This window comes from Ruegeria sp. AO1 (assembly GCF_056535985.1).
This window is the reverse complement of record NZ_JBQFJC010000002.1, coordinates 977,564-1,035,234: the sequence shown is the minus strand read 5'-3', so window position 1 is coordinate 1,035,234 and position 57,671 is coordinate 977,564. Positions and strand designations below refer to the sequence as shown.

Sequence of the window (57,671 nt, the reverse complement as noted above, 5' to 3'; positions counted from 1 at the left end):
AGGCAGCAGTCATGCCGCCATCGACCGTGAAACATTCGCCAGACACGTAAGCCGACTGATCCGAGGCCAGCCAACTTACCATGTTGGCAATGTCGGCGGGTTCCCCGAACCGGCCCACCGGGTGGCGGGCCAATGCGTCGGCCATGGCTTTCTCAGGGTCTTTTGCCAAGGCAAACCCGTCCTCGGCCATCTCCGTCATGATCCAGCCCGGGCGGATCGCGTTGCAGCGTACTTTTGGCCCGTGATCAACGGCAATCGAGCGGGTCAGCCCGTGAACAAAGGCCTTGGACGCATTGTAAAGCGCCATGCTTGGGTCCGCGACCATGCCAGAGATTGACCCAATATTGATGATGTTGCCGCCATGTTCGGCCATATCCAACAAGGCCTCGCGGCACATGTTGAACACGCCTTTGCAGTTCACGTTCATCACCAGATCCCAATCGTCATCATCGCTGTCGGCCACGGTCTTTTCGACCTGAACGCCGGCGTTGTTGACCAACAAGGTGACGCGACCGAATGCGTTGTTTGCGGCTTTGATCAGCATCGCCGCATCGCCGGATTTCGACACATCCGCCGTGACCCAAACCACCGTGTCCGGCATGTCCTCAGGCCGGGCGCCACGTCCGCATGTGACCACATCAAAACCGTCTGCCAACAGCTGGTTCACAATGGCCCGGCCAATCCCCCGGCTTCCGCCGGTAACAATCGCGCAATTATCCATGGGCGATCATCACATGTCTGACGGCGGTGTAGGCATCGAGCGCAAAAACGCTCATATCACAACCTGTTCCCGAAGATTTCATCGCCGCCCAGGGCATCTCCGGGGTCGCGACGCCGTGGGTATTCACCCAGGTAAATCCGTAGCGCAGCTTCGCCGACATCCGCATCGCCCGCCCGGTATTGTTGGTCCAGACCGACGAAGCCAGCCCGAATGGCCCGGCATTGGCAACCCGCAGCGCTTCGTCCTCGTCGCTGAACCGCGAGATCGTAACGACGGGGCCAAAGATCTCGTTGCAGAATACTTCCGCATCATGGGGTACATTGGCGAGAACCGTGGGTTCATAGAAGAAGCCGGGGCCATCGATCAGCCTGCCACCGACGACAACCTCGCAAGTGTCGCGCGCCCGGTCGACAAATCCGGCCACGGTGTTGCGTTGTCCGGCCGAGATGATCGGGCCCATTTCCGTGCCCTCGGCCTTTTGCGCACCAACCTTGATCTGCCCAACCTGATCGAGCACAGCGGCCACGACCTTGTCATAGACAGCATCCTGCACCAGCAGGCGGCAGGGTTGCGCGCAATCCTGACCGGCGTTGAAGAAGGAGCCATAGCGCACGGTTTCTGCAACCGCGTCGATATCGGCGTCGTCAAAGACGATCACGGGGGCCTTGCCGCCCAACTCCAGATGCACGTGGCGGATCTGACGCGAGGCCGCCTTCATCGCCTCGGCCCCGGTCGCATTGGACCCGGTGATCGAAATCGCCTCGGTGCGTGGGTTGTTGATCATCTGGCTGCCGATCTCACGGCCCGAACCGTGCAGCACGTTCACGACGCCATTGGGGGTGATGTCTGCAATCAGCTCGGCGGCCTTCAAGGTGGAAAGTGGCGTGAGTTGAGAGGGTTTCAGCGTCACGGGACAGCCCGCCGCCAAAGGCGCAGCGAGCTTCCAGGCGGCCATCATCAAAGGGTAGTTCCAGGGCGCAATCGCCGCTACCGGTCCGACCGGATCTTTTCGGATCATGCTAGTGTGACCGGCTACGTATTCGCCCGCCGTCACCCCGGTCATAGTGCGCGCGGCACCGGCGAAAAAGCGGAAGGTGTCCAGCGTCAGTGGGGTTTCATCGTTCAGCGCCGAGGGCCAAGGCTTGCCTGCGTCCAGACTTTCCAACTCGGCCAACTCCTCGATGTTGGCTTGGAGGACATCGGCGATATCTGTCAACAGTTGCGACCGCTCCGCCGGGCTGGTCTGCCCAAACGTGTCAAACGCCTCATGCGCGGCGGCAGCTGCGGCGTCTGCTTGTTCCGAGGTGGCGGCATTGACGGCGCAAATCTCTTCTCCGGTTGCCGGGTTCAGGACCGGGATCGCCGCCCCGTCTCCTTCGACAAGCTCGCCATTGATCAACAACTTTGTTTGCATGTGCTCCCCTCCTCAGAATGCGACCTGATCGCCGCCCTTCAGACCCAAACGCGCGCGCGCCTCGGCGGAGGTAGCAACCTGAAGCCCCAAATTTTCGACAATCTCCCGAATTTTGCGAACCTGTTGAGCGCTGGACACAGCTTTCTCTCCGGGTCCGATATATAGGCTGTCTTCCATACCGACCCGCACGTTCCCCCCAAGCAATGCGCTTTGCGTGGTGAACGGTATCTGGTGGCGACCGGCGGCCAGAACCGACCATTCATAGTCATCGCCAAACAGTTTGTTGGCAATGGTGTGCATGTGCATCAAGTTGTCCAGATCGGCCCCCACCCCGCCCAAGATGCCAAAAACCATCTGCACGAAAATCGGCCCTTCGATCCAACCCTGATCAATGATCCACGCCAGGTTATAAAGGTGGCCAAGGTCATAACATTCGAACTCGAAACGCGTACCGTGGCCCTGACCGAGTTCCTTTAGGCAGTATTCGATATCCGCGAAGGTGTTGCGGAAGATGAAATCGCGGGTCATGTCCAGGAATTCAGGCTCCCAGTCATGCTTCCAGTTCGAATACTTGTCCTTCATCGGGAAAATGCCGAAGTTCATCGACCCGATATTCATGCTTGCCATTTCCGGGCTGGCGACCGTCGCGGCGCGCAGGCGTTCTTCGCGAGACATGCCCAACCCACCGCCCGTAGAGACATTCATGACCGCATCTGTCGTCTGTTTGATGCGCGGCAGGAATTCCATGAAAAGGTCGGGGTTCGGGTCGGGCTTGCCGGTTTCCGGGTCGCGCGCATGCAGGTGGATGATCGAGGCGCCGGCCTCGGCGGCCTCGATGCTGGCGGTTGCGATCTCGCTCGGAGTGATTGGCAGGTGCTCCGACATGGTGGGGGTGTGAATGCCGCCTGTAGGGGCGCAGGTGATGATGACGGGCTTGGTCACGTGATTGGCTCCTCGAAGGTCTTAGGGACAACTAAGAGGTGGCGTGGGCTCTCTGGCATGCCCCAGATCGGCTTTCGCCAAGCCATCTCTCCAAACGCGAACAGAGGCATCCCAGCAGCGACCTCCGGCTCTTGAGAGCGCAGCGCTTCTGACATCAAAGTCTCATCTGCTGGACTTGCGCAGACAGTCCGCCGTCCAGTACCCAAAGTTGACCGCTCGCATAGCGGGCCTCGTCCGAGGCGAGCCAGTTGACCAGGTTCGCGATGTCCTCGGGCGTGCCATAGGTGCGCATCGGGTGAACGTCACGCACCGCCTGTTGCAGCTCATCAATCGACTTGCCACCGCCGCCGGACCCGTCGCCGGAAAAGAAGCTTTGCAGCATTGGTGTGTCGATATAGCCCGGGCAGATAGCGTTTACGCGGATACCCTCAGGGCCGTGGTCACAGGCCATGGCGCGGGTCAGCGCATGCACCGCGCCTTTGGTGGCACAATAGGCCGCAAGGCCGGGATCGGCGATGAACCCATCATAGCTGCCAAAATTGATGATGCTGGCCGAAGTGCCGGTTTTCGCCGCCGCGCGCATCAGGGGCAAGGCGTATTTCGATGTCAGGAAGGTTCCGGTGCAGTTTACAGCGAAGCTCTGGTTCCATTCCTCAAGCGTGGTGTCTTCGATGGTCTTCTCGATCTCGATCCCGGCGGCGTTCACCAGAATATCGAGCTTGCCTCCGTCAGCCTCGATCCGCGCCATCGCAGCTTTCACCGAAGCCTCATCTGCCACGTTAATCGCAACAAAACGGCTGCCCTCATCGTCATGTTCGGTCAATGATCCCTGTGGTGTCAGATCGGCGGCATAGACGATGGCCCCTTCGCGCAGAAAGCGCGCGACGATGGCCCGACCAATCCCTCCACGACCACCAGTTACGAGGGCGATTTTTCCCTGTAGTTTCATATCAGTCGTCCTTCTGTGGCGGGAACCGATAACGGCCTGCGGCTTCGGTCCAATCCATATGGTTGCGCACATATTGCTGGCTGGCATCAGAGGGTGGGTTGTAATCCCAATGCTCCCCGGCATCGGCTTCCATCGCTGCATGAAGCGCACGGCGGGATTTCTGGGTAGTGATCACATCTTTGCGCAGCTGGTCGCTGTTCCAGCGGGCCCTGACTTCGGCGGCAAAGCCTGCGGCGGCTTTGGCATAGGCTGGATCAGCAGCGACATTCACCTTCTCGAACGGGTCAACCGACAAGTCAAAAAGCTGCGGTGGATCGATGTCGCAATGGATGTATTTCAGCGGCCCGCGCCGGATCATGAAGACCGGCCAGGGGGTCATTTCGGCGCAGTATTCACCGATCGCCTCGTCCACCGGGTCGAGCTCACCGCGCGCTAGTGGCATTAGTGATCGACCGTCGACCGTTTCGCCAAACATCTCCGGGGTGCCGCCCCCGATATCAACAAAGGTGGGCAACAGATCCAGTAGCGAACAGGCGTTGGGTGCGCGGCCCTTGGCCACCCCTGGCCCGGCCATGATCAAAGGCACGCGAGCCGAGTATTCGAAGAAGTTCATCTTGTACCACAGGCCGCGCTGGCCCAGCATGTCGCCGTGATCTGCAGTGACAATGACGATGGTGTTGTCCAGCTCGCCAATGTCTTCGAGCGTCTTGACGATCTTGCCAACCTGACTGTCGAAGAAGCTGACATTGGCCAGATAGGCATGGCGCGCGCGCCGGACTTCTTCGTCTGTCAGAGGAACATAGCTGGCTTCGATCCCATCCATGACACGACGCGAGAACGGGTCTTGGTCTTCGGGTGACAATGTGAACTCGGGCAGATCGATATCATCATCGTCATAGAGGTCCCACCACTCAGGCTGCGCGACGTAGGGATCATGTGGGTGAATGAAACTGGCGACCATACAGAAAGGCGCTTGCGATCCGTGCGCCCGATCGCGCCCGCGATCTATCAGCCAACGGCGCGCGGCAAAGCCGACCTCGTCGTCATAGTCGGTCTGGAAGGTGGCGACGGCCACGCCGCTTTCCTTGACCGTCTGCATGTTGTGGTACCACTTGTCGATGCGCTCATCATGGGCCTCCCAGTCGGGCGTCCAGGCGAAATCGGACGGGTAGATGTCGGTGGTCACGCGGTCCTGAAACCCGTGTTTCTGGTCGGGGCCGACAAAGTGCATCTTGCCCGACAGGCAGGTGTGATAGCCCAACGTCTTCAGGTAATGCGCGAATGTTGGCACGCTGGCGCGGAATTCGGAGGCATTGTCGTAGGCGGCGATACGGCTGATCAACTGGCCGGACATGAAGGCGAACCGGGAAGGTGCGCAAAGTGGTGAGTTGCAATAGGCCGCATCAAACCGCATCCCGCGCGCGACCAGCGCATCGATATGCGGTGTCTTGGCGACCGGGTGGCCGTATGCCCCGCAAAATTGCGGTGCCAATTGGTCGGCCATCACGACGACGATATTTGGTGTTCTTGGCATAATGCTGTTCCTCCCTGCCTGCCAATATGCGGTGACTGCGCGCGTTCAGTCACGAGCGGGGAGGAGGTTGGAACTGCATTCTTTTGGAAAACTGACTCACCTGGCGGCCCTTTTGTACGCGTCCAGAACAAGACCGTGGAAATGGTGTACCGCATGTTCGGACATGCCCGAGCCATCAGGGTCGTTCACGATGCGGCCCGCGTCGAAGGCTGGAGTGTTCATCCCTTTCTGCACGCTTTCAACGATGTTGATGTCTTCAACCTGTAACACTTCGTCCAGATAGCGGATCGTTTCGACCTCGGCCTCGTTGGGCTCCTTGGTCTCAAGGAAGAAGTCATAGGTTTCCAGCGTCCGGTCGGGGCCTGCAGGGATGATGTTGAGGATGATCATCGACGACCGACCCGGATACCGCATGATGCAGGTATTGGGCCATAGCCACCAAACGGCATGGGTTTTCACCGTGGCATTCGACACGTCATAAGCGCTGTTGGTCGTGTTGCCCGCATCTGCCATGTGACTGGAATAGATGCCGTGCGTGGTCACCTTGTAGGTGTCCATATCGACAAGTTCGCAAAAATCCTTGTGAGCGGTCGGACAGTGGTAACATTCCAGGAAATTGTCGACCACGTTCTTCCAGTTGGACTTGATGTCATAGGTCAGTCGATGAGCAAATGTCAGCTCTTCGATATCCGGCGCCCAGTGGCGGATTTCGGTTTCCAGATCGCCGGACAGCTCCGACAGGGGTGAGGCCTCTCGATCAAGGTTTACATAAACAAACCCACAAAATTCCTCTACCTGCACCTCATCCAGACAAATCTCTTTGGGCTCGAATCCATCCAAATTCTCAGTATGCGGGGCACGCACCAGCTGTCCATCCAACTTGTAAACCCAGGCGTGATAAGGGCACATGATGCGGGTCGTATAACCTTCGCCCGACAAAAGCTGATGGGCGCGGTGTTTGCAGACATTGTAGAACGCACGCAGAACGCCTTCCCGATCACGTACCACAGCTACCGGCTGACCAGCGATCTCGATCGTGACAAAGCTGCCTGGTTTGCGCAGCTTTTCGACATGGCAGACCCATTGCCACGTCTTGGCGATGATCTCGCGCAAGTCCACAGCATGCCAGGCTGGATCCGTATAGGCCTCCGCCCGCAGCGAAAACGAACTGGATGGGTTTTCGTGATAGCCCTTGGAAATATCCGCGAATTGCTGGGACGTTGGCTGTTCAGTCATTGCGGGCGTCTCCTGTGAACAAAACCCTGCCGAGTGACTCGGTCAGAGGTATAGGATTGCGTCTCTCACACATGACCAATGTGCACAGATCGCCGTCTACTTAACTTTATTCGCCACCCGCCTATCGGTCTTGCGGTGCATGGGCCAGGCTCGAAATTCAAAAGGAACGCGGCCTTCCACCCGATCATTGCGCGGTGACAGCCCAAACCGTTCGCGGTATGCGCGGCTGAAATGAACCTGGCTGGCAAAACCCGAGGCCACCGAAACCTCAAGCAAAGACATATCTGTCTGTGTCACCAGCCCGCGTGCACGGTCCAGCCGGATGTCACGATAATACATGGTTGGAGTTTTCTTGACGTGCCGCGCGAACAGCCGATTCAACTGGCGTTGTGACAGGTTTATGGAATCACATATCTCGGGAATGCTTAGCGGTGTTTCCAGGTTCTGCTCCATCAACGCTATCGCCCGTTTGACCGCTGTGGGGGCCAGTTGACCCATCGGCTCGGCCAGTCCCGAACTTTGCATAGCGCCTTGGGGGCGCACGGTCTGGTGAAAAACGTATCGTGCTGCCGCATTGGCTAGAGCGTCGCCCTTGGTGCCCTTGATGATATGCAAGGCAAAATCCAAGGCTGCCGCGCCGCCGCAACAGGTGATGCGGGCCTTGTCGAATACGAACAACTCCTCACTGACCTCGACATTGGGATAGAGCTCTTTCATCGCGTCGATATGCTCATAGTGCACCGTGGCCCGACGCCCCTTGAGCAAACCAGCTTCGGCGAGGATGAAAGCCCCGGTGTCCAGCCCGCCCAGCGTGCTCCCTTGACCGGCCCAACGCCATAGCGACGTATGAAGCGGGGTTGAGTTGTAGGCTTCCGGCGCCCAACTGGAAGAGACGATCACGAAATCCTTGCGCCCTTCCTGAATCTCGGCCAGCGCAATCGTGTCGATGGTCATGCCGTTGCTTGCAGTGCAAGGACCACCGTGCAGAGATGCGATCTGCCAATGAAAACGTGCCTTGCCTTCGAGATAGTTTGCGGCGCGAAACGGGTCGATGAAACCCACTGTCGCCGCCATGTTGAAGTTTGGCGTTACAAGGACAAGAAGTGTCAGAATGTTGTTTGGTTGAGACGCCATAAGGCCATCTAGGTTAAATTGGCGTCGGGATTGGTCAATACTATCATTTTCGATCAGGACCAACATGTTTCGTCTGTTAGTCGAGGTTTAAAGAATGCCTGTTGGTCGAATTCGCATTCGGCTCAGTCGGACAAGAAGTATTTCTGCCTAGGTGCCAGCGATCTGAAAGGCCGCTTTTCTCAAATCGGCACAGGCTGGTTGGGGCTCAAAGGGTCTGTTCAGACTCAGCGCAGAGAGTAGTGAATCGATCCTTCTATCGAATTTTCACGACATCATTGTTAGTCTTTGAGCATTAACGCACCGGGCAGCGATTTTGCTAACGTTGTCATCCATCAAAAATTCCGCAAACTTCGCGAAAGTACACACATGTGCGAACGACTCGGCAGACCTGAGATGACATGCTAGGTCGCCGGTTTTTCTAGCGTATGAGAGCCAAGTACAATTGATGGCCCGTGAGATTAACCACCACAATGCGAAGTGGTTCGGCACCGAATGGGATGGCAGGATGCGCTACCACAAGATCACTCCTTTTGGCCGCGATGATGACAGGTCGGAGTTCTTCAACTTTGTCGAGGCGTGGTGGTAACTCGAAGTAGATCCCCGAAGAAAGCGACAGACGAAAACAACTTTCCAATCAGGCTGCATGTAAGAGTTCATGAGAAACGATACGGCCAAAGGGATCAAAACTGGCTTTGAATGCAAAAGCCCCGCGCAATCTCCGCGCGGGGCCTTTTGATTTCTGATGTTTAGTCTAGTTCCCAGCCGAAACCGAGCCGATCGACCAGAACATCGTCTCGCCCGAGGCATCATCGACGCCGTCATTGTCGGTCATAACGAATGCCTCGCCCGAAGGCAGGATGGCCAGACCTTCGATCTTGTCCAGTACGTAGCCGCCAGTCGAAGTCAGGTCGGGCAGCAAGTCACGGACCTCTTCCTTACTGACCACGGGCAGCTCACCACCCAGCGGGGCCGGGGTCATTTCAGACAGCGGGATGCGGTATATTTTCTTGGTGACTGCACGGTGGTCGTGCTGGTTGTCGCGTTCGATGACATAAACATGGTCACCGAATGCGGTGATCTCCGACAGACCTACCCAACCAGTTTCCGGGTCAGCTTTAGGATAGTGCACTGCGCCCCATTCCTTGGTTTCAAGGTTATAGGCGACAAGTTTCACGTGGTTTTTGGGGTCGTCCTTCCATTCGCGCTGAACTGCCATCCACAGGGTGTCTCCAACCTTGGTTATGCCTTCGAACCCGAAGCGTTTTTCGACGGCCATCAGTTCCGGCGGCAGGCCGATCTCACCCTTGCGGTCCTTGATCTTGCCTTCGGCCGAGACATGGTAGATGGCGTGGGGGATGACGCGGTCGGTTCGGCCTTCAGAGGCGACATAGAAGCCACCCTTGCCATCCAGCGTGATACCTTCCAGATCCAGCTTTTGCGCCGGGTTGCCGTCCTGACGGCTGATGCGAACGACGTCCACGATGCGGGCCGGGGTCTGGCTGGGGTCGATTTTGAAGATCGAAGGCTGGAAGCCGTAGAAGCTGTCATTAACCGCGTAGATGATGCCATCCTCATCTGCGACCAGACCGGACAGGGCACCCCATCCGATCAGCTCATCCGCGCCTTCCGAGGTAAGATGTGGATAAGCGGCGGGCGCATCCTGATACTCAAAGATCGACACATGCGCACGCGGGCCGCCGTCTTCGATCAGATCTTTTTCATTGGCCGAGACCAGCAGATTGCGCTCGGGGATTGCCACATAGCCTTCCGGCCCAACGCCCGACGGCAGCAGCTGTTTCAGAACCGGGTTGGCCGGATCGGTGGCGTCGTAGACCCCAACGACCGAGGCGCGCTCGGCGCCCACAAAGATCATTGGCATGCCACCAAAAGTCGCTGCGGTTACACTTTCTGGTTCTACACCTTTGGCATCAGATCGTTTGTCGGGATAGTGCCCGATCTGGACGATGGCTTTCTCAAAATCGGTACCGTTCTCGTAAACAACGGTGCCGTCCTTGTGGAAGATCGTCCAGCCGCGCGAGCCGCCTTCGTAGTCACCTTCGTTGGCGGTGGCGAAATGGTTGTCGTCGATCCACTTCACCGCATCAGGCTCGCGCAGGCGACCCTCTTGGCTTTCGGTGAAGATCAGCGCGCCTCGCTCGTCCGTGGCGTCAATACCTTCCAGATCAACCGCGCCAGCCGAAAAATGGCTGACTACGTTCCCGTCCTTGTCAACAACCGCGATGTGGTTGTTTTCCTGCAGGGTGATGACGGTTTCGCCCAGACCATTGATGTCAACGAATTCCGGCTCGGGGTCAGTTGGGGCAACTTCGGCCAGACCAGTCAGCGAGGCCACCTTCATGCCAGAGCATTCCAGCGCGCCATCTTTCAGCGGCACCAGTGCCAGCGATCCGGCAGGGAGTTGCGGGATGACGCCGTCGTTCAGGTCTTCGTCGCGTTCGTTTTCGATCGCCACGGCGACAAAGCTGCCATCTGGGGCAATCGCAACGCTGTCGGGTTGACCGCCCAGATCACAGGCGCCGGTTTCCGCCTTGCCTGCGATATCGACCGAGATCAGTTTGCCCGACGGGGCGGTGTAGCTTTCCGAAGTGTTCACGCCCACAAAAGCCGTCCCACCAACGATCCCAACTGACGTCGGCTCGCCGCCCACTTCCATCGCGCCCAGAGGTGCCGGGTTCGCTGGGTCGGTGATGTCGACCATGCCGATTTCACCTAACGGGCTATCTGTATAGACCAACGTCATCCCGTCTGCAGTCGCAGCAATGATCTCGGGTGAGGTCTCACGTTCGGTATCAGTTCCCTCGGCCATATTCTTAACGACGGGGAAAGAAGCAATTCGGTTGAAATTCATTTCTGCCGAAGCCTGGCCGGCGGTCAGGGCAAGGGCAGATGTCAGGCAGACAAAACGCAACGACATCAGGTGGTATCCTCTCTCACTTGTATAAGAAGGGGATGAACGCGGGTCATTGCGGTTTTGTGACGGTTTGGATTCAGTTTGGTGACAACCGCAAAAAAGGTAGGTCGCATCGTATTCAGTAACCAATTCGAAAACCGTCAGATCAAAGGTAGTGTCGCAAGTATTCAGCGTTTTTAACCGAGGCGAGATACTCGTGTTGGTCGCGTCCCGTGCTTCGACACGAGCCAACTGTGGCAAACTCGTTCAGGCGCGAACCTCCTGTCGCTGTGTCCTTATTTCCCATACGGATTGTCCCTTGGATAAGTCGCGTGGGGATGATCTATTCAGAGCACAAAGTCACGTATGCTGTAATCTGCACAGATTTCTGCATGATTCAGGAAACAAACATGGAACTGGAGCCATACGAGCCAAAGCTGTCGTTAGAGTTTCCGAAATTCGATGTCCTTCTTGAGGAATCAACTGAAGTGCATGAGCGTAGGGTAAATTGATCGGCTAGTTGGCAGCAGGTATTTTACGTTTAGTCGCGATGTAAGCGAACTTCTTGTTTCGACGGACCCAGATACGTTGTTGACCAGATCGGCCCGCCTCTGATCAAAAAGGCCGTGGGTTGTTGTTTCGAGCGCTGCGTCGGTCAGGAACAAGTCCAGGGCATAGATCCCCTTCACACCGGGAGCCGCCCAGTCGATAACCTTGAAAAACGCCTGCGCCGGGTTTGTGGTGCGGCTTACGTCAACTCCTTCGCCTACCATTGCCTGCACGCTCTTACATCCTCGGCAGAGGAAATGCGGGCTGAAAACTAAGGTCCATCAGGCTCTCTTCGAAGGGAAACTCCGACAGAAGTTCTACGCCGGTCTCTGTCAACAGCACCTGTTGTTCCAGCTTGACACCCTCATGTCCCCTTTCGTCGCCGATATAGCTTTCGACACAAATGGTCATGCTCGCCTCGATCACACCGTCATAGCTCGCATCGGGTAGGTCGCCACGGTGGTAAAGAAAGGGGAATTCGCCGGTCATCCCGCAGCGATGCGACGACAGGTAGTCGCGGTTGGCATAGTATTTCTCCGGAATATCTCAGGCCTGTTCAGCATAGTTTCGAAAACTCATGCCTGCCCGCAAGAATGACATGTTGTGATACAACTGCTCCAGCGCGGTCTAGTAGAGCGTACGCTGCGCGCCCCGTTAAGGTTTGTCGTAAACTCTGCGGTGTCGCTGTTCTGGCTCAGCCCGCGATTGAGAGCCTTCGGTCTGTCGGATCAGGCCTGTGCCTTGGATCTGGTCACGTCCGACCAGGCGAAGTCCGGCTTACTTGGTTCGCGACCTGCTGCATGAGCAAAATCCCAAAGCACGATTAATGGCCGGCATGCGCTTTTGCTTTCAGTCGGGACACACAGAGAATGCCAAGATTGAGCCCCAAAGCGACAAATGAAACGGTTGTGAAGAATTTCAACTTAGTTCCAGAGCACGACGCGGTTTTAAGGCTTGTCGCGTCTCCGTATCTGTCATCTGGAAAAGGTTTGGGTGGGAGCGCGGGCGCCTAGCAGGTTGGTCAGTTCCGGCTCAATCATGCCATTCGACTGCGTGCTTGAATGCTGCAGTCTTACTCGCATAGTGGACATTCACTACGTTCATCTAAAAATGCCTTGCAGACCCGGGTACTATGATTTGTACGGCAGGCGCAAAGAACGCCTTAAAAACGGCTTTTCGAAAGAAGTAGCAGTCCTTTGATAGGCTTGTGCTGTAACTATTTCAAAACCATTTGATTGGGATTTGCGTCGACTTCTGCAAATGTCTACCTTGCTTCCAACCCCACTTTCGCAAGTAAAGTCAAACCGGTGAGACACCGTTTACATTGAGATAGATCGCGTAAAGGCCGCTTGTTCCGGCCGCAAACAGTCGGTTCAGCTTGGCGCCGCCAAAACATACATTTCCTACCATCTCGGGTATGTGCACCTTGCCGATCAGAACTCCTTGCGGGTTCAGGCAATGAATACCGTCTGCGGCGGAACTCCAGATGCGGCCTTCGCGGTCTGGCCGGAAGCCGTCGAACAGCCCCGCAGAACAATTGGCAAAGACCTCGCCTCCCCTCAGGCTTCTTCCATCGCTGTTGACGCCAAACTTGCGAATATGCGCCGGACCGTCTGGGTTATGGGTGATGCCCGTGTCGGAGATGTAAAGAGCGCTCTCGTCCGGTGAAAAGGCCAAGCCGTTGGGTTTCACGAAGTCGGTGGCGACGGCTGTCACCTCGCGTGATGTCGGATCCACACGAAACACATGGCAGGCCCCGATTTCGCTTTCGGCGCGCTCCCCTTCATAGTCCATCATGATCCCATAGGAGGGATCGGTGAACCAGATCGACCCGTCCGATTTGACAACGACGTCATTAGGAGAGTTCAGGCGCTTTCCCTGCCATGCGTCTGCCAGAATCGTAACAGAGCCGTCATGTTCAGTCCTTGTGACACGCCGGGTCAGATGTTCGCATGACACCAACCGACCCTCGCGATCCACCGTGTTACCATTGGCATTGTTCGAGTGCTGCCGAAACACTGAGACCGAGCCATCGGTGTCATCCCAGCGCATCAAGCGGTTGTTGGGGATGTCAGACCAGACCAAATAGCGCCCGGCGGCAAACCAGGCTGGCCCTTCGGACCAACGGGCGCCGGTCCACAACCGCTCGACTCGCGCGTGGCCGATGAAACAGGCTTCGAACTCTTTTTCGATGACCTCAAATCCGGTGCCGTCCAGAACGCCGTACATCCATTTGCTCCTTTATTTGTCTTTTAGCCGCCGCCGAACCCGTGCGTTCGTGACGTTTTGTCGTCAGGCCGCAGAAGGCCTGACGTAGATTCTCAGCCCTGCAGTTCATTCGGCAGCAAAGCACTCGGCATATTCTGATAGCTGACCGGGCGCAGCCATCGCGCAATGCCGAGCGTACCGACAGAAGTCGCGCGCACGTCGGTACTGGCGGGGTATGGCCCACCATGCATCATCGCCGAGCACACTTCGACACCAGTGGGGAAGCCATTGGCCAACAAACGTCCGGCTTTCTCTTCGAGAATGGGCATTAAGGTACCGGCGAAGTCATGATCTGCGTCATCCATGTGCAGCGTCAGGGTCAGTTGGCCTTCCAGCCCTTCAGCGAGGGCCACCATCTGATCGGTGTCGTCGCACAGAACGATAATGCCAGCCGCACCGAACACTTCGTGCTGCAGTTTTGGGTTCGCCATCCACTGTTTCGCGCTGACTTTGAACAGAGCAGGAAGGGCCGCACGTTTGCCCAAGGCAGAACCGGAGGACGTGACCTCGGTCATCAGGTCACGGAAGGCGCGGACGCCCTGTTCGTATGCATCGAGGATACCGTCGGTCAGCATCTTTTGTTCCGCCGTTTGGTTCAGTGCTGCCACACAGGCGGTTTTTAATGCGTCGGCATCTGGCCCATTTAACATGACCGCGACGCCGGGGTTGGTGCAGAACTGCCCGGCCCCCATGATCAGAGACGCGGCCCAGCCCGCGCCGATCTCTGCCGCACGCTTGTCCATAGCGGCGGGCAGACAGAACATAGGGTTGACCGAGCCAAGCTCGCCGTAAAACGGGATAGGGTTCGGGCGCGCGTGACACAGATCATAGAGCGCCCTGCCCCCAGCCAGCGATCCGGTAAAGCCAACCGCGCGGATATCTGGATGCTGCACAAGGGCCGAGCCGACCTCGCGCCCCGATCCCTGCACGATCTGGAACGTGCCCGTCGGCATATCGCAGACCTCAATCGCCTTGGCGATGGCCTGTGCCACCAATTCGGCGGTACCCGCGTGGGCGCTGTGGCCCTTGACGATCACCGGGCATCCAGCGGCCAAAGCCGAGGCAGTATCCCCGCCCGCCGTTGAAAAGGCGAGCGGGAAGTTCGACGCACCAAAGACGGCCACCGGGCCGATGGCTTTGTGTGTTAGGCGCAGATCAGGACGGGGGAGTGGCGTCCGATCAGGAAGTGCGTCGTCTTTGCGGATATCGAGATACCCGGTCTCTTCGATCAGATCGGCAAACATGCGCAACTGCCCGGTGGTCCGGCCACGCTCGCCCACCAGACGCGCCTCGGGCAGTCCGGTCTCAGCCATGGCGGTCTGGGTAATCTCCTCTCCCAGAACATCCATCTGCTCGACAATCGTGCGCAGGAACGCGGCCCGCTCGGCCCGCGACTTGCCCGCATAAGCACGGAAGTCACGGCGGGCGGCGCGACAGGCCTCGTCGACCTGAGCAGCTGACGCCTGAGCGAAGTTCTGCCCTTCCAGATCATCTGAAGCACGTAGGTTGTCTGAGCCGACCCACTTGCCGTCGATCAGGTTTTGTCCAAGGATCATCTTATTTTCCCCACTTCAGGACCATCGGGTCCAAAGGTTTCAAAAGGTCGATCAACCGGTCTCGGATCGCCGGTTGCAGCGGATCAATCGGGTGACGGCAGAACTCGGACCGGATCACGCCGCCTTCGACCATCGCCGCCTTGCACGATTGCCAGCCGCATTGGCGGTTTTCGTGGTTGATCACCATCGCCACGCGCCCATAGGCGGCGGTAGCATCGTCAACGCGACCTGCATGGTGATGGGTGATGACCGGCTTGATCTGATCCACGATCATACCCGAGGTCATCGAGCCTGTGGCCCCCGCATCCAGATCGGCCAGCAAGGTAATCCCCTCTTCGCCATCAAAGGGGGCCTCAATCGCGTCGCCTCCTTCGGCAATCAGCGCCCGCAGCTTGTTGGCCGCCCGAGGACATTCGATCTTGAACAGTTTCACCATCTCGATCTCTTGCGCCATGCGCACCAGCAGAGGCACCGGCAGGTCGACACCCGACAAAGGCGCATCCTGCACCATGATCGGAATGCCGACCTCGCCCACGGCAGCAAACTGCTCGAAGGTTTGCTGTGCATTCCCTTTCAGAAGCGCGCCGTGATAGGGCGGCATCATCATCACGATGTCCGCACCCAAGTCCTTGGCAAATTGCGCCCTTTCCACCGCGATCTGAGTGGCGAAATGGCTGATCGTCACGATCATTGGAACACGTCCCGCGACGTGCTCCAGACTGAGCCGGGTCAAAGTCTCGCGCTCGGCGTCCGAGATCAGGAACTGTTCGGAGAAATTCGCCAGAACACAGATCCCATCCGCGCCCTGATCAATCAGACAATCAAGAACGCGTTTCATCCCATCCAGATCAAGCGTTCCGTCCTCGTTGAACGGTGTTGGCGCAACTGGCCAGATACCGGTATAGCTCATGGATTACTCCGTAATCTTGAAGTGTTTCAGGTATTTATCCGTGATCTCAATCCCCAGACCGGGCTTGTTGTCATCCAGATTAAGGAACCCATCTACTGCCTCCGGATCGCCTTCGAAGATGTAGTAGAACAGCTCATTTCCGACCTCGACATCGAAGACGGGGAAGTACTCGCTGATCATGCAATTGGCGTTGGCCATGGTCAGATGGTAATTATGCATCTGGCCTGCATGGGGGATCACGGGCACCTGAAATGCCTCGGCAATCGCGTTGATCTTCTGCGCCGCCGTGATGCCGCCCACCCGATTGGTGTCGTATTGCAGCACCGAAACCGCCTTTTTCCCGATCAGGTCCTTGCAGCCGATGACCGAGAATTCGTGTTCACCGCCCGAGATCGGCACGATGTTCATCGCATTCAGTTCGCGGTAGCCTTCGACATCGTCGGCGATCACCGGTTCCTCCAGCCAGCGGGGTTCATACTTAACCAATTTCGGCAGCATCCGCTTAGTGTAGTCGAGATTCCAACCCATGTAGCATTCGAGCATGAGATCGACGTCATAGCCGATGACCTCGCGCACGGCCTCGACCCGTTTGAGGTTTTCGCGCATCCCGGCCATGCCATCTTTGGGGCCCCAGCCGAACCGCATCTTGTAGGCGGAATAGCCGTTCTTTTGCGCCTCGGCGGCTTCGGCCTGCATCACGTCGATGGGGCCGGAATAAAGCTTGGAGTAATAGACGGGGATTTTCTCTTTCGTGCGACCACCCAGCAGCTTGAAAACCGGTTTGCCCGCCAGCTTGCCCATCAGGTCCCAGATCGCCAGATCGACGGCCGAGATCGCCGTCATCCCGATCCCTTTGCGCCCCCACGCATGGCTGCGGCGGTACATCTTTTCCCAGAGGTAAGCATAGTCGAACGGGTCTTCGCCGATCACCAGCGGAGCAAACCATTCGTCAATGGCCGCCTTGACCACCGAAGGAGCCAAGGCCGCGTTGCCGATACCGATGGTGCCGTCTTCGGTCTCGATCTCGCAGGTTAGCCATTGGTGGAACCGGAAAGACGACATCGCATCGCCTTTTTCGTACAGAACGTCCGAGGCATTGGTGCAGAAATTGCCCGTCGGCGGCACGGTAGGCCCGGTCCAGTTCCAGACGCGCGTGCGCACGGATTTGATTTTGGTCATCTTTGTCTCCTCAGTCCGCGCTGCGTTCGTCGCGATGTGTTTTCGCCATGCGCACCAGCAGATCAAACGCCTGCCGTGTTGCGCTCGGATTGGCCTTGTTCTGTCCGGCGATATCAAAGGCTGTGCCATGCGCGGGGGTTGCGACCGGGATGGGCAAGCCGCCGGCCACGGTCACGCCGCGCTCAAACCCCATCAGCTTGATCGCGATCTGGCCCTGGTCGTGATACATGGTCACTACCGCATCGACCTCGCCCCGCTGCGCCTTTAGGAACACGGTGTCCGAGGGCCACGGGCCGGTCACATTCATCTGTTTCTGCTGAGCCTTGCGCACGGCGGGCTCCAGGATGTCGATCTCTTCTCGACCAAACTTGCCATTGTCCCCAGCGTGGGGGTTCAGGGCTGCTACGGCGATGTTCGGGCGCGCGTTGCCCGCTTTGCGCAGCGTGTCATTGGCCAAACTGACAGCCTTCAGGATCCCGGTTTCGGTGATATTGGCCGCCACATCCTTCAACCCGATATGTGAGGTCACGCGGGTCGTCATCAGCTCATCAAGAACGTTGAGTTCAGAGTGATAGCCGGTATGCCCCATGTAGCGCGCCATATAGCGATGCTCATCCTCGGCATTCAGCCCGGCGGCGGTCATAGCGGCCTTGTTGAACGGGCCGAACAGGATACCATCCACCTTTCCCGCCATCGCCAGATCCATTGCTTTGTCGAGACAGCGGAGCGACGTCGTACCGCCCTCGACGGTGACCTCCGCGATCTTCACGTCCTCGGGCGCGATGGTGTCGAGTTCAAAGTGTGACAGGCCCGGTTGATTTGCCACTGCATCCACCGTGTTGATCGGCACGTTCAGATCAGCCTGTTCCGCGCCGCGCTTCCACAGGTGACTGTCTCCAACAAGCACAATATCCGCGGCCTCCTGCACGCCGTCCTGATTGAGCAGTTTGGCGATAAGTTCCGGTCCGATCCCCGAAGGGTCGCCGGGCACAATAGCGATACGAGGCTTGGTCATGCCGCGTTCTCCCAGTGTTTCGAAAATCCGTTAGGCAGGATGACCATCACGTCCGGTTCCTTGCCCGTGTCAAAGGTCTGCACCACCTCGAACGTATCAAGGTTGAACCGCTGCACTTGTTCGCAATCGATGGCTATATAGGCAAAGGCGGCCTCATCATCGATGCACAGCGCCAGGGGGTTCGCGGGTGTTTTCTGTTCGTGCAACATCTCGCCCGTGGCTTCATCGAATACCGAGAACGATCCCCCGAAATGGTTCATCGTCACCAGCCGGTTGCGTTTCTCGTCGTAGTAGATGCGGCAGGGATCATCTGGCGTTGGAAAGGTGCGCTCGATCTCAAGCGTGTCGGTGTTGACCACGGCGACGGTGTTCGAGATACGCTGCGAGGTATAGAGCGTCTGTGCCTCTTCCCGCAGGCAGCGCCCTTCGGGTTTCTCACCCGTCTTGATCGAGATCGGCGCGACCGACGCATTATAGGGATTGAACACGGTCACATCGCCTGAAGTCAGGTTCATTGAATAGGCTGTATGTCCGTCCTTGGTCAGCGCGAACAGATGACACTTGGTGCCACCAGTAGGGGTGATGTGATCCCAGCCTTGATCGAAGGCACGCGGGTTTTCCTTGACCAGCAGATGGCCTGTCCATTCCGACAGCACGTAAAGACGCCCCTGCCCGTCCAGCCCAATCCCGTGCGGGCGCGCATGTTCGCCCAGATCATAACTGTGCACGATTTCCTGTTTGCGGATGTCGATCACAATCACGGATCGGCCATCGGTGCCTTCGATACCGGAATTCTGCACGCCGTAATGACCGACATAGGCATAGTGAAACTCGTCATCGACCACGAATTCATGAGGGAAATGCGGCAAATCCAACCGCCCCTGCCGGGCGCCGGTTTCAATGTCATACCAGCTTACGCAATGGCTGCATTTTTCAATCAACATCATGGATTGCGCCATTCGGGCTCTCTCCGTCTTTGGTTACTTCAGGCGCCTGTGGCCGGTCCCGTTTGGGCCAGCCACAAGCGGGTTTCTTAGCGCTCCAATGCGCCCACGCCCGAGAACCGGAACGCTTCCTGTTCCAGCGCATCAATCTCCTCAGCGCTCATCTGGTCATGCGCGACGGTGATACGGCCCAAGAACACAAAGGGCAGTTCGTCCTGCCGGCCTTCCATATGCGCCTTGATCGCTTCGGCTGTCGCCGCGCCCACATCGTCACCCATGCGCATGGGCGTTGCGTCCAGCTCGCCCCGGCGAATGGCGTCCAGCTCAAGGCCGGTGCCGCCCCAACCGGTCGAGAACACGTCTTTCTCTTTGCCGACCGCAAGCTGAGCTTCGACCGACCCCATGGCCATCGCGGTGTTGGCGTTGTGGATGATGGTGGCTTCGGGATAGGCTTGCAGGATCAGGCTGGTGCCCTCAAAGCCGCCTTCGCGCTGGTACTCACCGTAATGTTCGTAAACGGTGGTCCAGTTGCCTTTCTCTTCGACGCAGGCCTTGAAATCACCTGACCGCTGGTCGTCGGTAATGCCAGGAATTCCGCGGTTCATCGCCATCGTGACGTCACCGCCCAGCCGTTCCAGCATGTAGTCGCACATGGTCAGAGCACCGGCGGCTGAGCTGAAGTCGAACCACGCATCAGGCTGGTTTTTCAGCTCTTTCGGCGGCGTGTGGAAGGCCCAGACGAAGGTTGCAAACCCGTCATTTCCGGCCATCTTCTCGATATTGTCAGCCTGAATGGCCAGTTCCGACGGGCCGAAGATCACGAAATCATACAGGTCCGCATCTTGAACCACCTGATTGGCATAGGTCGATTGCAGGCTGTGTTCGATCTGACGGCTGGCGAATTCGGTGGTTTCATACTCGATGCCCAACTCGTCCAGACGTTTGGTCATCGCCAGATAGTTGCGCGCCCAGAAGTCGGAGGTGTCAGCAGAAGGATAGATCAGTGCGATCTGCAAAGGTGCATCCTGAGTGCCTTCATACTTGACCGCTTCGGCCCCTGTCATCGCCTGCAAGGCTTCCAACTTGCCGTCGGCGTTAACCTCGCCCGGGACCCAGTAGTCCCGATCTTCGATACCCGGCAGTTCCTTAAGCGGTAGCTTTCCGTGCCCATCAGCAAAGGCTGCGGTGGCACAAAGGCAAAATGCGCTTGTCGTCAGTAGTACTTTGTTCAATTGTTTCACGGTAAGTCCTCCCTTTCGCGAACATTGTGGGGCCTTGCAGGTGCGCCAGGACTCCTACCTCCGGGCGCACCACTTTTGTTTGCCTTAGCCGCTTGGCGTAGGCTCGGTTGCCAGTCCCGCCCCTAGGGCAAGCAACAGGATTAGTGCGCCGATCAGAGCGGCAGAGAAGCGGATCAGCTTTTGCGCCTCTTTGCTGCGCAAACCCGCCAGAAGGCCATGCGCCCCGTCGCGGTCTTTCTTTTGCATCCAGGTGTAGAGCGCGACTGAACTGACAATCACCACGCCCGAGGCGACGGATTGCCAAAAGAACTCGATCCGCAGGGTCACCAGCGCGTTGATCATCATCGACAGCAACAGCACACCGGCCAGAGAGCCCAGCATCGAGGCACGTCCACCGAACAGGGACGTGCCGCCCACGACAACCGCCGCAATGACGTGCAGGTTGAAATACGGGGCCGAGGTCGCCTGAATGGCGTTCAGCTTTCCGGTCAGCATGACACCAGCCATCGCTGCGGCGGCACCCATCAGCACATAGGCATAGATCTTGTGCCGATCGACAGCCACGCCGGTCATTTCACTTGCTTCCGGGTTCGAGCCAATAGCAATCGTGTAGCGCCCAAAATAGGTGCGTGTCAGCACGACATAGCCAATTGCCATTGTGATCAAGCCCAGCACCACCGGTACAGGAATAAAGCCCGGAATCTGGCCACGTCCGATTTCAGTGATCAGGTCGGGGAACCGCGCGAGTACCAGACCTTTTGCAATCACCAGTGCCAGGCCGCGATACACAAGGTCCATCGCCAGCGTTCCGATCAGGTCCGGCACTTTGAAACGGGTAATAACCAGACCGTTGATCAATCCCATGATTGCGCCCAGCACGATCGCCAGAGGAAAAGCTACCCAGGCCGGAAAACCATATTGCTTCACCAGAAAGGCCATGAGAATGGCCGACAGCGCCGCAATCGAGCCTATCGACAGGTCAATCCCGCGCTGGGTGATGACAAAGGTCATCGCCATTGCCATCGGCATATAGAGCGCGGCATCCAGCAGGATCAGATTGAGGTTGGTCAGGCGGAAATACCTAGCCGGTTCCGCGATCCCCATGAAGATGAGAATGGCCAGGATCATCACCATTGGCCCGATAAAGGCCAGATAGGGCTCCAATCGATCCATGATTGTTCTTTGTTCAGTGTTTGTCATCGCCGCGGACATATCGTTCTCCTTCACGCAGCTGCATCCTGGACACCGACAATCAGGCCCAGAACATCTTGAACGGAACTCTCCGCCGTTTTGACAACGCCAACGGCGCGGCCCCGGCGTTGCACATGCACGCGGTCGGCCACTTCGAACACGTCATCCAGCGAGTGCGAAATAAGGATCACAGCAAGGCCCTGTTCACGCAGCGCCTTGATCAGCTTCAGTGTCCGCGCTGTTTCCTGGGGACCTAAAGCTGCGGTAGGTTCGTCCATCACAAGCAAGCGCAGGTCTTCGTGATAGACCGCGCGCGAGATCGCGACCGCCTGGCGTTGACCGCCTGACAGGCTTTCCGTCATCACATCCATCGACCGCAGCCGGACACCAAGACGTTCTTCCAGAACCCGGGCGGCCTCGGACTTCATGCGTTTGTTGTCCAGAAACGGGATGCCGAAAACGTTTTTGGTCAGCTCGTTGCCCAGAAACATATTCGCAGCAGGGGAAAGATGATCGGCCAGCGCGAGGGTCTGGTAAACCGCATCAATCCCGTTTGCGATTGCGTCAGAGTGGCTGGCCATCTCCAACGGTTTTCCATCCATCAGGATGTGGCCTTCGGTGGGCTGATACACTCCGGTCAGGATCTTGATCAGAGTGGATTTACCCGCTCCGTTGTCCCCGACGATGGCGAGCACTTCCCCTGCATAGGCCATCAGGTCGACATCTTGCAGCGCGGTCACCCCGCCGAAGCGTTTGGTTATTCCCAGCATTTGAACCAATGGCTGTTCGCTCATGGTTTCCTCCTTTGCGCAAAGCTCCGCCATGGCGGTCGAAAGACCGCTGAGTTGGCTTTGCGCTGTGTCATCTTTTCGAGCGGAGCCCTCGCCAATTCAGGCCAGGACCACCGGATCGGTTATTTGCCCCAGATCTCTGCGTAGGCTTCGCGATAAGGGCTGTCCGGGTCGAACTGATTGCTATCGCCCAGCTTGGCCAGACCTTCCTCGGTCACCAGTGCGGGCGACGTGACATAGCCCGAGCATGCCTCGCCCTGAATGGCACGGTTCAGTTCATCGACCAGTTGCCAGCCTTGCAGGTTGAGTGGCTCGGCCACGGTGATTGTCTGGTAGTTGCCGCTGCGGATACGCTGGAAGGCAGCCTCTGAGCCATCACCAGCCGAGCCCGCTTGGGGCCCGTCGTCGGACGAGATACCCGCCGCCGCCAATGCCGGCCCCATGAAGTCAAAATACAGATCGTTGATCGCAAGCGCGTGGGTCCACTGGTCGCCGTACTTCTGCAGCAGGCTCGTGGTCAAAGGTCCCATTCGGGCCGAGGTATCGGCGATGGGCGTGTCGACATATTCCAACACTGTACCGCCCGCAGCTTCGATGGTTTCTTTGATCCGGTCGGCCTTGTCGATCGCGATCTGATAGGTCGAGTCGGTGAAGATTATCGCCCCCACTCCGTCGCCGCCGTCTTCCATCGCCCATTCCGCAGCGACTTCGGAAACGGTCATCGCGTCGGTCGAGACATTGGCAAAGATGCCCCCGGGCGCATCACATCCGATCTTGGGCCCGGAATGCCAGGCGACCATCGGAATGCCTGCGCTGACAACGCCTTCCAACGCGGCCTGCTGCTCAATGGCGTCAAAGCCATTAATGATTATCCCATCCGGCTGCAGGGCCAGTGCCTGCCCGATGGCTCCGGTCCGGCCCTGAATGGACCCGGCACCGTCCAGCACGCGCACGTCCCAGCCAATGGTGCCAACTGCTTCCTCGACACCATTGGTGACACCGAGAATACCGCCGTTTTTGAGGTCGCCAGCAACGACAACAATGGATTTACCCTCGGCGGCTGTTGGTCCGCTGGTGGGGCCGTCGAACGCCGTCTCGGCGTTCACCGGAAATCCCAAACCTGTCAGAAGCGCGGCAGCGGATACCGCCATGAAAGTCCGTTTCAGCATAATCTCCTCCCTTATGCTGTTTACTTTTTGGCGCCTTTGCGACGCTGAGCGTAACCGGCGATACCGATTGCGATCAGCAGCGTGACACCGTTGAACATCGGCTCGACCCAGAAGGATCCACCGAATTGCTGAATGCCCGAGATACCAACAGCCAGGATCGCGACACCCACGACTGTTCCCCAAACATTCACGCGTCCCGGCTTGATGGTTGTGGACCCAAGAAAGGCCCCGACCAAAGCAGGTAACAGGAATTCAAGACCGACCGAGGCTTGCCCGATCCGCAACTTCGACGCCAGCAACACGCCCGCAAAGGCAGTGATCAGCCCCGATGACATGAAAGCGCCAATGACGAATTTCCGGGTCGGAATACCGTTCAGCTGTGCGGCGCGCTGATTGGCTCCAATCGCATAGAGGTACCGACCAATCGGCGTGTATTCCAGGATCAGCCACATCGCGACCGTGATCCCCAGCACGTAGAAGCCTGTGATGGGCAGGCCGAATACAAAAGTGCCGTTGATGGCATAGAAACTCTCTGGCAACGCGCCGACCATCTGACGTCCGCCCGTGTGCCAAAGCGCCAGCGCATACAGGACCGTGCCTGTTCCCAGCGTGGCAATAAAGCTGTCGATCTTGGCGACCTCGACCAGCAGACCGTTCAGGAAGCCAGTCAGCAGACCCAGCAACAGAACAATCGCCACCGCAATCGGCCATGGGATGCCGTACAAGGTCTGTAGAGAGATCGCCAGGATATGCCATAGTACAATCCCATACCCGACCGTCAGGTCGATGCGGCCTGCCGCCATCGGTATCATCGCCCCCAACGACAGGAGCGCAATGATCGCCTTGTCCGAGATAATCGCCCGTAGGTTCAGAAGCGTTGGGAAGGTGTTTGGCAGAAGGATCGAAAACAGGATGATCAGAAAACCTGTCAGCAAAACCAGCCCGTAAACCGGCAGGAACCTGAGAATTCGAGTTTTTAACGAGGCATCTTTCAACTCGGCCTTGGTCGGTTCCAGCGCATTGGATTCAAGCGATTGCATAGTCGTATTCCTTAACTTGCCACGGCGTTCGAGGCCGAGGCAGCCTGTATCAGGTTTTCAGTGGTCAGTTCGGTACCGGTCAATTCGCGCACGATCTGACCCTGGCTGAAGACAATGGCGCGGTGGCAGATGGCAGCGACTTCCTCGAAGTCGGTTGAAACGACGATAATGCCGACGCCCTCCTCCATCGCACGGTTCAACAGCGCGTAGATTTCCGCTTTGGCCCCAACATCGACACCTGCGGTCGGGTCTTCGCAGATCAACAGCTTGCGTTTGGTTTCAAGCCAGCGTCCAATGACAACCTTTTGTTGGTTCCCGCCCGACAGGCTCTCAATCGTCATGCTTTGATCATTGGGAGACAAGGCCACATCGGCACCGATCCGCGCGGCGCTCTCTGTCTCGGCGCGGTGGCCCATGAAAGATAGCAGTGACCGCCCAATGGCCGCCGGATTCAGGAACGTGTTCTCGCGGATGGTCAGTGACATGGCGACCGATTCCTCGGTTCTGTCCCGCGCCACCAAGCCGATCCCAGAGGCCATCGCAGTCTGCGGAGAGCTCAGGTCAGGCGTTTCACCATGCAGGGCTATCTGGCCACTAAACCCTTCCGACCCGAATAGCGCACGAGAGACATTTTCATGACCTGCCCCGCGTAGCCCGACAAGCCCGACGATTTCATTCGTCTGCAACTTAAAACTGACGTTATGCGCTGCTTCCATGTTCAGGCCAGACACCTCAAGCAGCGTCGCACCCGGAGGCGTATCTGGCTTCATCACCTGCCGAGTCTTGCGACCGACGATCATATATACCAGTTCTTCGGGTGTGGTGTGGCCGATGCTGCGCAGACCGACCATCTCGCCATCTCGTAGCACGGCAACCCGGTCAGCAATCTGAAATATCTCGTCCAGCCGATGCGACACGTAGATCATGCCGACGCCTTGTTCCTTCAACGGGCGCAACGCTTCGAACAGCCGCTCGACCTCATCCGCTGGTAGTGATGCAGTTGGTTCATCCAGCACCAGATAATCACAATCAACGGCCAAAGCACGGGCGATGGCAACCAGAGACTTCTCGGTCCGCGACAAGTCCTGTACCCGCGTGGTTGGGTCGAATTCACAGCCTACCTTGTCCAGCGCGTCCTGAGCAAAGCTCTCCACGGATCTCCAATTAATCAGACCGCTTTTGCGGGAGTAGCCCAAGGCAAGTGCGATATTCTCCGCCACGGTCATCCATTCGATCATGCCCAGATCCTGGTGGATAAAGGCAACGGATTGACGTTCCCCAAACCCACCTGGGCGATGTTCGTATGGCTCACCGTTGATCAGAACCCGTCCTTCATCCGCCTTGTGAATGCCACCAAGGATTTTGATGAGGGTCGATTTGCCCGCCCCGTTTTCGCCCAGCAGCGCAACAATCTCACCGCGTTCAACATTCAGAGACACGTCGCGCAACGCATAGGTGCCTCCGAAATGCTTCTTTATCCCGTCAAAGAACAGATTGTTTTGCGCAGTGCCGGGCACGGCAGTCTCCTCCTGGACCTGGGTGACCCTGATGCTCCTCAACATCGTATTGAGTTACCCGTAACGTTACGTTAGCATTCGCACAGACCCGGCCATTGTCAATAAAAAAGAGTTACCCGTAACGTAAATGAGCAGTGACACTGATAAATCAAGCAAAACCAACAAAGTAAGCCTTGCCGAGGTTGCAAAGGCTGCGGGCGTGTCGAAAATGACTGCAAGCCGAGTCCTGCGCGACGAAGGTGGGTTTTCGGAAAAAACGCGGGCCAAGGTCATGGCCGAAGTGGACAGATTGGGCTACCTGCCGAATCGCTTGGCGACCGTTTTCGCGGGTGACAAGAAATCTACTTTTGTCGGGGTCAGCATCCCCGAATTGGGCAACGAAATCTTCGCGCAGGTTCTGGAGGGCATCGACCGCAAACTCGGCGCTTTCGGGCACCAGACTGTGCTCGGCCTCACCGAGCACGAAATCGACCATGAGGAAAAATGGATCGAGACCGTGCTGTCCTGGCAACCTGCCGGGCTGATTATCACAGGTCGCTCGCACAGCCAAAAAGCGATCCAGATGCTGCGAGGCGCAGGTATCCCGTTGGTCGAAATCTGGGATTTCAATTCAAGCCCGTTGGACATGTGCGTGGGGCTCAACCACTTTGACAGCGGCTACAGTATGGGTCGTTATCTGGCTGGAATGGAGTATCAAAAGTTCGGCTATGTCGGCACTTCACATGACGTCGCAAATGCCGCAACCGCACGTCTGAACGGCTTTTCCAAGGCCATCGAAGATGCAAACGGGCGGCTTGAAAAACAACTACTGCTGAAGGACACGCCAGGCTTCTATACCGGATTTTACGGCACCGAGCAGCTGCTTGCCTCCCACCGCGATATCGAAGTTGTTTTCTACCAGAACGACAATATGGCGATTGGCGGGCTTCACTATGCTCAAAAAATCGGATTGAGCGTTCCGAACGACATTGGAATTGCCGGATGGGGCGACTTACCCATTTCAGCGATTCAACCCTATCGGTTGACGTCAATTGCAGTACCCCACCTTAAGATTGGACAGATCGCAGCCGAGATGGTTCTGGCCCAAATAAATGGGGAGCCAACGAAGTCCACCAAGGACGTCGGATTTCGGCTTATTCCTGGGAGTACGGTAGGAAAAACCTGACCGAATGGGTAAGTTGGGAATAGCCGTTAAGGCGGTGCAAGAAATGTGGCCTGACTTTCCCGGCCCAATACCACCGTTCGCGAGTACGCCGGGATGCGACCCTTCGAACTAGCTACTCGCTGCATGCCCAAAGCTGCGTCACTTTCAGCGGTCGGCAGAGCGAACAAAGCCGCCATTCAGTCATTGGTTGGTTCGTAGGGATCCGGCGTTCCTGGGGGGATCGGAGGAAACTCCTCGAATGTAGCAAGGTGTTCCTGCAACTGCGGCAGCGCCTTTTCGGCCGCCCATGTGTGCGGGAAGAGAACGCTTTCGCGCTCGTGTGGATCATTCAGAAGGTTATAGACCCTTGGTGTGTCGAAAGACTCCGTCGCGCCAAAGGCCGTTGTGTTCTCTTTGAACAGAACTTTCCAATCCTTCCATTTTACACCGAATATCTGCTCGCCCATGTAGACAATCACGCCTTCTCGGTTCGATCTCGGCTGGACGCCCAGAAAGAACTCGGACTGGTCGATGCCATCAAAAGCCCGGTCGTCCGGCACTTTGCCTCCTGCAAACGCCGCCAGCGTTGGAAAAAGATCCATCGAGTGGACTACGTCGTTGCTTTCTGAACCAGCGGGGATCTTTCCAGGCCACTTGATCGCAAAAGGCACGCGCATGCTGCCTTCGAGGCTGGTGAACAGAGTGCCGCGCCAAGGCCCTGCAGTACCATGTACCGCAGGAACCGGCGAGACATTGGCGTTTCCAACCGGAAGAGCTTCGGGGCCGTTGTCTGCAGTAAAAATCACCACGGTTTCGTCGGAAACGCCTGCCGCCTCGATCGCATCAACGATACGTCCAACATAGCTATCTGTTTGAAGTAGAATGTCGGCCCAGACGCCGTTTCCAGTAGCGCCACCAAACTCCTCGGACGCGATGTTTGGATAGTGGGTCTGCGTATATGCAAGATAGATGAAAAACGGCGCGTCTGCGGCACTCTCAGCTTCGATGAATTCGATGGCCTTTTTCGTCAGGTCGCCATCTATCTCGCCGCGATAGTCCAGATCGTAGTCCCGCGCAACGGTCGCCGGTTCGCCTGCAATACCCTGCATCACAACTGGCTCTTCCATGTTGGCTTCAGCAAATCCCGGAAGCGTGCGCCAGACTGTAACGTCCGTGGTTTCAACACCGTAAAACTCGTCGAATCCTTGATTCGTTGGATAGCGCCCTTCGGTCCATCCAAGGTGCCATTTTCCGTACATGGCCGTGTTGTATCCAGCGTCTTTGAGCATCTCGGCCATCGTGACTTCCCACTGAGTCAGACCGTAAACGCCACCCCCAAGTGGGACTGTATGGTTTCCGCCCCGAATGCCATATCGTCCTGTCATGGTCGCTGCGCGGGACGGCGTGCACTGACTCTCGACGTTGAAATTCGTAAGCCTTAAGCCCTCAGCGGCCAGAGCATCCATTTGCGGAGTGGCGGTGCCGCGAATTATTCCTCCACCATTGAACCCTGGCTCACCCCACCCAAAGTTATCGAGAAAAATAAAGACTATATTGGGCTTGTCCTGAGCTGAGGCGACAGTGCCAATTAGAAGAGAAAGCAACAGTAGGAATGTTCGCGAAAACCGCTTCATGATGACGCTCCCTATAGATATCATTCGTTCGAGACTGGCGAAATTGGATGCCTGCGGTCAAAAAATGACCGTCTTCTAAGGGCTCGCTTTGAACTTTGGCTGCATCTTGAACGAACAGCAACTTTCAGGTCCAGAGTAGCCAGCAAGCGAAGCGGTCCGGTGGCAATTCGTAAAAAGCGGAAAGTAAACTTCCCGATTTTGGATGCATCCTTGAAGTGTGCATTCTGTGTCATGATACGCGACTTAGAACAGCATAACTTTCAAACCTTCTGTGGAGTGAATTGTCTAACGGTTCCACCTTAGGCTTCTGATGCAGGCTGTCGTTTCTTTTCAGGCCAGAATTCGTCAACCACGACATAGGCAACAATTACGAAGATCGCAGCGCTGGCGACTTGCAGAACGCGCGTAATACTCTTTACGTCAGCTTCGTCGGAAAAAGGCGCAATTGATCCACCGTAGACGATCAAAGCGGTCGTAATTGCAGAGCCAGCGGCGGCGGCGAGCGGGGCTTGTGATTTTCCAAGTGCTCCGAGGGTCAGACAAAAGAAAAAACACAGCAGAATAGAGGTGAGAATGACCGGGGCTATTACGTTTACTTCGTAGCAAATGATAGAGACTGCTGCCCCAAGAAGGTTTGCCGTCAGCATTGCTTTTGCTACGGTTTTGCCCGCCGCAGGCATCGCCGCGAGTTGCTGGCTCAGCAGCGCGACAAAAAACAGAACTAGTAGTGCAGATGCACCTGAAACAAAGAACGCCATAGCAAACGGAACTGTGACCAGTGACATCCTGACGATGCGGCGATGCGGGTCAAAGTCTGACGACGTTGCTGCTTTCTTCTGAGAGGCCGTGGGAGGTTCAGCGGGAATTAGCACAAACATCAGCGTTGAAACAAAGCCTGCAAAAAACAAATTCAGCGGTATCCAGTACACGAGCACCAAGGCCAAATCCTGCGATTGCAGAACCAAGTTCGGGATCATCAACGCCCCCATAAGAGCGATGACACCCGGCAATACTCCGGCACCAGAAACCGACCAAACGAAAGACAGGATTATTCCAATCGCCACGAGGATGAGAAACACAACAGGATATGGTGAGAAGATTGACGACAGCAGGAACGAAATGAACATCAATCCAATTGAGAAGACAAACAGCTTGCCAAATGCCGCCAAAGGCAATGCGGCAGGCGCTTGCAGAAACAGTGCAGTGAATACCGCCCCGACGACTGCGAGTGGCCAACCAAGAAACAAGCCCAACGAAAAGACACCGGTCACACCCAGCGCAAGCCGGGCGACAGAGCGCTGGTCCTCAGTACGCATAGGACAGAATTGAAACCACGCGGATATAGGTACGGCCGACGAGGTTCAGCAACGAGTTGTCACTTAGATACATAATCACATCGGCCTGCCCGTTCAGCTGAAAGCGAAGGTCATCTTCAGCACTTCCAGCTTCATAACCGGGTAAGACGATCCTGACCGGGAACCTTTCAGGCTCTCGCAAGAAGCCCTTGGTACTTGGTGCGCTTGCCAATTGCCCGGGTTCGTCACCACCACTCAAAGACACAGCGGCACTGAAGCTCTCAATGACGCCAGGGACAATCTTACCGGGATGCATATCCAACACCACATCAACCGGAGACCCTATCGACGCTCTTCCCAGGTTGTTCTCGGTAAAATACGCTTCGATCCAGACGTCCGTTGCATCCAGAAACGTCAATAGATCCTGCCCGGATCGGGCATAAGTACCGGGGGCTATCAGCAAGTTTGAGATGACACCTGTCGCCGGAGCACGCAGTTCAGTCCATTCAAGGTTCAGTTCTGCATCCGCCAAGGCCGCCAACGCGCGCTGGATCTTCGGGTTTTCAACACCGTCGTCACCGAGCCTCTGCTTTGCTTTTTCCAGATCCGCCTGCGCGTTCTCAAAGTTTGCTTCAGATTCCGCCAGCTGCCCTCGCGCATCATCAGCCTTTGAGACAGCAATCAGTCCTTTCTTTTCGAGCGCAAATACACGCTCTGTCTGAAGGCGCATGGTATCGAGATCACTCTGCGCCCTCGCCAATTTCGCCTGCGCAGCGCTTACTTCGGCTGACGAGGCGCCCACCTCCTGAGTGGCTGCCTCGAGATCGGCTTGGGCTTTGTCACGATCGATTTCGTACGGTCTGGCATCAATGCGAACTAAAACATCCCCTGCCGAGACCACCTGACCGTTTTGAACAAGAACCTCGGTCACCGTCCCAGTGACCTGCGGAACGATCTGGGTCGCTACGGCCTTTACTCTGGCATTTCCTGTGAACGGTGTCTTTCTGTCAGCGACCAGATACCAGACGAGAAAAATGAGAATGACGGCTAATGTCGACCAGATCGTCTTCCTCATTCTGCAGCTCCTTCAGCGGCGTCTTCGCTAACCGGTCGTGCGTCAATCCAAACTTTGAACAACTCATAGAAGACCGCAAACAATACGGGTCCCATGAAAATGCCGATCAAGCCATAGGCCATCATGCCTCCAAGAACCCCGATGAGGATCACAAGCATCGGCGTTTCAAGGCCTTTCGAGATAAAGACGGGGCGTAGGAAGCTGTCCATTATGGTCACTGGAATGGCCAGCATGGTGAATATCAAAGCCGCACCTCCGGACATGGAGCTCCATGCATAGATGATCACTGGTATGAGCACCAAACCGGGTCCAATCTGGATGATCGAAAGGATCAGGCAGACAAACGCCAGCGTCGCGGCCGAGCCAATCCCAAACAGAACCAGCAATATCCACACGACGACGGCCTGAATGGCGGCAACGCCAATTACACCTTTTGTCACATTTCGGATCGTTGCGCCTGCCAGAGTAACGAATTCACCACCACGCGGTGCAAATACACGGTTGGCAAAGCGCTGAAGGCCTTGAACCATACTTGGCCCGGGACTGAACAGAGCACCCATTATCAATACCGACAGGGCGAGTCCAAGAAGACCAATTCCGATCCCCAACACCTTTCCAAAAAGGGACTTGGTGATCTCAAGAATTTGGGTGCCGTATTTTGCAAGCGCACCGTCCAGATTCCGCTCGAACATGCCCCAAACATCAGCAATTTTCCCGCCGACTACCGGTAGTTCCTTGAGACCTTCGGGTGCTGGAGGGATTTTTATTTCGCCTTTGTCGGCCTGTTCCGCAAACTCGGATCCAAGTTCTGCGGCACCGGAAACCGCAGTTGCGACTGGCCCCAGGGTTAGAACAAGGCCCAACAAAACCAAGATCGTCGCTGCAAGCTTCTTTCGCCCTCCCAATTTGGATTGCATCCAATCAAACACCGGATAGAGCGCCACGCAAAGGATCGTTGCCCAGATGACCACGCTTGCGAGCGGGGCCACCATGACCAATGCGCTATAGAGAAATAGTCCGAGAAACAGCAGTCGTATCGCTAGATCGACAATCTTCGCGTCCTGAGTTTTTTCCATTCCATCCCCCTGGGTTTGTTTTCTGAATATTATACTCAAAAAACGTTATATGTATATTTTTTTGAGATTGGGGTGATGACCTATCGATTTGAAGACAAAAGTGAATCCGCAACACGGTTTGAAATGCGCAGACAATCTCACGCCTGCGCACAAACTCGATTGGACGAAACCAGGTGCAGTTTATTCGTCTGTTTTCTTGTCGTCTTGGGATAAGATCGTATCAGCCACGGTGGTCGCAGCAGTCACAAAAACGCCCAGCCCTACAATGATGTAAAACATTGTGAAGATTTTCCCCACTGCGGTTTCAGGTGAAAAATCACCAAACCCTACGGTCGAAATTGTAACGACAGAAAAGTAGATTGAGTCGAGCCAACTCCAACCTTCTACAAAGTGGTAAAAGACCGAGGCCCATAAAATCATTCCGACCGTGAAGGCCAAAAGGCCTTTCACTCTGCCATCCTTAAAGGCGGTTCGGATCCCTCTGGTGATTCTGGTAAGCGCGTTCATTGGACTACCTTAGCAACTAACACATAATTACATAGCAGTTTTAGAATTTATTATGAATCGCGTATCGCCGTTTGGCTAAAGACCCTATTCAACTTCATGAGCAAGCCTGCCGTTCCATTCTTCTGTCGAAACTTTGGGTTCAGGCGGATCTGCTATGTAGGACGGCGTCATGATCTGTGTTCCGTTTTCATTGAACACTTCAACTATGTTCTCACGAAGATCAGACAGGATTTTAGGCAAGCTCGATCCACGCGACGTATACGCATTGATCTCATAATTGATCGCGTAGTCAGCCAGCTGCGTCCAAAGGACAAAGGGTTCAGGCGACTTTTTCAAGCCTTCAGTTCGAAGCGCTGCCTCCACCAGCATAGCTTTGATTTTCTTCGGAGGTTCCTCGTATCCGATCCCGACTGAGGTGTGAACCAGCAGTCCTCGCCCATCCACTTTGCGCGAGTAATTCACAACCTCGGAATTTAACAATTGCGAGTTTGGAATACTAATCATTTCGTTTTTTATCGACTTGATGAGTGTTTCCATCAGCTTGATTTCGGCGACATCCCCTATCTTGTCGCCAACCTGAATGCGATCGCCAATGTTAGTACTGCGTCTGTAGATAACAAACAGGCCCGCCATCATATTTGAAACAACCGTGTTTGACCCGAGCGAAACCATTATACCTGCGAGGATGGTCAGACCCTGAAAAGCTCGTGAATCAGACCCTGGAATGTAAGGGTAAGCGAATACGAGCGCGATCACGATGATCAATGCCCTGACCAGCATTTTCGTAGGTGCAATCCAATGGTCTTCAAAGTCCTTGATCTTGAAAGCACCATTCTCGAGGTTTTCAAAGAATAGATCGATGCCACGAATGGCCATTCTTGTGACAGCGGCAATGATGGCGAGCATGATCAGGTTTGGAATGTAGCTCACAATTGCCAAGACAACGCTGATGAGCGGCTCACTGACATACTTCAAAAGGATTTGAGCAATACCCTGTGTTTCGGCGAAAGAAAGCAGGACCAGAGAAAGGTAGTAGTAGAAGAAGAACAAAAAAAGGACCCACATCAAGATGTGAATTGAATAGACGATGATCGAGGCGATAGCCCTGCTCCTTAAGATAGACTTGGTGGCTTCCTCGACGCCTTCTGCCCTCTTCTCCAAGATTTTTCTTATGTATTTCAATAGCTTTTTTCGTTTCGCAAAAAACGCATAAGAAGCCAAAGCAAAGATTACCGTCCAAGCGAATGCCGCCATGGCACTGCCCACTCTGCCCTCATTGGACCGACCTTCCCGGTATTGGAGGATAGCCGCCTCAATCGCTTCGGATTGAAGCCCCGCAAGAACCTCAATTGCCATTTGTTCGTGTTCAGCATCCGCTTGCGTGGTGATCGTAACCATTTGTCCATCCGCGCGGATTAATTTTCCGAACTCGGCATCCGAAATCTGCATCTGGACCGTGTTTCGTTGAGACGCATCTGCGACCTGAGCAATTCGTTCCTCAATTTTTGCCGCCCTTTCAATGGCAGGCAACGCGCTCGATCCTCGAACCACGAACAACTCCGAGCCGTCGATAACAACAGGCGCTATGAACTCGGGATCGTCTCTTTCTTCGGGTGCAACGAGGATCTCCTCGGACTGGGCAAACGCGACATTGCACAAGAGAAGAAATGATACGAACCAAACTGAAAAAGCTCTCATGAGTTTGCTCCTTCCCCAGGTATCAAGTGAACATCCCGTTGTGGGAACGGGATCGAAATACCTTCTTCGTCAAACCGCTCCTTTGCTTGACCCGTTAGGTCCCAATAGACTGTCCAATAGTCGTCTGATTTGGACCACGGTCGGCAAAAGATATTGACAGAGTTGTCACCCAACTCGCCCACAAATACTTCCGGTTCCGGCGTTTTCAAACACAGCGCATGTTGGGCGACCAAGTCTTTCAGAACGCCAATTGCCTGGGCTGCGTTGTCCGAATAGGCAATCCCAAAGACCAGATCGACCCGACGTTCTTCAGATGCGCTCACGTTGGTGATCACATCCCCCCAAATCTTGCTGTTTGGCACCACGATGATCTGGTTATCGAACGTTCTGATCTTGGTCGAAACAACTGACATCTCGTCCACAAAACCTGATGAGCCCCCGACCTGAATATAGTCGCCGGTATCGAACGGCTTGAGAACCATGATCATCAAACCGCTTGCAAGGTTGCCCAAAGTTTCCTGCAAAGCGAAGCCGAGAATAAACGACAAACCGCCAAGCACCGCAAACAGCGGCGTGACGTTGACTCCGAAAAGAGCTAAGACGACCAGGATGCCAAGCACAAAAACAACCCAGTAAACCGTTGTGGCGATGAACCGCTTGAGCATCCTGGAAATCGTCGGAATTTTGCCGAGGCCGCGTTCGGTGATCCGTCTCACCATTCTTGCGATAAACATCATGGCCCAGACAGCCAACAAAACGCCCAGGGCGGCCATCAGCACGCCAACGCCGCCATCCCAGGAAAACAGCCAAGTCCAGGCGTTCTGAAAAAGTGTTTGAAGATCGGTTGTCTTGAGAGCGCCGGCTTTCAAAGCGAGAATATAGTCGGTATGAGGCTCGAGATCTTCCGCCTTTGCTCCTTTCAGAGTCCAGGCTTCAAGCACCAGTCGGTAGTTGTTCAGAAAATCTGATCCAGAGGCATTCAGGGAAGACAACTGAGACCGCAGGCTGGTCTCTTGCTCTCCGATCGCTGACCGAAGCTGAAGGTTGATTTGTGCGACGTCTTCGAGTTGCGATCGCACGTAACCCTGCCAACTACCTGCGACGTCGGATAACTCTTCCGCCGTTAACGGGACGAGCAGGATTTCCAAGTCATCTGCCGGGATTGTTTTTTCAACCACCTCTTCCAACAAGTTGTTGTTTTCCAGCACAACAACTTCCTGCTCAGGTTCAGTGACTTGAGCGACAACAGGAAACCCATTCGACGACATCGCAACGCACCAATACAATAACCAGACCAGTTCAAATCTGCGCAGTCGTTTCATCTGATCGTCCCCTACTCCTATAGCGCTTGAGGAGAGCATAGGAGGACCCATCAAATCTAGACTTATGTTTATTTTTGCATGTTTAAGTGCTGGCAACAGCTATGTTAGGTGCGCCTCGTGGTAGAAAATGGCGATCACTCCAATTCGCCGATTTTACTGCATTGCGAGTATAGGAAATTCCTGTTTGCAGCCCTTCCAAAATCGCCCAAAAAGGGAAAGGGCTTCATCAGGTTTGGACACTTTCGGAAAGATCTCCTCCATGTTGCGCTTGAAAGACATCGCAATTGCAAAGGCACTTGCGCTCGGCCTAGCTGCATCGACAACCGCCCAATCAAGTGAGTTCGATTTAGCAAATGCCACCACTGCCGAGCGGATGACCTATCATCGAGCTGTCGACGCAGCCGTTTGGGCAAGGCCACTGATGAATTTCAAGCTTTATCGTGATGCGCTTGCCAATGCAGGGGGCGGTCCCAACGACATTGGGTATAATTCAAAAGTCCAGGATTGGCGTTTCCAGTCGGCAATACCTAACAACATAACGCCCAACTTCCACAGCTATTGGACCATAAAAGACGGCACGATCGTTATTGAAATGCCTGCGTCCGAAGAGGGTATTGGAATCTTCGGCACAATTTTGGATACATGGCAACGCCCTCTGGACGACGTCGGTTCCAACGGTCGGGACCGCGACGCAGGAGCAAGGTTTACGCTGGTGCCGCAGGGATACAACGGCCCACTGCTTCCGAACACTCTGGTCTATGAATAGGACACAAACTGTAGCTTTGCCGTGCTTCGTCCGATCCTTGCCAGCGGCGGCGCCGAAGAAAACCTTGCGAAAGCCACGGCGCTGACAAAAAATCAAGGTTTACCCGTTGTCTGAAGCATGCGGTGAGGTGTCGACACAGTATGTCGACGTTTACGGGGTGAACTTGGAAACGACGCCTGTCATGGATGGCGGCATATACGGCCACAAGCACCCCCATTTCATGCTCCCGTAAACAGTGTCGTTCAATCTGACTTGCCCTACGGAAAACGAGGGCTGATTTGCAGCCCAAATGGCTTCAACCTTGTGTTTCCAGGTTCGGGTGGTCTTGCACAAATTTTTCAAAGTACTCGGCAAACGTTCCGACGATCGGAGGGAGTTGTTCATATGGGGGGTAGTACAGCGTCAACCATAACGACGTGATAGACCAGTTTGGCATGACCTGCACAACTTGCTCGCCAGCCAACCCCTTGGCAGCAATGAAATCCGGTAGAACACATATGCCCTCTCCTGCGACCGCAAGAGCGTAGAGGAAGTCTCCATTGTTGGAGATTACCTTTCCGCCTGCTTGAATTGAAACGTTGCTACCTGCATTTGAGAAGTCCCAAGTTTCCGAGCGACCTTGCGCGCTGTATGACATCAGAAAGTCTGGGTTCAGATCGCGCGGATGATCAGGTATGGGGATGCGTTCAAACAGAGACGGCGCAGCAATCATATGCCGCGGAACTTCGCACAGTTTGCGCCAAATTGTCGATTTGTCAGTCGGCGGGCCCGATACACGTACAGCGAGGTCGCAGTTTTCCTCTATCACATTGAGCAGGGTATCGGTGAAGTTGATCTCGACTGAAATATTCGGGTACGCGAGACGAAACCCCGAGATCACTTGCGGCAGCAACGTGACGCCCAGTGATACAGGCGCGGTCAGACGCAAATGGCCCTTGTCAGGTTGATTGGCCCTTTGAAGATTTCGTGTGACCTTTTCGAACCCCTCCAATAGCGGTCTGTACTGCGCAAGAACAGTTGCTCCGGCGCTGGTTAGTGAAACTTGCCTAGTCGTACGCACCAGAAGCTGTGTGCCCAGGTCTTTCTCAAGCTGTGCTATGATGCGTGTTGCTGATGCCGGCGCGATGCCCAGTTCGCGCGCTGCCAGAGAAAAGCTTTTCAGGTCTGATACGGCGCGCAGAACGCGGATGGGCTTCAGCTCGATCATCTCAGTTCAATAATTCTGTTTTCGTCAATAATAAACAAAAATTATTGTCTATTAACTTTAATAATAGATGCGCCATCTTTGATGCAAGTTGAAAACTCGCCCAGGAGCGGAACATGATCAAAGATATCAAAGGGCTGCACCACGTCACATCGATGGCTGCAGACGCCAGCACCAACAACGCTTTTTTCACCAACACACTTGGCATGCGCCGGGTGAAAAAGACGGTCAATTTCGATGCGCCTGAGGTGTATCACCTCTATTACGGGGATGAGGTTGGAACACCGGGCTCGGTTATGACCTACTTTCCTTTTGGTCAGATGCCAAAAGGGCGCAGAGGTGCCGGCGAGGTAGGTGTGACCGAGTTTGCCATCCCTACAGGCGGTGTCGAATTCTGGAAACAACGTCTTGCATCTGAGGGCGTGACTGGGCTGGCCGATGGCACGCTCTTCGGAGAAAAGCGTCTGTCTTTTGACGGCCCCGATGGCGATAGCTTTGCATTGGTCGAGTCTGATGCGCGAGGCCGGACAGCTTGGACTCAGGGCGGTGTTCCTGATGAGGCCGCGATTCTTGGGTTCCGGGGCGCTCGGTTCGCTCTGAAGGATGTTGATGCGACGGGTGAACTGCTGACCTTCATGGGATACCAGAAGGCTGAAACTGAAGGTGACGTCACTCGCTATGTGATCGAAGGGGGCAACGCTGCAGACACGATCGATCTGCAGCAGCTACCATCAAGTACCCCGACCGCTGGTCAGGGCGCTGGGTCCGTTCATCATATCGCTTTTGCCGTCGAGGACCGTGCCGCGCAACTGCGAGTTCGGCAGGCCTTGCTGGATACAGGCTATCAGGTCACGCCGGTTATCGACCGTGACTATTTCTGGGCGATCTATTTCCGCACGCCGGGTGGTGTGCTGTTTGAGATCGCTACGAACGAGCCCGGTTTTGACCGCGATGAAGACACGGCCCATCTGGGTGAGGCGCTTAAGTTGCCTACCCGCTACGAGCCACATCGCAGCAAGATCGAAAGTCTCCTGCCCCCACTAGCATCATGATTTCAGAGGTTGAAATGTCCAAAGATCTCTATCAGGCGCTTGTGCAAGCGCCGCAACCCGCCCGTCCGCTGGTCTTTGCCTTTCATGGCACCGGAGGGGATGAGCACCAGCTTGTTGAACTGGCCGGCACTCTTGTCGTTGGCGCCGGGATCGTATCACCGCGCGGCGATGTCTCTGAAATGGGGGCCGCGCGGTTCTTCCGCCGCACTGCCGAGGGTGTGTATGACATGGAAGACCTTGCGCGTGCGACGGACAAGATGATTGCGTTCATCGAAGCCCATCGCGCATCGCATACCGGCCATCCGGTCTATGGCTTCGGCTATTCGAACGGGGCAAACATCCTCGCGGCGGTCTTTCTCAAACGCCCGGACCTGTTCGAGCGGGTTGGCCTTTTGCATCCGATGGTCACGTGGGAGCCGAACGCACATCCCAAGCTTGTAGGGCGGAAGGTTCTGGTGACCGCCGGTCGACGCGACCCAATCACGCCATGGCCAATGACGGAACGCCTTATCAGTTGGCTTTCTGAACATGGCGTCGAGGTCACTTCGGACGTCCATGAAGGCGGACATGAGCTGCGAAACTCTGAACTGACGGCTCTAGCCTCCCACTTCAACGGGATTGTCGGCCCCGGGTGAAGGTTCACGCATTGCATTCAACGTAGACAAGACGGCGGCTTCTTTGCGCGCCCAGGACATGAACTCATGGATATGCTCTTCACGTTCCCGGCCCGGGTGGCAACATATGAAATAGCTGAACCTGGTTTCCACCACCGGACCGAACGGGCAAACAAGCCGTCCGTCCGAAAGTGCGGAATAGACCAGCAGCGACCCGCAGAGCGCGACACCCGCACCTGCGATCGCAGCGTCCACAATCTGACCACCCGGAGGCCTTTCAAACCGCATGGCTTTCGAAGGATCAACTCCATTCGAAAGCCCGGCGCGTTGGCTCCAAAGAACCCAACTGGGAACCGACCCGTCCAGCATCGGCGTTGTATCGTACAGAACGTGCGTGGCCTTGATGTCGGCAGGAGACTTTATGTCGAACGTGTCCAGCACAGCTGGGCTGGCGACCACCAGCATCAACTCGTGGTGAAGCAACTCCGTATAGCGGTCCTCAGGCGGTTCGCTAGTGTATCGAATTTCGATATCGGCGGTCGCGTGGGTTTTGTGGTCCGAAGGGTTTTCCGACTCAATGTGGACCTGAACATCGGGGTGGTCCTTGGTGAACTTGTGGAGCCTTGGCAAAAGCCACTTGCTGATCAGCGCATTGCTGGAACTGATACGCAGTTTGGGCGACTTCTTAGGTCGGACCTCATCGACGACCTGACGGATCTGCAAGAACGCTTCACTGATCGTTGGCTGCAAGCGTTGCCCTTCAGGTGTCAGATGGATCGCGCGGGTCTTTCGCACAAACAACGCCACCCCAAGGTCGGCCTCCAACGCCTTGATCTGCTGGCTAACCGCACCCGGCGTCACCGAAAGCTCATAGGCCGCTTCCTTGATCGAGCCGCGCCGCGCTGCGGCCTCAAAGGCGCGCAGACTTAGCAAAGAAGGCAATCGGGACAGCGGCATGGCATACAGTAAACAGTTTAGCCCAACTAATGCATACCCGCAGAACTTCTGCTTTGTCGAGTTCAAACTACGCCCCACATCGAAGAACAACAGAACTTGGAACTGAGAGAAATGATCAAGATCCACGAAAAAGCATCGCGGGGACGCACGCAAAACGGATGGCTGGACAGCTATCACACGTTTTCGTTCGGCCAGTTCCAAGACCCGACGCGCATGGGTTTCGCTAATCTGCGCGTGATCAACGAAGACAGCCTGATCCCAGGTGGTGGTTTTGCTTCACATGATCATGCGGATATGGATATCATTACACTGGTTCTGGATGGACAGCTGCGCCACGAGGACGATCAGGGCAATGTCGCCAGTATCAGCACAGGCGAAGTGCAGGGAATGTCGGCAGGCAACGGCGTGCGCCATTCCGAATACAACGGCTCCACGTCGGAGCCCGCAAAATTCCTGCAAATCTGGCTGATCCCGGATGAGGTGGGTGGTCAGCCTTCATACACACAAGCCTCGCTTCCGAACGAAGGAGATGTCCTGCTCGCTGGACCCGCCTCATTGCACCCTTTGATCCCGTTGAAATCAAGGGCGCGACTGGCGCTTCGTCGGTTCACCGAAGGACAAGAACTTGTGCTTTCTCCAAATGGCGAAAGTGACCACTTCGTTCATTTGCTGGATGGGCTTGCCTTTGCCGAGCACGAACGTCTGAGCGCGGGTGACGGTCTACAGGTTCCGCGATCCGCACAGGTCACTCTGCAATGGCACACTGACGGGGCTGCGCTGGTTTTCGATATGCCAAGCCCCGCAGCAAGGAAAGAATCCAAAAGCCTCAAAGCCAGATCAATCGAAACAGAATTTCAAGGAGACCCGACGTGACTTGGCAACCATATCTCATATCGCTCGCAGCGGGCCTCGGGATTGGGGTCATCTATGGCCTGATCGCAGTCCGTAGTCCGGCCCCGCCAATCATCGCGCTTTTGGGCCTCTTGGGCATGCTCGCCGGAGAAGCTGCAGTGCAATGGATTCGGGGTCATTCCGACGCTGTGTCACAGGCCCTGCATCTGAAATCCTTCGCCGTCAAGCAGGCTGAAGAGACGGGCCAACCAACCGAACCCAAAACCCTTTAACCCCATCCAACCTCAACCAAGGAATGAAAAATGTCCAAACTTGAAGTCCTTACACCTGAGAACAGCCAGATCATCTTCATCGATCATCAGCCACAGATGGCTTTTGGCGTGCAGTCGATTGATCGTCAGACGCTGAAGAATAACACCGTTGCCTTGGCCAAAGCCGCCAAGATCTTTGACGTGCCCACTATCATCACCACGGTCGAAACGGACAGTTTTTCGGGGCATACCTATCCTGAACTTCTGGATGTAAACCCACAGGCACCTCTTCTCGAACGCACGTCGATGAATTCCTGGGACGACCAGAAAGTCCGCGATGCACTGGCACGAGGAGCTGCGGAAGGACGCAAGAAAATCGTTGTCTCGGGTCTTTGGACCGAGGTCTGCAATATCACCTTCGCGCTGAGCTGCATGGCCGATACGGACTACGAAATTTACATGGTTGCTGACGCGTCGGGCGGTACGTCGGCTGATGCCCACAAATACGCGATGGATCGGATGGTCCAGGCCGGAGTCATCCCGGTGACCTGGCAGCAGGTTCTGCTGGAATGGCAGCGGGATTGGGCGCGCCGCGACACCTACGATGCTGTCATGGACTTGGTGCGTGAACACTCCGGTGCCTACGGCATGGGTGTCGATTACGCTTATACGATGGTTCACAAGGCGCCATCGCGCAGCCGCCACTCTGGCCCTACGCTGGAAGCGGTACCTGCCGGAAAAGTCGCCGCAGAGTAGTCTGCCGCGCAACGCCCGCTCGGTCCCCTCATCCCTCCCCATGAAACCGAGCGGGAGACTTTCCAAACCTCTCTCAATCTGTGCCCTTTCGGTGGGCACAGACACCTCACGTTTTGCCAAAGGATCTGCACCATGGCCGCCCCAGACAAGATACTCTTCAACGGCAAGATCACGACAATGGATCCTGACAGGCCCGAAGCAACGGCTGTGGCCATTTCAGGCGATCAAATCACCGCCGTTGGAACTGACAAGGACATGCTTAGGCTCGCGGGACCCGAAACCGAGACCATTGATCTGGGCGGCCAGCGTGTAATTCCCGGCCTGATCGACAGCCATACGCACATCATCCGACAAGGCAACAACTTCGCCATGGAGCTGCGCTGGGATCACGTTCCGTCGCTTGCTGACGGTCTGCGTATGCTGAAGGCGCAAGCAGAGCGTACTCCTGCCGGGCAATGGATCCGCGTGGTTGGTGGTTGGTCCGTTGATCAATTCGCCGAAAAGCGCTTGCCGACGATTGATGAGATCAATGCGGTCGCGCCGGATGTGCCTGTGTACGTGTTGCATCTCTATGATCGGGCGTGGCTGAACAAAGCCGCCCTGCGTGCAATCGGCATCGACAAACACTTCTACGAGTCCTTTGTCTCAGGGCGTCTGGAGCGGGACGATCAGGGCAACCCGACAGGCCTCGCGATGGCGCGCCCCAACGCGCAACCGCTTTACGCGTTGTTGGATATGGCCCCCAAGCTGGATTTCGAACAGCAGGTCACCTCGACCAAGCACTATTTCAAGGCGCTGAATGGTCTTGGATTGACCTCGGCTTTGGATTGCGCGGGTGGGTTCCTGAACTATCCCGACGATTACGGCGTCATCACCGAGTTGAACAAACGCGGCGAGCAAACCGTGCGTATCGGCTATCAACTATTTGCGCAGCGCCCGATGTTTGAGCTGGACGATTTCAAACGTTGGAATGACATCGTCAAGCCAGACGAAGGCAACGACTACCTGAAATGCGTGGGCGCGGGCGAGATGCTGGTCGCGTCGGCCTATGATTTCGAAGATTTCAGCTACCCACGCCCCGATCTGCCCAAGCGGATGGAGGGGGACCTCAGGCCGGTACTCGAGTTTCTGTTCGAAAACCGCTGGCCGATCCGCTTCCATTGTACCTACGAGGAAAGCGCCCACCGGTTGCTGAGCCTTATTGAAGAGGTCGGCCGTGACAAAGGGCTGGAAGAGCTGAATTGGATTTTCGATCACGGCGAGACGATCTCAGAATCCACCATGGAGTGGGTCGCCCGTCTGGGCGGCGGTATCAGCTATCAAAACCGCATCGCTTTTCAGACCACAGCCTATCGCGACCGTTACGGTGAAGACGCACTGCGCGAAGTCATGCCGGTCAAGAAGATGATGGCCTCGGGTGTGCCTCTGGCTGCTGGCACGGATGCGACGCGGGTGTCGTCCTATAATCCGTGGTTGGCCATTCATTGGGCCGTTTCTGGCAAAGGTCGTGGCGGAGACGTCATCTGGAGTGCAGCGAACCGCTTGGATCGGCACGACGCGCTGCGTCATTGGACCGCCGCCGGGGCTTGGTTCAGCCGGGAAGCGGGTAAGAAAGGTCAGATCAAGGCGGGCCAATGGGCGGATATCGCCGTGCTCGACCGGGATTATTTCTCGATCGCCGAGGATGAGATCACCGAGATCGAGGCCGACCTGACACTTACGGGCGGCAAGATCGTACATGCCAAGGCCCGTTTTGCGGCGCATGCGCCTACCCCACTGCCAGAGCTTCCAGATTGGTCACCCGTTCCAATTTTCGGTGCACCCGGCGCTGTGACGCAAAGCCAAGGCAGCCTTGCCGCTGAATAGCGGCAAGACCTCAGGAGGTTTCCCATGTTGGACGATCAAAAGCTAAAAATCACTTACAGCGAAAGCGATACAAAAGCACGATACGGCGCTTCGGTGTCCGGGATCGTGAGCGAGGCTGAACTGACGCTGTCAAAAGTCACGCCTAGCCTCGTTATCGCCGACCACACGTTTGTCCCGGAAGAGTTGCGTGGTCGCGGCTTGGCTCGGACCTTGGCCGCGCAGCTTGTGGCGGACGCGCGCGACAAAGGTCTTCGCATCGTGCCGCTTTGCCCGTTTGTGCGGTCCTACGCCGAAAAAAACCGCGAGGAGTTGGCAGATGTCATCCAGTGGTAGCATCGCGAAACCTGCACCTGCGGCATCGAACTCGGCTTGGATCCCGTTCAAACATCGGGCGTTCGCGCTTCTTTGGGTTGCGACCCTGATCTCCAACGTCGGCACTTGGATGCATGATGTGGGCGCGGGGTGGCTGATGACGACGCTCAATTCATCCCCGGCGGTCGTCTCATTGGTGCAGGCGGCAACAACCCTGCCAGTGTTCATCTTCGCTTTGTACGCCGGTACGCTGGCGGACCGGTTGGACAAACGCAAGCTGTTGATCACAGTGAACGTGGTGCTTCTGGTGCTGGTGTCCTTGCTAACCGTGCTGGTTCAGCTTGAGCTTGTAACACCTACGCTGCTGATCCTGTTCACGTTGGTCATCGGAACTGGCACGGCTTTCATGGCTCCGGCCTGGCAAGCGATCGTGCCAACTCTGGTGCCGCGTGACGCTTTGCAGCCCGCCATTGCCTTGAATTCAATGGGTATCAACATCAGCCGCGCGATCGGCCCCGCCTTGGCGGGCGTTTTGATTGCATCGGTCAGCTTGGCGGCGCCTTTTGCGGTCAATGCGGTCAGTTATCTCGTGATCATTGGCGCTCTGTTGTTGTGGAAGCATGACGGCGGTGTATCGAAGACATCTCAGCCCGTGTTCAACGCGATGATGACCGGCATGCGGCACGTCGCAAATAACGGCCCGCTCAAGGCCACGTTGATCCGATCCTTTGCCTTCTTCATCTTTGCCTCTGCCTATTGGGCTCTGCTGCCGCTGGTCGTCCGAACGATCGAAGGGGGCGGGGCGACGCTGTATGGATTGTTGCTGACTTTGATCGGCGCCGGGGCTGTTGCGGGTGCTTTGACCCTTCCGCATTTCCGCGCGAAGCTTGATGCAAGCACGACAGCTGCAGGCGGCACCATCGGCACCGCCGTTGCCATGGCAATTCTTGCGACGGCGACAACCCCTCCTCTGGCCTATATCGCCGCACTATTGGGTGGCTTTAGCTGGATTGCCGTTCTCACCACGTTCAATGTGTCGGCGCAGACCGCGCTGCCCAACTGGGTCAGGGCCCGAGGATTGTCTGTGAATCTGATGGTGTTCTTCGGGTCCATGGCGTTTGGATCAGCATTCTGGGGTCAGGTGGCCACGGCAACATCTGTTTCGATCACCTTGCTGATCGCAGCAGGCGGTTTGATCGTTGGCTTGCTTCTTACGCGCAAGTTCCAGCTTGGTCAGGGCGAAGATCTGGACCTGACGCCCTCTATGCATTGGCCGGCGCCGCAAGTTGCCCTTGAAGAGCACGGCTTGGCATCCCGCGGTCCCGTCATGGTCGAAGTCGAGTATCGCATCCGACCCGAGGACGAAGCTGCGTTCCTGTCCGCGATTCAAGAATGGTCAGGCGAGCGCTGGCGCGACGGAGCCTATGATTGGCGCGTTTTCCAAAGTGCAGAAGAGCCTGAGCTATGGGTCGAAGCCTTCATGGTTTCATCTTGGGAAGAACATCTGGCTCAGCACGAGCGTGTATCACACCAGGATCAGGACCTTCAACGGGCTGTCGCAGCCTTTGATACCCGTGAAAGCGGGCCGGTCGTTCGCCATCTGATCGCACCATGATGAGAGTGTTTGTGATGCTATCGATTTTGGTTACCCAAAGGCCCATTCTTTCGGCCACAGTCTTTGCGGCTCTGTTCTGGGCCCATGCGCCTGAGCAGGCATCTGCGAGTGGAGCGGAGTTTGAAGGCCGTATCGAAGCAGTCGACCGATCGGACGTTTATAGCCGGGCGGAGGGCATCGTCGAAGAAGTGCTGGTTGAGCAAGGTGACTATGTCCAAGCGGGCACGCCATTGCTGCAGCTTCGAAACGATCTGGAGAAACTGGCGGTCGATGCCGCGAGTGCAGAGTTGGCCAAAGCCGAGGCTCTGTTGCTTCAAGCCCAAGATAGGTTGGCCCGCGCCGCCCAACTCTCAACGCGAGGAGCGGCAACAGAGGTTGCATTGTTGGACGCCGAAACAAATCTGGCTTTGGCTGAGGCCGAAAGGGACTTGGCGGAAACCGAGTTGGAGATCGCACAAACCAACTACGAGGACACGCTCATACGTGCGCCGATCTCAGGACATGTCGAAGACCCGCGTGTTGGACCGGGTTCGCTGGTTGAGTTCAATTCCGGCGATCCGCCCCTGTTTCAACTCGTAAATCTCAACCGCCTGCGCGTTGTGTTCGAGCTTCCCTATGCCCATTGGGTTTCAGGGCTGAACACGACTAACACGCGCTCAGAGGAGTTATCAAATTCTGGCTGGTTTCGCGTTGAAACGGAAATTGGTCGGGTTCTGTCAGATGCAATTCGGCTCACTGGATCGGCGGTCTGGTTCGATGAAAAAAGCGGAAAGATACGTGTCTGGGCAGATCTAGAAAACCCCAACCAAACGTTGCGACCGGGAATGAAAGTCCGTGTCACGCCCATGGTCCGCCCAGTCACCGGCGCCGAGCAAGACCACTCAATGGTCAGGCCATGAAGAAATCCACCCCACAAGATCCCCTCAACATCAGGCATCACAAGGACTGTTCCAAATGATCAAATTCGAATTGAACGGCCGACCCGTAGAGGTTGATAACCCCCCTGACGAAATGTTGCTGCTGGTCCTTCGAGATACGCTCAAACTCAAGGGTACGAAATACGGGTGCGGTGCTGCCATGTGTGGAGCCTGCACGGTGCATGTGGGTGGTGTGGCGAGCTTCGCATGTCAGATGTCGGTTAGCGACGTGGAGGATGCGCGAGTCACGACGATCGAAGGATTGTCCGAAGACGGCTCGCATCCTGTTCAGAGGGCCTGGATCGAAGAGCAGGTTGCCCAATGCGGCTATTGCCAGTCGGGTCAGATCATGCGCGCGGCGGCACTTCTAGCGGACAATCCATCCCCGACGCGCGAGGAAATCGTCGATGAGATGAGTTCGAACTTATGTCGATGCGGAACGTACAACCGAATTTTCAAAGCCATCGAACGCGCAGCTAAGGAGGTTTGAGATGACGATGACCATGAACCGCCGTGGGTTTCTACAAGGCGCTGCTGGACTGACATTTTTCATCGGTGCGGGAGGCATCTCATCCGTCCGGGCTGAGGCAGCAGTTGGCGCGCTGGATGTCAATCACTGGTTGACGATCCGAGCGGATGGAAGCATCCGGATCGTCTTCCCGTCGACCGAAATGGGACAAAGCAGCTACTCCACGCTGCCACAATTCCTTGCCGAGGAGTTGGATGCCGCATGGGACGACGTTGAGATCGAACAGCTAAACGCTGATGATCGACGCTTTGGAAATCAGCTGTTCGGCGGTGTTTTGTATACGGCTGGCAGCACCGGAACACAGTTCTACTTCGATCCGATGCGCAAAGCGGGCGCTCAAGCGCGCGACGTGTTGCTGCAAATCGCAGCGCGCGAATGGGGTGTGGACAAAGCCAGCCTTAGGACCGAACCAAGTGTTATTTTGGGGCCCGATGACCAACAGGCAGGGTATGGTGAACTGGCGGCGCTTGGTTCAAGGGACGTGACGGTACCAGACGCTGAGACCGTGCCGCTGAAAGACCCATCCGCGTTTCGGATCATCGGGCAAGACCTACCGCGTCGCGACGTTCCGGCCAAAAGCACAGGTCAGGCCGAATACGCGATTGATGTGGAAGTGCCCAATATGGCCTATGCGGCGGTTCTACGTGCACCAGTCGAGGACGAGGTAGCGCTTTCCATCAACGACTCTGCCGCGCGCGAAGTACCGGGCGTCATCGAAATCGTGACGGTACCGGACGGTGTCGCCGTCGTCGCGGAAAGCCTTTGGTCTGCCTTGGGCGCACGGGGTTTGCTTGAGGTCGAATGGTCCACCACCTCACCTTTCCGAACCTCAAACAGCGAAGAGACGCTGGCCGAATACGCCGCCGCTGTCAGCGCTCCTGAAGCGTCGGGGGCAACCTGGGCCGAGAAAGGCGACGCCCCTGCAGCCATTGGCAACGCTGACCGTCAGTATTCGCAGCTTTATCTGTCGGACTATGCCTACCATGCTCAGATTGAGCCGATGGCGGCGGTCGCTGATGTCGATTCGGACGGGCAAGGTGCTGAGGTTTGGGCGGGCACGCAAACGCAGTCGTGGACTGCGCGGACTGTGTCCGAGGTGCTGGATATCCCCGTCGAAAGCGTTCGACTGAACATGATGACGATGGGCGGAGGCTTTGGTCGACGCACAGCCCTGATGCAGAACTATGTGCGTGATGCGGCGCTGTGCTCTAAGGCCGTTGGACGCCCTGTCAAAGTGATTTGGCCGCGTGAAGACGACGTGAAGCAGGGGACCTTCCGCCCGGCTGCGGCCCAAAAGCTTGAGGCCGGTCTGACAGCGGAGGGAAAACTGGACGGGTGGTATCACAAGGTCGCTACACCAACGGTCATTGGTTTCTTCAACCCGCTGCGTTGGGATGCGGTGAACCCGAACGATGTGATCTCAATGCGGGGTGCCGAGAGCAAGTTCTATGGCATCAAGGATTTCCGCGCCGATCATCTGATCATGCACCGGCACGCCCGCCTTGCCCCCTATCGCGGTATTGGCGCGTCCTACACGGCCTTTGCGGCGGAGTGTTTCATGGACGAACTCGCAGAACAAGCCGGGCGGGATCCATTGGAGTTCCGGCTAGATCTTGTTTCCGAAAACCCGCGTGGGCAGCACCTGCTTGAGAAGGTGGCCGAGATGTCTGATTGGCAAAATCGGGGTAATCGAAACTTAGGACTCTCTTTTGCAGGCTACAGCTCATCCATGGCCGCAGGTGTGGCAGAAGTTGAAGTCGACGCGGACAGTGGAGAGATCCAGATCACCAACTTCTGGGCCGCGATAGATGCGGGCCTGATCGTCACGCCAGACAACGCACTCAATCAGATCGAAGGTGGCATCGTATTCGGTATCTCGATGGCTCTTTCCGAAAAGATCGACATCGAAAACGGCGAAGTGGTGCAGAGCAACTTCTGGGACTACGAGATCACACGCGCGTCGCAGATGCCGGACATCGAGATCTACATCGCAGTGGTCGATGCGCCGCCTGTTGGTGTTGGCGAGGTTGGCACTCCGATGGTGCCCGCAGCTATTGCCAACGCGTTCTATGCCGCCCAAGGCAAGCGCTTGCGCCACATGCCGTTTACTCCAGATCGCGTCACCGCCGCGCTGGAAACGTAGCGGGCTAAGGATGCTGCCGGTCATTTCCTTTGACCGGCGGCGCATTTGCCAAGACCCAACTACAGACAAAGGACCCAATGTATGAGTTGGAACCCCACGCATAACCCTGAGTGTCCAAATGCTTCGGCAGACAGTGTTGAAACTCTGATTATTCCGCGCGCCCGTGATCTTGGTGGGTTTGAAGTCAGGCGTGCTTTGCCTGCACCCGAACGCCAGATGGTCGGACCGTTCATCTTTTTCGACCAAATGGGCCCGGCTGAGTTCATTACGGAAGGCGGTATAGACGTTCGCCCACATCCGCATATCGGTCTTGGTACAGTAACCTATTTGTACGATGGCGAGTTTGAGCATCGCGACAGCCTTGGCACTCATCAGATGATCTATCCGGGCGAAGTGAACTGGATGATCGCGGGCAAGGGCGTCACGCATTCCGAACGCACCAGCGCGGAAACGCGGGCCAAGCGCAATAGGTTGTTCGGGATTCAGACCTGGATCGCGTTGCCAAAAGACTGCGAAGACATGGCACCGGACTTTGAGCACCACAAGAACGCAGCCCTTCCAGAGCTTCAAGATACGGGCATTCAAGCAAAACTCATACTCGGATCAGCCTATGGCAAATCCAGCCCCGTGACGATGCAGTCCGAGACGTTTTACGTCGACGTCATTCTTTCGCCGGGCGCGCGTTTTCCATTGCCGAATGATCAGGAAGACCGTGGCCTCTACGTCACTGAAGGGTCGGTTGAGATCGCGGGTGACATCTTTGACGCCGGGCAAATGATGGTCTTTCGACCGGGCGACAAAATCAGCGTTAGGGCTGGTGAAAAGGGAGCGCGTCTCATGGCGCTGGGCGGGGCAACCCTGAGCGAGGAGCGCTACATCTGGTGGAACTTCGTTTCATCGTCCCGAGACAGGATTGAAGACGCCAAAGAGTCTTGGAAGGCGGCGGATTGGGCCAATGGCCCCTTTAAACTGCCACCGGGTGACGACGCCGAGCACATCCCTATCACGCCAGAACTTGAACAAACCTTGCCCAATTGAAAAACGGAGCCTTCGGCCTGACCTTTTAACCGGGTTTGTGGATTTTCAAAGGTACGCAAACCCGGTCTAAAGGCCTAGAATAGTTCGTGCCTGGTCCGCTGTTGCGACCGGGCGATTGTACTGGGCACAGATCTCTGCAGTCCGCGTTACAAGCGCCGCGTTTGACGGTGCCAGCGTACTGCGATCCAGGCGCATGTTGTCTTCGAGGCCGGTTCGCGCGTGGCCACCGGAGGAAATGGCCCAGTGGTTCAGAACCTCCTGCTGCGCACCAATGCCTGCAGCGCACCAAGGCGCACCCGGAAACAGTCGTTCAACGGTCTTCACGTAGAAATCGAATACGTCCCGATCCGCAGGCATTGCGTTTTTCACACCCATGACAAATTGCACATAAGGCGTGTCTTTGATTTGCCCTTTCTTGTGCATCTCGGCCGCCTTCAGGATGTGGCTCAGATCGAACGCTTCGATCTCTGGTTTGACGTCATATGTCGCCATTTCAGCCGCGAGCCAGTCGACAAGATCGGGTGGGTTTTCGTAGACGCGCGTGGGGAAATTGTTCGACCCCACGGACAACGACGCCATATCCGGCCGCAACGGCAACATGCCGCCCCGCGTCTTGCCCGCCCCCGATCGCCCTCCAGTCGAAAACTGGATGATCATACCAGGGCAGTGTTTCTCGAGCCCCTCTTTCAACCTTGCGAACTTTTCCGGGTCGCTCGAAGGCGTCTCGTCATCATTTCGAACATGGGCATGGCAGATGGATGCCCCTGCCTCAAAAGCGGCCTGTGTGCTTTCGATTTGTTCTTCGACTGTGATGGGCACAGCCGGGTTGTTGGCCTTGGTTGGCAACGACCCGGTTATTGCAACGCAGATGATGCAGGGTTCGGACATTTCAGGCCTCTTTCGGTGCGAGGACAAAGTCGAATTCGACATCCCAATAGGGACCTTCAAAGCCAACTTCCGCAAATCGCGCCGGATCATCGACGCGATTGAATTCGGCGATCAGGCTTTCTTTGACGCCAAATACAGCATCCGAGTTGATATATTGGTCATCGGGATCAAAGATATGCGTGGTCAGGTCGTCGTATCCGTCTTTTGAAACGATGTAGTGTAGATGCGCCGGTCGGTACGGGTGTCGACCAAGACGCTTCAACAGATCGCCAACTGGCCCATCATCTGGGATTGGATAGTTCTTTGGCCGCACCGCACGGAACCAATAGGTCCCATCAGCGCCGGTCGTGAAGACGCCGCGCAGGTTGAAATCAGGTTGAATACCTTTTTGCTGCACGTCGTAAAACCCGTCATCATTGGCTTGCCAGACATCAATCTTGACACCTTCCAGCGGGTTGCCCTCAACATCGGTGACACGACCCCGCACCACCATGTCCTCACCCTTTTGGTCGAGACAAATGTTGTGCCCCATCTCGTATTCCGGGGCACCTCCCACGTGGAACGGCCCCAGCACCGTGTTCTCGGAGGCCCCGGTGGGGCGACGTGAGTTCACCGCATCCACCAGCATCGACACGCCTAGAACATCGGACAGAAGAATGTATTCTTGCCGCCAGTCATCGCACATATGCCCAACCTTGGTCAGGAACATGATCGCCTCGAACCATTCCTGCTGCGTGGGTTCGATTTCCTTAACGGCTTCGTGTAGCTTTCTGGTAATGACCTCCATCACCTGCTTCAGCCGTTCGCTTTCTGCGTTTTTGTTGCGTGCCGTGACGACCTCGGCCGAGTTTTCCTCGGTAAAGTATCCCATCTCATGCGAGTCCATTGTGGCCTCCTGACTTGTGTAAGTTTGCTCCAGATTGGCTCATCGCGAAAGTACTGTGGTCAGCGCGCGACGCAGTTCAGCTTCGGCATCCGCAGCCATATCGGCTGAGCGCCACGCCACGTGTTGATCGGGACGGACCAACAAGCAGCCCGCATCCAAAATCTCGGACGCGCGCGCCCAATCTCCGGTGTGGTCGACATAGGTCTGGCGCGGACCGATGACGTGACAGCGAATGGGCATACCCAATTCTTTCGAGACGGTTTCCGCCGCATTCACCCACGCCTCACCACCGATGCCGGTAAGCACAGTGAATTCCCCACGACCGCACAAATCCAGAGTTGAATGCTTGTTCCCTGTATCATGATCAAACACCCAAACATGTGGAATGCGCGCGCCGGGCCAAGTCGTCGGCTGATAGTGCAGCTCAGCATCCTGATCAAAACCGGGATTGGGTTGACCATCCGTTTCAATCGCACAGGAGTCGTAGCGCTGGTTCATTTCAACGCCATGCGCATCGAACTCATATTTTTTGAAAGCAATCGCCTCGCGAATGGCCTGCCTTTGTGCTGCAGCTTCAGGCGTTGATCCTGTTCGAGCCTCAAGGTTGCTTTGCATGACCTCTGGGTCGACGCCTTCGGCCATTCCGAGCGATTCAAAGATGGGACCGAATTCACCGATGGATTGATTGGCCCGTGTTACGATCTGCTTTGCTACAGGCGCGCGTTCTTCGCTGTAACTATCCAGCAGGTTCTCTCCGGCATGGCCTTTCAGGACTGCGGCCAGTTTCCAAGCCAAGTTGAAACTGTCCTGAATTGAGGTGTTCGACCCCAGCCCGTTTGACGGCGGGTGTCGGTGTGCCGCGTCACCCATGATGAAGACGCGATCCTTTTGCATATGGGTCGCGTACATATTGTTGACGGTCCAGGTGTTTGCGCTGATCAGTTCGATCTCAAGCTCGGGGTCGCCAACCAATTGCCGTGCAACCTGAGTGGCCATGGCCTCGTCAACCTCGGGGGCCGGTTGGTTGATGTCATAGCCCCAGACTATGAGCCATTCGTTCCATGGGCGGACCATGCGGACTAGACCCATGCCGATGCCACCGACATTCGCACCCGGTTGCATCACCCAATAGAGCACCGATGGGCGATGCGCGACGTATTTGCTGAGGTCCGCACGGAACAGGATGTTCATCGATCCGCCGACACCCATCTGACCTTCGAAAGGCAGACCGGCATGTTCGGCGACCAGAGAATTGCCCCCATCCGCGCCGACTAGGTATTTGGAGCGGATCGTGATTTCTTCGCCCGACAAGCGATCCAAACACGTCGTCGTCACGCCATCTGCGTCTTGCTCATGTCGCAAGTATTCGGTGCTCATGCGCGCTTGCGTGCCACGGCGACAAGCGGTGCCGAACAGGATCGGTTCCATGAATGTCTGTGGAAGATCATTCATCAATGTCGGACTGGACAGCAGATGTTCTGCCTTGGACAGTGGATGATTGCCCCAGCTTTTCATCCGCCCGATTTCCTCACCGGCGAGGCTTTCGCAGAACACGTTTTCACCCATCAGATCCTGATGCGCGGCATGCATATAGGCTTCGGCCTCGACCTCGTGACCAAGGTCGCGCAGCACCTCCATCGTGCGCTGATTGGTGATATGCGCCCGCGGCGTATTGGCCAGCCAGCGATAGCGGTTGATGACCATATTCTCGACGCCGTAGCTCGACAGCAAAGCCGCCGTTACAGACCCCGCCGGGCCGGTCCCGATGATCAGGACATCCGTTGTGATGGTGGCCATAAGCTCTCTCCCTTGTTCTTTGAGTTTCTCAGGACCGCGGATCCCAGAGGCGGCCGTCATATTCGGCCTCATAGGCTTTGCCGTCCGGGTAGCTGACCAGTTCAAGCTGCATGCCCCAGGGGGCAAGGAAATAGACCCAAGTCTCGCCTGCACTTGGACCGTCGGTCATGGTTGTCGGGTTGCCGAGGACCTGAATGCCCTTGCCCTGCAAATAGCTGACGGCACCTTCCATGTCGGTGGTGTAGAACGCGATATGATGCCCGCCGATATCTGAGTTTCGCGGCAGTTTCGTATCCTGATCCGGCGCGGTGTATTCGAAGATTTCGAAATTGGCGCCATTGCCGCAGCGTACCAGCCGCATCGTCGGGATCTCAGCCTTGGCGTCCACGTTCAGATGGTCCGCCATCCAAGTGCTGTCACCGCCCGAGAACGGTCCCAATGGGTAGAACACATTGCAACCGATGACGTCCTGAAAGAAGGTGACAGCCTCATCAACGCTCGGGACTGTAAATCCCACGTGGTCTGTGCCCGTCATTCCCGGCAAGGAACTGCCAGCAAGTGCGCCCGTTCCTAATGCTGTGACTGCGGCCGTCAGTGCGAGAGTTTTCATGGATCAATCCTCCTTGTTCGACTGCGCGCCAATCACAAGACGACGGCGCACGGGGAATATTTGAAGTCCGGTTTTCTCAGAGATCAGCCCCCAGATACCGCGCGGGGCGAAGAGCATGACGGCGATCCCGATCAGACCAAGCACCATGAGGTACCAAGAGCCGTAGTCGGCCAGCAGGCTTTGCAGGATGAAGAAGATCAGCACGCCCAGGATTGGGCCTTCGATGGTGCCGATGCCTCCGATCACGACGATGAAAATCACGTAAGCCGTCCAGTCGGTGACCGAGAACGCCGCATCCGGAGAGATGCGCAGTTTCTGCACATAGATCAAAGCACCGGTCAGCCCGGTTCCTGCGGCTGAGACCAAGTAGACCAGCCATTTCATCCGAACCGCATCGACGCCGACGGATTTCGCTGCTTCGACATTGTCGCGTACCGCAGCCAATGCCAGCCCGCGCTTCGTTCTGAGCAGCCAGTAGATGCCCGCAATCGTTGCGATCACCAGCGCCAAGGCCAGCCAGTAGGTCAGGATATCGCGCGCTGCTGCTCCGCGAACGTCAAAGGTGGTCTGGATCCATTCGGTGGCCCACATCTCACGTGTTGCGGTGCGCGGCAAAGAGGTTCCAGTGCCGCCGCCGAGCACTTTCCATTGGGCCACCAGTAGGCGCATGACCTCGGCGATGACCCATGTTCCGATGGCGAAATAGGCCCCTTGCAGGCGGAAGGCGAAGAAGGCTGTGGGAATGGCGACAATCAGGGCCGCAACGCCGCCCAGCAGGATCGCCGAAACCGGGTCCATACCCCAAAGGATGACACCGCCGAACATGGCGTAGGCGCCCATGCCCACGAAGGCTTGCTGGCCGACGGACACAAGGCCGCCATACCCGGCCAGCAGGTTCCAGAACTGAGCCAGTACAAGCATGGTGAAGATGAAGAACAGGTCTTGAATCAACCCTCTGCTGGCAAATGTCGGCAGAAGGATGAACAGGATGATCAGAGCGATACAGACGGCTCCGGCACTGTAGGACGCGCGGGTCTGCGTTTGGACGCGGTACATCGAAGTATCAGTCATCAGTCCACCGCCCGTGGAAACAGGCCTCTGGGTTTGATCAGAAGCACGATGAGAAACGCCAGGTGGCCAGCCAGGATTTGCCATTCGGGGTTGATTGCTGCGCCGACAGTCTGGGCGACGCCGATGATGATGCCCCCGATTAGCGTGCCCCACAGGCTGCCGAGGCCACCAATAATCACGGCCTCAAAGGCGTAGATTAGGCGCGCTGGGCCGATATTGGGGTCAAAGTTCGCCCGCATTCCCAGATAAAGCGCGGCCAAGGTCACGACCAGCATTGCGATGGCTGTCGCAGTGGCGAAGATACGCTCTGGCCGGATACCCATCAGACCCGCTGTCACCGCATCATCCGAGGTCGCACGGAACGCCCGCCCCAATTCCGTGCGATAGAAAAGCTGGTTCAGACCGATGATGACAAGGATCGCAGAAGCAAAGGTCAGCAGCGGCAGAACACCCAAGTTCAGTCCACCCAACTGAACGGAAGCCGTAGCAATCTCACCCGCAGGCAAACGTTGGCTATCGGCTGAGAATCCTTCGAGCAGAGCATTCTGCAAGACGACCGACAGACCGAATGTCACAAGCAAAGGCGGCAGGATATCAGGCCCCAGCACTCGGTTCAGCACATGCCTCTGCAAAGCCCAACCCACGCCAAACATGATTGGTGCGGCAATGATTGCTGCCAGAAACGGTGAAAGCCCAAGCAACGAGACCAGCAGAAGGATCAGATAGGCCGCAAAGACGATCAGATCGCCATGGGCCAGATTGACCAACCGCATGATCCCGAACACGAGGCTCAGGCCTGCCGCGAACAGCGCATAGAGCCCGCCCAACAGAACGCCCTGAATGATGGTGTCGATCCAGATCATGCGGCGGCTCCTCCGAAATAGGCGTCGTGAATGGCTTCACGGCTGAGCGTCTCGGCGGTGCCTTCCAGCGTGACGCGACCCTCCATCATGCAATAGACGCGGTCCGCGACTTTCATCGCTTGACCAATGTCCTGCTCCACCACGATTAGGCTGGCTCCGGCCTCCTGAATGCGGGGGACGGCATCGTAGATGTCTTTGATGACCACAGGCGCGAGACCAAGGCTGATCTCGTCACAGAGCAGAACACGGGGATTGCTCATCAGCGCGCGACCGATTGCAACCATCTGCTGTTGCCCGCCAGACAGGGCTGTGCCGGGGTGGTTGCGGCGCTCTTTCAGGATCGGGAACAGGTCGTAGATTGTTTGCAATGACCAATGGCCAGATACCTTGCGGCCATAGGTGCCGATCAGCAAGTTTTCCTCGACGCTTAGGGAAGGAAACAGCCGGCGCCCCTCGGGCACCATGGCCACGCCGCGCGCCATGATCTCATCAGCAGCCAAGCCCCCAATGGGTTGGCCGTCAAAGCGCACTTGATCCGACCCGTTGGTCAGAACGCCCGAGATCGAGCGCATGAGGGTCGATTTCCCGGCCCCGTTTGCCCCGATGATGGCGACGGTTTCACCTTCGTCCAGATGGATATCCACGCCGAACAGGGCTTGGAAATCTCCGTAATGGGCGGCCAGCGCGTGGGTCTCTAACAGGCTCATCAGACTTCGATCCCC

53 protein-coding genes (2 of these 53 running past the window's edge) are annotated in these 57,671 nt (G+C 56.4%); 15 read left to right on the top strand and 38 right to left on the bottom strand.

Going from position 1 to position 57,671, the window contains the following annotated elements:
- From ACR3FB_RS22775 to ACR3FB_RS22745, 7 genes are all read right to left on the bottom strand, one after another.
- Positions 1 to 721: the 5' portion of an SDR family NAD(P)-dependent oxidoreductase gene (locus tag ACR3FB_RS22775; protein ID WP_480565627.1), read on the bottom strand. Its footprint begins 26 nt before the window's first position; only the first 721 of its 747 coding nucleotides appear in the window; its start codon is at positions 719 to 721; its stop codon lies beyond the left edge, outside the window.
- Positions 714 to 2,135, bottom strand: coding sequence for an aminobutyraldehyde dehydrogenase (locus ACR3FB_RS22770; protein ID WP_480565626.1), 1,422 nt, complete (start codon positions 2,133 to 2,135; stop codon positions 714 to 716). Before ACR3FB_RS22770 ends, ACR3FB_RS22775 begins: the two co-directional genes overlap by 8 nt.
- Before the next feature lie 12 nt (positions 2,136 to 2,147).
- Positions 2,148 to 3,077, bottom strand: a complete 930-nt coding sequence (kce, locus tag ACR3FB_RS22765) for a 3,5-dioxohexanoate:acetyl-CoA acetone transferase (RefSeq protein ID WP_480565625.1) — start codon at positions 3,075 to 3,077, stop codon at positions 2,148 to 2,150.
- Positions 3,078 to 3,231: 154 nt separating this feature from the next.
- On the bottom strand, positions 3,232 to 4,026 hold the full coding sequence (locus ACR3FB_RS22760; protein ID WP_480565624.1) for an SDR family NAD(P)-dependent oxidoreductase: 795 nt from the start codon (positions 4,024 to 4,026) through the stop codon (positions 3,232 to 3,234).
- A gap of 1 nt (position 4,027) precedes the next feature.
- Positions 4,028 to 5,560, bottom strand: coding sequence for a choline-sulfatase (betC, locus tag ACR3FB_RS22755; protein WP_480565623.1), 1,533 nt, complete (start codon positions 5,558 to 5,560; stop codon positions 4,028 to 4,030).
- A 96-nt stretch (positions 5,561 to 5,656) separates the two neighbouring features.
- Positions 5,657 to 6,796, bottom strand: coding sequence for an aromatic ring-hydroxylating oxygenase subunit alpha (locus ACR3FB_RS22750; RefSeq protein ID WP_480565622.1), 1,140 nt, complete (start codon positions 6,794 to 6,796; stop codon positions 5,657 to 5,659).
- Positions 6,797 to 6,892: 96 nt separating this feature from the next.
- Positions 6,893 to 7,930: a GlxA family transcriptional regulator gene (locus tag ACR3FB_RS22745; protein WP_480565620.1), complete on the bottom strand. Its 1,038-nt coding sequence runs from the start codon at positions 7,928 to 7,930 to the stop codon at positions 6,893 to 6,895.
- A gap of 445 nt (positions 7,931 to 8,375) precedes the next feature.
- On the opposite strand from ACR3FB_RS22745, the gene ACR3FB_RS22740 reads away from it, so the two are divergent.
- Positions 8,376 to 8,516, top strand: a complete 141-nt coding sequence (locus tag ACR3FB_RS22740; RefSeq protein ID WP_419739180.1) for a hypothetical protein — start codon at positions 8,376 to 8,378, stop codon at positions 8,514 to 8,516.
- Positions 8,517 to 8,681: 165 nt separating this feature from the next.
- On the opposite strand, the gene ACR3FB_RS22735 is transcribed toward ACR3FB_RS22740, so the two are convergent.
- From ACR3FB_RS22735 to ACR3FB_RS22670, 14 genes are all read right to left on the bottom strand, one after another.
- Positions 8,682 to 10,865, bottom strand: coding sequence for an esterase-like activity of phytase family protein (locus ACR3FB_RS22735; protein ID WP_480565618.1), 2,184 nt, complete (start codon positions 10,863 to 10,865; stop codon positions 8,682 to 8,684).
- 762 nt (positions 10,866 to 11,627) lie between these two features.
- On the bottom strand, positions 11,628 to 11,879 hold the full coding sequence (locus tag ACR3FB_RS22730) for a hypothetical protein (protein WP_480565616.1): 252 nt from the start codon (positions 11,877 to 11,879) through the stop codon (positions 11,628 to 11,630).
- Positions 11,880 to 12,689: 810 nt separating this feature from the next.
- Positions 12,690 to 13,619, bottom strand: coding sequence for an SMP-30/gluconolactonase/LRE family protein (locus ACR3FB_RS22725; protein WP_480565612.1), 930 nt, complete (start codon positions 13,617 to 13,619; stop codon positions 12,690 to 12,692).
- Between the two features lie 92 nt (positions 13,620 to 13,711).
- Complete coding sequence (locus ACR3FB_RS22720; RefSeq protein WP_480565611.1) at positions 13,712 to 15,214, bottom strand: aldehyde dehydrogenase (NADP(+)); 1,503 nt, start codon at positions 15,212 to 15,214, stop codon at positions 13,712 to 13,714.
- Between the two features lies 1 nt (position 15,215).
- On the bottom strand, positions 15,216 to 16,124 hold the full coding sequence (locus ACR3FB_RS22715; protein ID WP_480565610.1) for a dihydrodipicolinate synthase family protein: 909 nt from the start codon (positions 16,122 to 16,124) through the stop codon (positions 15,216 to 15,218).
- Positions 16,125 to 16,127: 3 nt separating this feature from the next.
- A complete protein-coding gene (locus tag ACR3FB_RS22710) occupies positions 16,128 to 17,303 on the bottom strand; it encodes an L-rhamnonate dehydratase (protein ID WP_480565609.1) in 1,176 nt (391 codons plus the stop codon).
- A gap of 10 nt (positions 17,304 to 17,313) precedes the next feature.
- Positions 17,314 to 18,318 carry a 4-hydroxythreonine-4-phosphate dehydrogenase PdxA gene (locus tag ACR3FB_RS22705; RefSeq protein ID WP_480565608.1) on the bottom strand — a complete coding sequence of 335 codons (1,005 nt, stop codon included), beginning with the start codon at positions 18,316 to 18,318 and terminating at the stop codon, positions 17,314 to 17,316.
- Entirely contained in the window at positions 18,315 to 19,277 is a 963-nt protein-coding gene (locus ACR3FB_RS22700) for a YncE family protein (RefSeq protein ID WP_480565607.1), read from the bottom strand. The genes ACR3FB_RS22705 and ACR3FB_RS22700 overlap by 4 nt, the downstream gene beginning before the upstream one ends.
- Positions 19,278 to 19,351: 74 nt before the next feature.
- Positions 19,352 to 20,503: a substrate-binding domain-containing protein gene (locus tag ACR3FB_RS22695; protein WP_480565606.1), complete on the bottom strand. Its 1,152-nt coding sequence runs from the start codon at positions 20,501 to 20,503 to the stop codon at positions 19,352 to 19,354.
- A gap of 84 nt (positions 20,504 to 20,587) precedes the next feature.
- Positions 20,588 to 21,715 carry an ABC transporter permease gene (locus ACR3FB_RS22690; protein ID WP_480565605.1) on the bottom strand — a complete coding sequence of 376 codons (1,128 nt, stop codon included), beginning with the start codon at positions 21,713 to 21,715 and terminating at the stop codon, positions 20,588 to 20,590.
- 11 nt (positions 21,716 to 21,726) lie between these two features.
- On the bottom strand, positions 21,727 to 22,488 hold the full coding sequence (locus tag ACR3FB_RS22685) for an ATP-binding cassette domain-containing protein (RefSeq protein ID WP_480565604.1): 762 nt from the start codon (positions 22,486 to 22,488) through the stop codon (positions 21,727 to 21,729).
- A gap of 119 nt (positions 22,489 to 22,607) precedes the next feature.
- On the bottom strand, positions 22,608 to 23,654 hold the full coding sequence (locus tag ACR3FB_RS22680) for a substrate-binding domain-containing protein (RefSeq protein ID WP_480565603.1): 1,047 nt from the start codon (positions 23,652 to 23,654) through the stop codon (positions 22,608 to 22,610).
- Positions 23,655 to 23,674: 20 nt separating this feature from the next.
- The gene (locus ACR3FB_RS22675; protein ID WP_170537312.1) at positions 23,675 to 24,694 is read right to left on the bottom strand and encodes an ABC transporter permease; all 1,020 of its coding nucleotides are present in this window, start codon (positions 24,692 to 24,694) and stop codon (positions 23,675 to 23,677) included.
- Between the two features lie 11 nt (positions 24,695 to 24,705).
- Positions 24,706 to 26,211: a sugar ABC transporter ATP-binding protein gene (locus ACR3FB_RS22670; protein WP_480565602.1), complete on the bottom strand. Its 1,506-nt coding sequence runs from the start codon at positions 26,209 to 26,211 to the stop codon at positions 24,706 to 24,708.
- Between the two features lie 127 nt (positions 26,212 to 26,338).
- Here ACR3FB_RS22670 and ACR3FB_RS22665 point away from each other — a divergent pair, with 127 nt between their 5' ends.
- Positions 26,339 to 27,376 carry a LacI family DNA-binding transcriptional regulator gene (locus ACR3FB_RS22665; protein WP_480565601.1) on the top strand — a complete coding sequence of 346 codons (1,038 nt, stop codon included), beginning with the start codon at positions 26,339 to 26,341 and terminating at the stop codon, positions 27,374 to 27,376.
- A 176-nt stretch (positions 27,377 to 27,552) separates the two neighbouring features.
- Here ACR3FB_RS22665 and ACR3FB_RS22660 read toward each other — a convergent pair whose 3' ends face one another.
- The 7 genes from ACR3FB_RS22660 to ACR3FB_RS22630 all read right to left on the bottom strand — a co-directional run bounded on the left by ACR3FB_RS22660 (position 27,553) and on the right by ACR3FB_RS22630 (position 35,962).
- Positions 27,553 to 28,989, bottom strand: coding sequence for an arylsulfatase (locus tag ACR3FB_RS22660; RefSeq protein ID WP_480565600.1), 1,437 nt, complete (start codon positions 28,987 to 28,989; stop codon positions 27,553 to 27,555).
- A gap of 299 nt (positions 28,990 to 29,288) precedes the next feature.
- A complete protein-coding gene (locus ACR3FB_RS22655; RefSeq protein ID WP_480565598.1) occupies positions 29,289 to 30,305 on the bottom strand; it encodes a DUF2955 domain-containing protein in 1,017 nt (338 codons plus the stop codon).
- Complete coding sequence (locus tag ACR3FB_RS22650; protein WP_170485306.1) at positions 30,295 to 31,359, bottom strand: HlyD family secretion protein; 1,065 nt, start codon at positions 31,357 to 31,359, stop codon at positions 30,295 to 30,297. Before ACR3FB_RS22650 ends, ACR3FB_RS22655 begins: the two co-directional genes overlap by 11 nt.
- Positions 31,356 to 32,435 carry an AI-2E family transporter gene (locus ACR3FB_RS22645; RefSeq protein WP_480565597.1) on the bottom strand — a complete coding sequence of 360 codons (1,080 nt, stop codon included), beginning with the start codon at positions 32,433 to 32,435 and terminating at the stop codon, positions 31,356 to 31,358. Before ACR3FB_RS22645 ends, ACR3FB_RS22650 begins: the two co-directional genes overlap by 4 nt.
- A 180-nt stretch (positions 32,436 to 32,615) precedes the next feature.
- The gene (locus ACR3FB_RS22640; protein WP_475220604.1) at positions 32,616 to 32,885 is read right to left on the bottom strand and encodes a potassium channel family protein; all 270 of its coding nucleotides are present in this window, start codon (positions 32,883 to 32,885) and stop codon (positions 32,616 to 32,618) included.
- A 141-nt stretch (positions 32,886 to 33,026) separates the two neighbouring features.
- Positions 33,027 to 34,640: a mechanosensitive ion channel family protein gene (locus tag ACR3FB_RS22635; protein WP_480565596.1), complete on the bottom strand. Its 1,614-nt coding sequence runs from the start codon at positions 34,638 to 34,640 to the stop codon at positions 33,027 to 33,029.
- Positions 34,637 to 35,962, bottom strand: a complete 1,326-nt coding sequence (locus ACR3FB_RS22630) for a mechanosensitive ion channel family protein (RefSeq protein ID WP_480565595.1) — start codon at positions 35,960 to 35,962, stop codon at positions 34,637 to 34,639. The genes ACR3FB_RS22635 and ACR3FB_RS22630 overlap by 4 nt, the downstream gene beginning before the upstream one ends.
- Before the next feature lie 259 nt (positions 35,963 to 36,221).
- On the opposite strand from ACR3FB_RS22630, the gene ACR3FB_RS22625 reads away from it, so the two are divergent.
- Positions 36,222 to 36,728 carry a DUF1254 domain-containing protein gene (locus ACR3FB_RS22625; protein ID WP_480566910.1) on the top strand — a complete coding sequence of 169 codons (507 nt, stop codon included), beginning with the start codon at positions 36,222 to 36,224 and terminating at the stop codon, positions 36,726 to 36,728.
- Between the two features lie 295 nt (positions 36,729 to 37,023).
- Here ACR3FB_RS22625 and ACR3FB_RS22620 read toward each other — a convergent pair whose 3' ends face one another.
- Complete coding sequence (locus tag ACR3FB_RS22620; protein ID WP_480565593.1) at positions 37,024 to 37,935, bottom strand: LysR family transcriptional regulator; 912 nt, start codon at positions 37,933 to 37,935, stop codon at positions 37,024 to 37,026.
- A 113-nt stretch (positions 37,936 to 38,048) separates the two neighbouring features.
- On the opposite strand from ACR3FB_RS22620, the gene ACR3FB_RS22615 reads away from it, so the two are divergent.
- A complete protein-coding gene (locus ACR3FB_RS22615; protein ID WP_480565592.1) occupies positions 38,049 to 38,984 on the top strand; it encodes a VOC family protein in 936 nt (311 codons plus the stop codon).
- A 14-nt stretch (positions 38,985 to 38,998) separates the two neighbouring features.
- Positions 38,999 to 39,619, top strand: coding sequence for an alpha/beta hydrolase (locus tag ACR3FB_RS22610; RefSeq protein ID WP_480565591.1), 621 nt, complete (start codon positions 38,999 to 39,001; stop codon positions 39,617 to 39,619).
- On the opposite strand, the gene ACR3FB_RS22605 is transcribed toward ACR3FB_RS22610, so the two are convergent.
- Positions 39,581 to 40,555, bottom strand: a complete 975-nt coding sequence (locus tag ACR3FB_RS22605; RefSeq protein WP_480565590.1) for a LysR family transcriptional regulator — start codon at positions 40,553 to 40,555, stop codon at positions 39,581 to 39,583. The two genes, ACR3FB_RS22610 and ACR3FB_RS22605, sit on opposite strands and share 39 nt — an antisense overlap.
- Before the next feature lie 111 nt (positions 40,556 to 40,666).
- On the opposite strand from ACR3FB_RS22605, the gene ACR3FB_RS22600 reads away from it, so the two are divergent.
- From ACR3FB_RS22600 to ACR3FB_RS22555, 10 genes are all read left to right on the top strand, one after another.
- Entirely contained in the window at positions 40,667 to 41,428 is a 762-nt protein-coding gene (locus ACR3FB_RS22600; RefSeq protein WP_480566908.1) for a pirin family protein, read from the top strand.
- Positions 41,425 to 41,679, top strand: a complete 255-nt coding sequence (locus tag ACR3FB_RS22595) for a DUF1427 family protein (protein WP_425085296.1) — start codon at positions 41,425 to 41,427, stop codon at positions 41,677 to 41,679. Before ACR3FB_RS22600 ends, ACR3FB_RS22595 begins: the two co-directional genes overlap by 4 nt.
- 30 nt (positions 41,680 to 41,709) lie before the next feature.
- Positions 41,710 to 42,414 carry a hydrolase gene (locus tag ACR3FB_RS22590; protein WP_425085295.1) on the top strand — a complete coding sequence of 235 codons (705 nt, stop codon included), beginning with the start codon at positions 41,710 to 41,712 and terminating at the stop codon, positions 42,412 to 42,414.
- 132 nt (positions 42,415 to 42,546) lie between these two features.
- Positions 42,547 to 44,280, top strand: a complete 1,734-nt coding sequence (locus ACR3FB_RS22585; RefSeq protein ID WP_480565588.1) for an amidohydrolase — start codon at positions 42,547 to 42,549, stop codon at positions 44,278 to 44,280.
- Positions 44,281 to 44,304: 24 nt separating this feature from the next.
- On the top strand, positions 44,305 to 44,613 hold the full coding sequence (locus ACR3FB_RS22580; RefSeq protein WP_170660609.1) for a GNAT family N-acetyltransferase: 309 nt from the start codon (positions 44,305 to 44,307) through the stop codon (positions 44,611 to 44,613).
- A complete protein-coding gene (locus ACR3FB_RS22575) occupies positions 44,597 to 46,207 on the top strand; it encodes an MFS transporter (RefSeq protein ID WP_480565587.1) in 1,611 nt (536 codons plus the stop codon). Before ACR3FB_RS22580 ends, ACR3FB_RS22575 begins: the two co-directional genes overlap by 17 nt.
- Before the next feature lie 14 nt (positions 46,208 to 46,221).
- Positions 46,222 to 47,106: an efflux RND transporter periplasmic adaptor subunit gene (locus tag ACR3FB_RS22570; RefSeq protein WP_480565586.1), complete on the top strand. Its 885-nt coding sequence runs from the start codon at positions 46,222 to 46,224 to the stop codon at positions 47,104 to 47,106.
- Between the two features lie 55 nt (positions 47,107 to 47,161).
- Positions 47,162 to 47,614 (top strand): (2Fe-2S)-binding protein, encoded by a 453-nt coding sequence (locus ACR3FB_RS22565; RefSeq protein ID WP_480565585.1) that lies wholly within the window; start codon positions 47,162 to 47,164, stop codon positions 47,612 to 47,614.
- A gap of 1 nt (position 47,615) precedes the next feature.
- A complete protein-coding gene (locus ACR3FB_RS22560; RefSeq protein ID WP_480565584.1) occupies positions 47,616 to 49,796 on the top strand; it encodes a xanthine dehydrogenase family protein molybdopterin-binding subunit in 2,181 nt (726 codons plus the stop codon).
- Between the two features lie 81 nt (positions 49,797 to 49,877).
- Complete coding sequence (locus ACR3FB_RS22555; RefSeq protein WP_480565582.1) at positions 49,878 to 50,834, top strand: pirin family protein; 957 nt, start codon at positions 49,878 to 49,880, stop codon at positions 50,832 to 50,834.
- A gap of 66 nt (positions 50,835 to 50,900) precedes the next feature.
- Here ACR3FB_RS22555 and ACR3FB_RS22550 read toward each other — a convergent pair whose 3' ends face one another.
- The 8 genes in view from ACR3FB_RS22550 to ACR3FB_RS22515 are tightly spaced (at most 39 nt apart) and all read right to left on the bottom strand, a layout consistent with a single transcriptional unit that may run on beyond the window.
- Positions 50,901 to 51,722, bottom strand: coding sequence for a 3-oxoadipate:acetyl-CoA acetyltransferase (locus ACR3FB_RS22550; RefSeq protein WP_480565581.1), 822 nt, complete (start codon positions 51,720 to 51,722; stop codon positions 50,901 to 50,903).
- A gap of 1 nt (position 51,723) precedes the next feature.
- Positions 51,724 to 52,608, bottom strand: a complete 885-nt coding sequence (locus ACR3FB_RS22545; RefSeq protein WP_480524946.1) for an intradiol ring-cleavage dioxygenase — start codon at positions 52,606 to 52,608, stop codon at positions 51,724 to 51,726.
- 39 nt (positions 52,609 to 52,647) lie between these two features.
- The gene (locus tag ACR3FB_RS22540; RefSeq protein WP_480565580.1) at positions 52,648 to 54,405 is read right to left on the bottom strand and encodes an FAD-dependent oxidoreductase; all 1,758 of its coding nucleotides are present in this window, start codon (positions 54,403 to 54,405) and stop codon (positions 52,648 to 52,650) included.
- 28 nt (positions 54,406 to 54,433) lie between these two features.
- Entirely contained in the window at positions 54,434 to 55,015 is a 582-nt protein-coding gene (locus tag ACR3FB_RS22535; RefSeq protein WP_170556313.1) for a VOC family protein, read from the bottom strand.
- 3 nt (positions 55,016 to 55,018) lie between these two features.
- Positions 55,019 to 56,086: a branched-chain amino acid ABC transporter permease gene (locus tag ACR3FB_RS22530; RefSeq protein ID WP_480565579.1), complete on the bottom strand. Its 1,068-nt coding sequence runs from the start codon at positions 56,084 to 56,086 to the stop codon at positions 55,019 to 55,021.
- Entirely contained in the window at positions 56,086 to 56,949 is an 864-nt protein-coding gene (locus ACR3FB_RS22525; protein WP_480565578.1) for a branched-chain amino acid ABC transporter permease, read from the bottom strand. Before ACR3FB_RS22525 ends, ACR3FB_RS22530 begins: the two co-directional genes overlap by 1 nt.
- Positions 56,946 to 57,656, bottom strand: a complete 711-nt coding sequence (locus ACR3FB_RS22520; RefSeq protein ID WP_480565577.1) for an ABC transporter ATP-binding protein — start codon at positions 57,654 to 57,656, stop codon at positions 56,946 to 56,948. The genes ACR3FB_RS22525 and ACR3FB_RS22520 overlap by 4 nt, the downstream gene beginning before the upstream one ends.
- A protein-coding gene (locus ACR3FB_RS22515) for an ABC transporter ATP-binding protein (RefSeq protein WP_480565576.1) crosses the window boundary here: on the bottom strand, positions 57,656 to 57,671 show its 3' end. It continues 704 nt past the right edge of the window; only the last 16 of its 720 coding nucleotides appear in the window; its start codon lies off the right edge, out of view; it ends in the stop codon at positions 57,656 to 57,658. Before ACR3FB_RS22515 ends, ACR3FB_RS22520 begins: the two co-directional genes overlap by 1 nt.

Bases quoted from the DNA above. Each gene is read 5' to 3' on its own strand.
- ACR3FB_RS22770 (WP_480565626.1), bottom strand. From the start codon at position 2,135: ATGCAAACAAAGTTGTTGATCAATGGCGAGCTTGTCGAAGGAGACGGG.
- ACR3FB_RS22760 (WP_480565624.1), bottom strand. From the start codon at position 4,026: ATGAAACTACAGGGAAAAATCGCCCTCGTAACTGGTGGTCGTGGAGGG.
- betC (WP_480565623.1), bottom strand. From the start codon at position 5,560: ATGCCAAGAACACCAAATATCGTCGTCGTGATGGCCGACCAATTGGCA.
- ACR3FB_RS22750 (WP_480565622.1), bottom strand. From the start codon at position 6,796: ATGACTGAACAGCCAACGTCCCAGCAATTCGCGGATATTTCCAAGGGC.
- ACR3FB_RS22745 (WP_480565620.1), bottom strand. From the start codon at position 7,930: ATGGCGTCTCAACCAAACAACATTCTGACACTTCTTGTCCTTGTAACG.
- ACR3FB_RS22740 (WP_419739180.1), top strand. From the start codon at position 8,376: ATGGCCCGTGAGATTAACCACCACAATGCGAAGTGGTTCGGCACCGAA.
- ACR3FB_RS22735 (WP_480565618.1), bottom strand. From the start codon at position 10,865: ATGTCGTTGCGTTTTGTCTGCCTGACATCTGCCCTTGCCCTGACCGCC.
- ACR3FB_RS22730 (WP_480565616.1), bottom strand. From the start codon at position 11,879: ATGACCGGCGAATTCCCCTTTCTTTACCACCGTGGCGACCTACCCGAT.
- ACR3FB_RS22725 (WP_480565612.1), bottom strand. From the start codon at position 13,619: ATGTACGGCGTTCTGGACGGCACCGGATTTGAGGTCATCGAAAAAGAG.
- ACR3FB_RS22720 (WP_480565611.1), bottom strand. From the start codon at position 15,214: ATGATCCTTGGACAAAACCTGATCGACGGCAAGTGGGTCGGCTCAGAC.
- ACR3FB_RS22715 (WP_480565610.1), bottom strand. From the start codon at position 16,124: ATGAGCTATACCGGTATCTGGCCAGTTGCGCCAACACCGTTCAACGAG.
- ACR3FB_RS22710 (WP_480565609.1), bottom strand. From the start codon at position 17,303: ATGACCAAAATCAAATCCGTGCGCACGCGCGTCTGGAACTGGACCGGG.
- ACR3FB_RS22705 (WP_480565608.1), bottom strand. From the start codon at position 18,318: ATGACCAAGCCTCGTATCGCTATTGTGCCCGGCGACCCTTCGGGGATC.
- ACR3FB_RS22700 (WP_480565607.1), bottom strand. From the start codon at position 19,277: ATGGCGCAATCCATGATGTTGATTGAAAAATGCAGCCATTGCGTAAGC.
- ACR3FB_RS22690 (WP_480565605.1), bottom strand. From the start codon at position 21,715: ATGTCCGCGGCGATGACAAACACTGAACAAAGAACAATCATGGATCGA.
- ACR3FB_RS22685 (WP_480565604.1), bottom strand. From the start codon at position 22,488: ATGAGCGAACAGCCATTGGTTCAAATGCTGGGAATAACCAAACGCTTC.
- ACR3FB_RS22680 (WP_480565603.1), bottom strand. From the start codon at position 23,654: ATGCTGAAACGGACTTTCATGGCGGTATCCGCTGCCGCGCTTCTGACA.
- ACR3FB_RS22675 (WP_170537312.1), bottom strand. From the start codon at position 24,694: ATGCAATCGCTTGAATCCAATGCGCTGGAACCGACCAAGGCCGAGTTG.
- ACR3FB_RS22665 (WP_480565601.1), top strand. From the start codon at position 26,339: ATGAGCAGTGACACTGATAAATCAAGCAAAACCAACAAAGTAAGCCTT.
- ACR3FB_RS22660 (WP_480565600.1), bottom strand. From the start codon at position 28,989: ATGAAGCGGTTTTCGCGAACATTCCTACTGTTGCTTTCTCTTCTAATT.
- ACR3FB_RS22655 (WP_480565598.1), bottom strand. From the start codon at position 30,305: ATGCGTACTGAGGACCAGCGCTCTGTCGCCCGGCTTGCGCTGGGTGTG.
- ACR3FB_RS22650 (WP_170485306.1), bottom strand. From the start codon at position 31,359: ATGAGGAAGACGATCTGGTCGACATTAGCCGTCATTCTCATTTTTCTC.
- ACR3FB_RS22645 (WP_480565597.1), bottom strand. From the start codon at position 32,435: ATGGAAAAAACTCAGGACGCGAAGATTGTCGATCTAGCGATACGACTG.
- ACR3FB_RS22635 (WP_480565596.1), bottom strand. From the start codon at position 34,640: ATGAGAGCTTTTTCAGTTTGGTTCGTATCATTTCTTCTCTTGTGCAAT.
- ACR3FB_RS22630 (WP_480565595.1), bottom strand. From the start codon at position 35,962: ATGAAACGACTGCGCAGATTTGAACTGGTCTGGTTATTGTATTGGTGC.
- ACR3FB_RS22625 (WP_480566910.1), top strand. From the start codon at position 36,222: ATGTTGCGCTTGAAAGACATCGCAATTGCAAAGGCACTTGCGCTCGGC.
- ACR3FB_RS22620 (WP_480565593.1), bottom strand. From the start codon at position 37,935: ATGATCGAGCTGAAGCCCATCCGCGTTCTGCGCGCCGTATCAGACCTG.
- ACR3FB_RS22615 (WP_480565592.1), top strand. From the start codon at position 38,049: ATGATCAAAGATATCAAAGGGCTGCACCACGTCACATCGATGGCTGCA.
- ACR3FB_RS22610 (WP_480565591.1), top strand. From the start codon at position 38,999: ATGTCCAAAGATCTCTATCAGGCGCTTGTGCAAGCGCCGCAACCCGCC.
- ACR3FB_RS22605 (WP_480565590.1), bottom strand. From the start codon at position 40,555: ATGCCGCTGTCCCGATTGCCTTCTTTGCTAAGTCTGCGCGCCTTTGAG.
- ACR3FB_RS22600 (WP_480566908.1), top strand. From the start codon at position 40,667: ATGATCAAGATCCACGAAAAAGCATCGCGGGGACGCACGCAAAACGGA.
- ACR3FB_RS22590 (WP_425085295.1), top strand. From the start codon at position 41,710: ATGTCCAAACTTGAAGTCCTTACACCTGAGAACAGCCAGATCATCTTC.
- ACR3FB_RS22585 (WP_480565588.1), top strand. From the start codon at position 42,547: ATGGCCGCCCCAGACAAGATACTCTTCAACGGCAAGATCACGACAATG.
- ACR3FB_RS22580 (WP_170660609.1), top strand. From the start codon at position 44,305: ATGTTGGACGATCAAAAGCTAAAAATCACTTACAGCGAAAGCGATACA.
- ACR3FB_RS22575 (WP_480565587.1), top strand. From the start codon at position 44,597: ATGTCATCCAGTGGTAGCATCGCGAAACCTGCACCTGCGGCATCGAAC.
- ACR3FB_RS22570 (WP_480565586.1), top strand. From the start codon at position 46,222: ATGCTATCGATTTTGGTTACCCAAAGGCCCATTCTTTCGGCCACAGTC.
- ACR3FB_RS22565 (WP_480565585.1), top strand. From the start codon at position 47,162: ATGATCAAATTCGAATTGAACGGCCGACCCGTAGAGGTTGATAACCCC.
- ACR3FB_RS22560 (WP_480565584.1), top strand. From the start codon at position 47,616: ATGACGATGACCATGAACCGCCGTGGGTTTCTACAAGGCGCTGCTGGA.
- ACR3FB_RS22555 (WP_480565582.1), top strand. From the start codon at position 49,878: ATGAGTTGGAACCCCACGCATAACCCTGAGTGTCCAAATGCTTCGGCA.
- ACR3FB_RS22550 (WP_480565581.1), bottom strand. From the start codon at position 51,722: ATGTCCGAACCCTGCATCATCTGCGTTGCAATAACCGGGTCGTTGCCA.
- ACR3FB_RS22545 (WP_480524946.1), bottom strand. From the start codon at position 52,608: ATGGACTCGCATGAGATGGGATACTTTACCGAGGAAAACTCGGCCGAG.
- ACR3FB_RS22540 (WP_480565580.1), bottom strand. From the start codon at position 54,405: ATGGCCACCATCACAACGGATGTCCTGATCATCGGGACCGGCCCGGCG.
- ACR3FB_RS22535 (WP_170556313.1), bottom strand. From the start codon at position 55,015: ATGAAAACTCTCGCACTGACGGCCGCAGTCACAGCATTAGGAACGGGC.
- ACR3FB_RS22530 (WP_480565579.1), bottom strand. From the start codon at position 56,086: ATGACTGATACTTCGATGTACCGCGTCCAAACGCAGACCCGCGCGTCC.
- ACR3FB_RS22525 (WP_480565578.1), bottom strand. From the start codon at position 56,949: ATGATCTGGATCGACACCATCATTCAGGGCGTTCTGTTGGGCGGGCTC.
- ACR3FB_RS22520 (WP_480565577.1), bottom strand. From the start codon at position 57,656: ATGAGCCTGTTAGAGACCCACGCGCTGGCCGCCCATTACGGAGATTTC.